This is a genomic window from Pseudomonas frigoris (assembly GCF_047758635.1).
GTDB lineage: Bacteria > Pseudomonadota > Gammaproteobacteria > Pseudomonadales > Pseudomonadaceae > Aquipseudomonas > Aquipseudomonas frigoris.
In genome coordinates this window covers 1,665,231-1,719,882 of sequence record NZ_CP180479.1, presented here as the reverse complement: position 1 = coordinate 1,719,882, position 54,652 = coordinate 1,665,231, and the positions used below count along the sequence as shown (strand labels likewise).

General features: G+C 58.7%; 55 protein-coding genes and 3 pseudogenes (2 of these 58 only partly in view). 21 read left to right on the top strand and 37 right to left on the bottom strand.

Annotated features, from left to right (window positions below):
- Nucleotides 1-869 carry the 3' portion of a GAF domain-containing sensor histidine kinase gene (locus ACMXYH_RS07740; RefSeq protein ID WP_415766752.1) on the top strand. 304 nt of this gene lie to the left of the window's left edge, so 869 of the gene's 1,173 nt are visible here — the last part of the coding sequence; its start codon lies off the left edge, out of view; the stop codon is at nucleotides 867-869.
- Between the two features lie 15 nt (nucleotides 870-884).
- On the opposite strand, the gene ACMXYH_RS07735 is transcribed toward ACMXYH_RS07740, so the two are convergent.
- The 3 genes from ACMXYH_RS07735 to ACMXYH_RS07725 all read right to left on the bottom strand — a co-directional run bounded on the left by ACMXYH_RS07735 (nucleotide 885) and on the right by ACMXYH_RS07725 (nucleotide 3,564).
- Complete coding sequence (locus ACMXYH_RS07735; protein WP_415766751.1) at nucleotides 885-1,232, bottom strand: hypothetical protein; 348 nt, start codon at nucleotides 1,230-1,232, stop codon at nucleotides 885-887.
- A gap of 159 nt (nucleotides 1,233-1,391) precedes the next feature.
- A complete protein-coding gene (locus ACMXYH_RS07730) occupies nucleotides 1,392-1,829 on the bottom strand; it encodes a hypothetical protein (protein WP_129437704.1) in 438 nt (145 codons plus the stop codon).
- Between the two features lie 112 nt (nucleotides 1,830-1,941).
- Nucleotides 1,942-3,564: a methyl-accepting chemotaxis protein gene (locus tag ACMXYH_RS07725; protein WP_415766750.1), complete on the bottom strand. Its 1,623-nt coding sequence runs from the start codon at nucleotides 3,562-3,564 to the stop codon at nucleotides 1,942-1,944.
- A 423-nt stretch (nucleotides 3,565-3,987) separates the two neighbouring features.
- Between ACMXYH_RS07725 and ACMXYH_RS07720 the strand changes: the two genes are divergently transcribed.
- The gene (locus ACMXYH_RS07720; RefSeq protein WP_415766749.1) at nucleotides 3,988-5,010 is read left to right on the top strand and encodes a transporter; all 1,023 of its coding nucleotides are present in this window, start codon (nucleotides 3,988-3,990) and stop codon (nucleotides 5,008-5,010) included.
- A 200-nt stretch (nucleotides 5,011-5,210) separates the two neighbouring features.
- Nucleotides 5,211-6,824 carry an inorganic phosphate transporter gene (locus tag ACMXYH_RS07715; protein ID WP_415766748.1) on the top strand — a complete coding sequence of 538 codons (1,614 nt, stop codon included), beginning with the start codon at nucleotides 5,211-5,213 and terminating at the stop codon, nucleotides 6,822-6,824.
- Between the two features lie 132 nt (nucleotides 6,825-6,956).
- On the opposite strand, the gene ACMXYH_RS07710 is transcribed toward ACMXYH_RS07715, so the two are convergent.
- Nucleotides 6,957-7,853 (bottom strand): LysR family transcriptional regulator, encoded by an 897-nt coding sequence (locus ACMXYH_RS07710; protein WP_415766747.1) that lies wholly within the window; start codon nucleotides 7,851-7,853, stop codon nucleotides 6,957-6,959.
- 121 nt (nucleotides 7,854-7,974) lie between these two features.
- Here ACMXYH_RS07710 and ACMXYH_RS07705 point away from each other — a divergent pair.
- Nucleotides 7,975-8,733, top strand: a pseudogene (locus tag ACMXYH_RS07705) (SDR family NAD(P)-dependent oxidoreductase).
- A 109-nt stretch (nucleotides 8,734-8,842) separates the two neighbouring features.
- Here the strand turns inward: ACMXYH_RS07705 and ACMXYH_RS07700 are convergent.
- Nucleotides 8,843-9,280 (bottom strand): multidrug/biocide efflux PACE transporter, encoded by a 438-nt coding sequence (locus ACMXYH_RS07700; RefSeq protein WP_134417762.1) that lies wholly within the window; start codon nucleotides 9,278-9,280, stop codon nucleotides 8,843-8,845.
- 90 nt (nucleotides 9,281-9,370) lie between these two features.
- On the opposite strand from ACMXYH_RS07700, the gene ACMXYH_RS07695 reads away from it, so the two are divergent.
- The gene (locus ACMXYH_RS07695; RefSeq protein ID WP_415766746.1) at nucleotides 9,371-10,225 is read left to right on the top strand and encodes a LysR family transcriptional regulator; all 855 of its coding nucleotides are present in this window, start codon (nucleotides 9,371-9,373) and stop codon (nucleotides 10,223-10,225) included.
- A gap of 107 nt (nucleotides 10,226-10,332) precedes the next feature.
- Here ACMXYH_RS07695 and ACMXYH_RS07690 read toward each other — a convergent pair whose 3' ends face one another.
- The 3 genes from ACMXYH_RS07690 to ACMXYH_RS07680 all read right to left on the bottom strand — a co-directional run bounded on the left by ACMXYH_RS07690 (nucleotide 10,333) and on the right by ACMXYH_RS07680 (nucleotide 12,424).
- Nucleotides 10,333-11,568, bottom strand: a complete 1,236-nt coding sequence (locus ACMXYH_RS07690; RefSeq protein WP_415766745.1) for an RNA polymerase sigma factor — start codon at nucleotides 11,566-11,568, stop codon at nucleotides 10,333-10,335.
- Complete coding sequence (locus tag ACMXYH_RS07685) at nucleotides 11,568-11,918, bottom strand: YciI family protein (RefSeq protein WP_008151161.1); 351 nt, start codon at nucleotides 11,916-11,918, stop codon at nucleotides 11,568-11,570. The genes ACMXYH_RS07690 and ACMXYH_RS07685 overlap by 1 nt, the downstream gene beginning before the upstream one ends.
- Before the next feature lie 80 nt (nucleotides 11,919-11,998).
- The gene (locus ACMXYH_RS07680) at nucleotides 11,999-12,424 is read right to left on the bottom strand and encodes a YybH family protein (protein ID WP_008151160.1); all 426 of its coding nucleotides are present in this window, start codon (nucleotides 12,422-12,424) and stop codon (nucleotides 11,999-12,001) included.
- 141 nt (nucleotides 12,425-12,565) lie between these two features.
- On the opposite strand from ACMXYH_RS07680, the gene ACMXYH_RS07675 reads away from it, so the two are divergent.
- Nucleotides 12,566-13,051 carry a GNAT family N-acetyltransferase gene (locus ACMXYH_RS07675; RefSeq protein ID WP_415766744.1) on the top strand — a complete coding sequence of 162 codons (486 nt, stop codon included), beginning with the start codon at nucleotides 12,566-12,568 and terminating at the stop codon, nucleotides 13,049-13,051.
- 7 nt (nucleotides 13,052-13,058) lie between these two features.
- Nucleotides 13,059-13,664 (top strand): pyridoxamine 5'-phosphate oxidase family protein, encoded by a 606-nt coding sequence (locus ACMXYH_RS07670; protein WP_415766743.1) that lies wholly within the window; start codon nucleotides 13,059-13,061, stop codon nucleotides 13,662-13,664.
- A gap of 49 nt (nucleotides 13,665-13,713) precedes the next feature.
- Here the strand turns inward: ACMXYH_RS07670 and ACMXYH_RS07665 are convergent, their stop codons facing one another.
- The 5 genes from ACMXYH_RS07665 to ACMXYH_RS07645 all read right to left on the bottom strand — a co-directional run bounded on the left by ACMXYH_RS07665 (nucleotide 13,714) and on the right by ACMXYH_RS07645 (nucleotide 16,432).
- On the bottom strand, nucleotides 13,714-14,055 hold the full coding sequence (locus tag ACMXYH_RS07665) for a hypothetical protein (protein WP_129437726.1): 342 nt from the start codon (nucleotides 14,053-14,055) through the stop codon (nucleotides 13,714-13,716).
- The gene (locus ACMXYH_RS07660; RefSeq protein WP_046049521.1) at nucleotides 14,048-14,314 is read right to left on the bottom strand and encodes a prevent-host-death protein; all 267 of its coding nucleotides are present in this window, start codon (nucleotides 14,312-14,314) and stop codon (nucleotides 14,048-14,050) included. The genes ACMXYH_RS07665 and ACMXYH_RS07660 overlap by 8 nt, the downstream gene beginning before the upstream one ends.
- A gap of 78 nt (nucleotides 14,315-14,392) precedes the next feature.
- Entirely contained in the window at nucleotides 14,393-14,902 is a 510-nt protein-coding gene (locus ACMXYH_RS07655) for a GNAT family N-acetyltransferase (RefSeq protein WP_134417718.1), read from the bottom strand.
- 314 nt (nucleotides 14,903-15,216) lie between these two features.
- A complete protein-coding gene (locus ACMXYH_RS07650) occupies nucleotides 15,217-15,702 on the bottom strand; it encodes a GyrI-like domain-containing protein (protein ID WP_129437730.1) in 486 nt (161 codons plus the stop codon).
- Nucleotides 15,703-15,769: 67 nt separating this feature from the next.
- The gene (locus ACMXYH_RS07645; RefSeq protein WP_129437732.1) at nucleotides 15,770-16,432 is read right to left on the bottom strand and encodes a LysE family translocator; all 663 of its coding nucleotides are present in this window, start codon (nucleotides 16,430-16,432) and stop codon (nucleotides 15,770-15,772) included.
- Between the two features lie 139 nt (nucleotides 16,433-16,571).
- On the opposite strand from ACMXYH_RS07645, the gene alaC reads away from it, so the two are divergent.
- A complete protein-coding gene (gene alaC, locus ACMXYH_RS07640; protein ID WP_008151144.1) occupies nucleotides 16,572-17,783 on the top strand; it encodes an alanine transaminase in 1,212 nt (403 codons plus the stop codon).
- 130 nt (nucleotides 17,784-17,913) lie between these two features.
- Here the strand turns inward: alaC and ACMXYH_RS07635 are convergent, their stop codons facing one another.
- Complete coding sequence (locus ACMXYH_RS07635) at nucleotides 17,914-19,266, bottom strand: GntP family permease (protein ID WP_415766742.1); 1,353 nt, start codon at nucleotides 19,264-19,266, stop codon at nucleotides 17,914-17,916.
- Between the two features lie 85 nt (nucleotides 19,267-19,351).
- Nucleotides 19,352-19,885, bottom strand: coding sequence for a gluconokinase (locus ACMXYH_RS07630; protein WP_046049516.1), 534 nt, complete (start codon nucleotides 19,883-19,885; stop codon nucleotides 19,352-19,354).
- 375 nt (nucleotides 19,886-20,260) lie between these two features.
- Between ACMXYH_RS07630 and ACMXYH_RS07625 the strand changes: the two genes are divergently transcribed.
- Nucleotides 20,261-21,292, top strand: coding sequence for a LacI family DNA-binding transcriptional regulator (locus ACMXYH_RS07625; RefSeq protein ID WP_415766741.1), 1,032 nt, complete (start codon nucleotides 20,261-20,263; stop codon nucleotides 21,290-21,292).
- A gap of 33 nt (nucleotides 21,293-21,325) precedes the next feature.
- Here the strand turns inward: ACMXYH_RS07625 and ACMXYH_RS07620 are convergent, their stop codons facing one another.
- Nucleotides 21,326-22,198 carry a LysR family transcriptional regulator gene (locus ACMXYH_RS07620; protein WP_415766740.1) on the bottom strand — a complete coding sequence of 291 codons (873 nt, stop codon included), beginning with the start codon at nucleotides 22,196-22,198 and terminating at the stop codon, nucleotides 21,326-21,328.
- Nucleotides 22,199-22,318: 120 nt separating this feature from the next.
- Between ACMXYH_RS07620 and ACMXYH_RS07615 the strand changes: the two genes are divergently transcribed.
- The 3 genes from ACMXYH_RS07615 to ACMXYH_RS07605 all read left to right on the top strand — a co-directional run bounded on the left by ACMXYH_RS07615 (nucleotide 22,319) and on the right by ACMXYH_RS07605 (nucleotide 24,210).
- Nucleotides 22,319-22,750 (top strand): PACE efflux transporter, encoded by a 432-nt coding sequence (locus ACMXYH_RS07615; protein ID WP_415766739.1) that lies wholly within the window; start codon nucleotides 22,319-22,321, stop codon nucleotides 22,748-22,750.
- Nucleotides 22,751-22,806: 56 nt separating this feature from the next.
- Nucleotides 22,807-23,439, top strand: coding sequence for a glutathione S-transferase family protein (locus ACMXYH_RS07610; protein WP_415766738.1), 633 nt, complete (start codon nucleotides 22,807-22,809; stop codon nucleotides 23,437-23,439).
- Nucleotides 23,440-23,655: 216 nt separating this feature from the next.
- The gene (locus ACMXYH_RS07605; protein WP_134417668.1) at nucleotides 23,656-24,210 is read left to right on the top strand and encodes a hypothetical protein; all 555 of its coding nucleotides are present in this window, start codon (nucleotides 23,656-23,658) and stop codon (nucleotides 24,208-24,210) included.
- Between the two features lie 264 nt (nucleotides 24,211-24,474).
- Here ACMXYH_RS07605 and ACMXYH_RS07600 read toward each other — a convergent pair.
- From ACMXYH_RS07600 to ACMXYH_RS07590, 3 genes and pseudogenes are all read right to left on the bottom strand, one after another.
- Nucleotides 24,475-24,906, bottom strand: a pseudogene (locus ACMXYH_RS07600) (methyl-accepting chemotaxis protein); the annotation flags it as partial.
- A 111-nt stretch (nucleotides 24,907-25,017) separates the two neighbouring features.
- A pseudogene (locus tag ACMXYH_RS07595) lies at nucleotides 25,018-25,689 on the bottom strand (PAS domain-containing protein); the annotation flags it as partial.
- 522 nt (nucleotides 25,690-26,211) lie between these two features.
- Nucleotides 26,212-27,084, bottom strand: a complete 873-nt coding sequence (locus ACMXYH_RS07590) for a LysR family transcriptional regulator (protein WP_415766737.1) — start codon at nucleotides 27,082-27,084, stop codon at nucleotides 26,212-26,214.
- Between the two features lie 98 nt (nucleotides 27,085-27,182).
- On the opposite strand from ACMXYH_RS07590, the gene gstA reads away from it, so the two are divergent.
- Entirely contained in the window at nucleotides 27,183-27,785 is a 603-nt protein-coding gene (gene gstA, locus ACMXYH_RS07585) for a glutathione transferase GstA (protein ID WP_415766736.1), read from the top strand.
- Between the two features lie 139 nt (nucleotides 27,786-27,924).
- Here gstA and ACMXYH_RS07580 read toward each other — a convergent pair whose 3' ends face one another.
- The 4 genes from ACMXYH_RS07580 to ACMXYH_RS07565 form a co-directional block, all read right to left on the bottom strand.
- Nucleotides 27,925-28,938, bottom strand: coding sequence for an ABC transporter substrate-binding protein (locus ACMXYH_RS07580; RefSeq protein WP_415766735.1), 1,014 nt, complete (start codon nucleotides 28,936-28,938; stop codon nucleotides 27,925-27,927).
- Nucleotides 28,935-29,477 (bottom strand): sigma-70 family RNA polymerase sigma factor, encoded by a 543-nt coding sequence (locus ACMXYH_RS07575; RefSeq protein WP_415766734.1) that lies wholly within the window; start codon nucleotides 29,475-29,477, stop codon nucleotides 28,935-28,937. Before ACMXYH_RS07575 ends, ACMXYH_RS07580 begins: the two co-directional genes overlap by 4 nt.
- 230 nt (nucleotides 29,478-29,707) lie before the next feature.
- A complete protein-coding gene (locus tag ACMXYH_RS07570; RefSeq protein ID WP_415766733.1) occupies nucleotides 29,708-30,499 on the bottom strand; it encodes a phosphate/phosphite/phosphonate ABC transporter substrate-binding protein in 792 nt (263 codons plus the stop codon).
- 46 nt (nucleotides 30,500-30,545) lie between these two features.
- Nucleotides 30,546-31,487 (bottom strand): fatty acid desaturase, encoded by a 942-nt coding sequence (locus tag ACMXYH_RS07565; RefSeq protein ID WP_415766732.1) that lies wholly within the window; start codon nucleotides 31,485-31,487, stop codon nucleotides 30,546-30,548.
- A gap of 191 nt (nucleotides 31,488-31,678) precedes the next feature.
- Here ACMXYH_RS07565 and ACMXYH_RS07560 point away from each other — a divergent pair, with 191 nt between their 5' ends.
- Both ACMXYH_RS07560 and ACMXYH_RS07555 read left to right on the top strand, forming a co-directional pair.
- Complete coding sequence (locus tag ACMXYH_RS07560) at nucleotides 31,679-34,621, top strand: hypothetical protein (RefSeq protein WP_415766731.1); 2,943 nt, start codon at nucleotides 31,679-31,681, stop codon at nucleotides 34,619-34,621.
- Between the two features lie 263 nt (nucleotides 34,622-34,884).
- Nucleotides 34,885-35,301 (top strand): GNAT family N-acetyltransferase, encoded by a 417-nt coding sequence (locus ACMXYH_RS07555; RefSeq protein WP_415766730.1) that lies wholly within the window; start codon nucleotides 34,885-34,887, stop codon nucleotides 35,299-35,301.
- A 152-nt stretch (nucleotides 35,302-35,453) separates the two neighbouring features.
- Here ACMXYH_RS07555 and def read toward each other — a convergent pair whose 3' ends face one another.
- From def to ACMXYH_RS07540, 3 genes are all read right to left on the bottom strand, one after another.
- A complete protein-coding gene (gene def / locus ACMXYH_RS07550) occupies nucleotides 35,454-35,993 on the bottom strand; it encodes a peptide deformylase (RefSeq protein WP_415766729.1) in 540 nt (179 codons plus the stop codon).
- Nucleotides 35,990-36,946: a YihY/virulence factor BrkB family protein gene (locus ACMXYH_RS07545; protein ID WP_134417619.1), complete on the bottom strand. Its 957-nt coding sequence runs from the start codon at nucleotides 36,944-36,946 to the stop codon at nucleotides 35,990-35,992. The genes def and ACMXYH_RS07545 overlap by 4 nt, the downstream gene beginning before the upstream one ends.
- Before the next feature lie 170 nt (nucleotides 36,947-37,116).
- On the bottom strand, nucleotides 37,117-37,308 hold the full coding sequence (locus tag ACMXYH_RS07540) for a CsbD family protein (RefSeq protein ID WP_129437765.1): 192 nt from the start codon (nucleotides 37,306-37,308) through the stop codon (nucleotides 37,117-37,119).
- Between the two features lie 199 nt (nucleotides 37,309-37,507).
- Between ACMXYH_RS07540 and ACMXYH_RS07535 the strand changes: the two genes are divergently transcribed.
- Nucleotides 37,508-37,885, top strand: a complete 378-nt coding sequence (locus ACMXYH_RS07535) for a hypothetical protein (protein WP_033056806.1) — start codon at nucleotides 37,508-37,510, stop codon at nucleotides 37,883-37,885.
- A gap of 171 nt (nucleotides 37,886-38,056) precedes the next feature.
- Here the strand turns inward: ACMXYH_RS07535 and fadD1 are convergent, their stop codons facing one another.
- Both fadD1 and fadD2 read right to left on the bottom strand, forming a co-directional pair.
- The gene (gene fadD1, locus ACMXYH_RS07530; RefSeq protein WP_415766728.1) at nucleotides 38,057-39,757 is read right to left on the bottom strand and encodes a long-chain-fatty-acid--CoA ligase FadD1; all 1,701 of its coding nucleotides are present in this window, start codon (nucleotides 39,755-39,757) and stop codon (nucleotides 38,057-38,059) included.
- A gap of 359 nt (nucleotides 39,758-40,116) precedes the next feature.
- The gene (gene fadD2, locus ACMXYH_RS07525; RefSeq protein WP_134417611.1) at nucleotides 40,117-41,805 is read right to left on the bottom strand and encodes a long-chain-fatty-acid--CoA ligase FadD2; all 1,689 of its coding nucleotides are present in this window, start codon (nucleotides 41,803-41,805) and stop codon (nucleotides 40,117-40,119) included.
- A gap of 247 nt (nucleotides 41,806-42,052) precedes the next feature.
- Here fadD2 and ACMXYH_RS07520 point away from each other — a divergent pair, with 247 nt between their 5' ends.
- Nucleotides 42,053-42,997: an alpha/beta hydrolase gene (locus ACMXYH_RS07520; RefSeq protein WP_415766727.1), complete on the top strand. Its 945-nt coding sequence runs from the start codon at nucleotides 42,053-42,055 to the stop codon at nucleotides 42,995-42,997.
- 40 nt (nucleotides 42,998-43,037) lie between these two features.
- The gene (locus ACMXYH_RS07515; RefSeq protein ID WP_046049496.1) at nucleotides 43,038-43,508 is read left to right on the top strand and encodes a MaoC family dehydratase; all 471 of its coding nucleotides are present in this window, start codon (nucleotides 43,038-43,040) and stop codon (nucleotides 43,506-43,508) included.
- Between the two features lie 102 nt (nucleotides 43,509-43,610).
- Here the strand turns inward: ACMXYH_RS07515 and ACMXYH_RS07510 are convergent, their stop codons facing one another.
- The 4 genes from ACMXYH_RS07510 to ACMXYH_RS07495 all read right to left on the bottom strand — a co-directional run bounded on the left by ACMXYH_RS07510 (nucleotide 43,611) and on the right by ACMXYH_RS07495 (nucleotide 47,317).
- Nucleotides 43,611-44,471: an efflux RND transporter periplasmic adaptor subunit gene (locus ACMXYH_RS07510; RefSeq protein ID WP_129437773.1), complete on the bottom strand. Its 861-nt coding sequence runs from the start codon at nucleotides 44,469-44,471 to the stop codon at nucleotides 43,611-43,613.
- A gap of 10 nt (nucleotides 44,472-44,481) precedes the next feature.
- Entirely contained in the window at nucleotides 44,482-44,688 is a 207-nt protein-coding gene (locus tag ACMXYH_RS07505) for a DUF1656 domain-containing protein (RefSeq protein ID WP_008151119.1), read from the bottom strand.
- Complete coding sequence (locus tag ACMXYH_RS07500) at nucleotides 44,675-46,663, bottom strand: FUSC family protein (protein ID WP_415766726.1); 1,989 nt, start codon at nucleotides 46,661-46,663, stop codon at nucleotides 44,675-44,677. Before ACMXYH_RS07500 ends, ACMXYH_RS07505 begins: the two co-directional genes overlap by 14 nt.
- 186 nt (nucleotides 46,664-46,849) lie before the next feature.
- Entirely contained in the window at nucleotides 46,850-47,317 is a 468-nt protein-coding gene (locus ACMXYH_RS07495) for a ferritin-like domain-containing protein (RefSeq protein ID WP_129437777.1), read from the bottom strand.
- A gap of 203 nt (nucleotides 47,318-47,520) precedes the next feature.
- On the opposite strand from ACMXYH_RS07495, the gene ACMXYH_RS07490 reads away from it, so the two are divergent.
- Complete coding sequence (locus ACMXYH_RS07490; protein ID WP_128870220.1) at nucleotides 47,521-47,757, top strand: DUF3820 family protein; 237 nt, start codon at nucleotides 47,521-47,523, stop codon at nucleotides 47,755-47,757.
- Between the two features lie 36 nt (nucleotides 47,758-47,793).
- Nucleotides 47,794-48,975, top strand: coding sequence for an aminotransferase class V-fold PLP-dependent enzyme (locus tag ACMXYH_RS07485; RefSeq protein WP_415766725.1), 1,182 nt, complete (start codon nucleotides 47,794-47,796; stop codon nucleotides 48,973-48,975).
- A 2-nt stretch (nucleotides 48,976-48,977) separates the two neighbouring features.
- Here the strand turns inward: ACMXYH_RS07485 and ACMXYH_RS07480 are convergent, their stop codons facing one another.
- From ACMXYH_RS07480 to zwf, 4 genes are all read right to left on the bottom strand, one after another.
- Nucleotides 48,978-49,703, bottom strand: coding sequence for an intradiol ring-cleavage dioxygenase (locus tag ACMXYH_RS07480; protein ID WP_129437782.1), 726 nt, complete (start codon nucleotides 49,701-49,703; stop codon nucleotides 48,978-48,980).
- 262 nt (nucleotides 49,704-49,965) lie between these two features.
- Nucleotides 49,966-50,631, bottom strand: coding sequence for a bifunctional 4-hydroxy-2-oxoglutarate aldolase/2-dehydro-3-deoxy-phosphogluconate aldolase (locus ACMXYH_RS07475; RefSeq protein ID WP_008151112.1), 666 nt, complete (start codon nucleotides 50,629-50,631; stop codon nucleotides 49,966-49,968).
- 17 nt (nucleotides 50,632-50,648) lie between these two features.
- Nucleotides 50,649-51,362, bottom strand: coding sequence for a 6-phosphogluconolactonase (pgl, locus tag ACMXYH_RS07470; RefSeq protein WP_415766724.1), 714 nt, complete (start codon nucleotides 51,360-51,362; stop codon nucleotides 50,649-50,651).
- Nucleotides 51,349-52,818, bottom strand: coding sequence for a glucose-6-phosphate dehydrogenase (gene zwf / locus ACMXYH_RS07465; RefSeq protein ID WP_415766723.1), 1,470 nt, complete (start codon nucleotides 52,816-52,818; stop codon nucleotides 51,349-51,351). The genes pgl and zwf overlap by 14 nt, the downstream gene beginning before the upstream one ends.
- A 239-nt stretch (nucleotides 52,819-53,057) precedes the next feature.
- On the opposite strand from zwf, the gene ACMXYH_RS07460 reads away from it, so the two are divergent.
- Entirely contained in the window at nucleotides 53,058-53,918 is an 861-nt protein-coding gene (locus ACMXYH_RS07460) for a MurR/RpiR family transcriptional regulator (RefSeq protein ID WP_177318169.1), read from the top strand.
- A gap of 95 nt (nucleotides 53,919-54,013) precedes the next feature.
- Here the strand turns inward: ACMXYH_RS07460 and ACMXYH_RS07455 are convergent, their stop codons facing one another.
- Nucleotides 54,014-54,652 carry the 3' portion of a D-hexose-6-phosphate mutarotase gene (locus ACMXYH_RS07455; protein WP_129437792.1) on the bottom strand. Its footprint extends 216 nt past the window's final position, so 639 of the gene's 855 nt are visible here — the last part of the coding sequence; its start codon lies off the right edge, out of view — the gene reads right to left on this strand; its stop codon occupies nucleotides 54,014-54,016.

The window sequence follows — 54,652 nt, the reverse complement described above, 5'->3', positions numbered from 1 at the left end:
TCGAAAGCTACATCTCCGTACCGATTTTCCGCACCGACGGACGCTTTTTCGGCACCCTCTGCGCTCTTGACCCCAATCCTGCGCCACTCAAATCCAGCACGATCCAGAGCACCATGGAATCCTTCGCCCGAATGCTGGCGCTGCAAATCGAGGCCGAAGAAAACCTGCAAAAGACCGAAGCAGCGCTGAGGCAGGAACGCGAAGCCGCCGAACTGCGCGAACAGTTCATCGCCGTGCTCGGGCATGATCTGCGCAACCCCTTGTTCGCCATCAGCGCCGGCGCTGAAATGCTCCTGCGCAAACTACCCGATCCGGCGAATCAGCAGCGGGCCCGGCACATCCTCACCAGCGCCCGACGTGCGACCAAACTGGTCGATGACGTTCTGGATTTCGCTCGCGGCTCACTGGGTCGTGGCATCCCGGTCAACATCAAGCCGTGCCCGGATCTCGAGGATGCATTGCGGCATGTGATTTCTGAAGTTCAGAGCGTCCATCCCGGCCGTACCATTCAATCGTCCATCGGCGACCTGCACAGCGTTCATTGCGATCGCGAGCGGGTCGCGCAGTTACTTTCCAATCTGGTAGCGAACGCGGTTGCTCATGGCGATCCCGACGGCCCGATCGATATCAGCGCGCAGATCAATGAAGGACAGTTCGTGCTGAGCGTAAACAATCAGGGGTTGATTGCCGAGGATGCGCTGCCTCATCTGTTCAGACCCTACTCGCGACCGGCCAGCGGAACACCGCAGACCGGCCTCGGGTTGGGGTTGTACATTGCCAGTCAGATTGCGCAGTCCCATGGCGGAAAACTGGACGTGGTCTCGACCGGGCAACAGGGCACGACGTTTACGTTCAGCTTGCCGGTGTGATCTGCCAGGCTCGAATCACTTGACCATAATGATCAACGGCTTGGAGCGCCAGATTCGGTCGTCTCTGACAACCTCATAAAAGGTAGTCACCAAACCCGGTGTGATGAAGGTTTCCTTCACATAGAAATGCACAGGGTTTACTTCTTCAATCTCGGTGACCTCATGCGTAAAAACTGTTTCAGTGCCTGCTTTGGTGATCCATACCACCTCAAGATGATCCCCTTCGCTCAAACCCTGTTTGCCAGGGACAGACGCCCGCGGACCGGGAGCCGAGGGTAAAGACACCTCACCCTCATACTCCTGACCTTCGACCGGCGTCATGCTCGGGATCGTCAGCTTTTCCAACACTTCAAGCGTAGACATGGGAACACTCCTTATCGGGATAATCGCGCCATTGCGCTGACCCGATCATCAAGCCGGCAGGAATGCGTCCCGTCTACTGTCAGAAATAACAGGTACCTTCTGAATCAATGGGTTTGAAGCGTCGAATCCGACCAGCGGTCATGCCTACTGAACCGAATATCAGGCCGAAGTGCTGACCAGCGATCCCGACGTACTGGAACCGGAATCCTGCAACGCCTGCAACAACGCCGCCGTTGCCGTCTGCAATGACCCCGAAGTCGTCGCAATCTGCGACTGAGCCGCCGCGACGTCCGCCGCTTTGGCTTCGGCGCTTTCCTGTTTGGCCTGGGCCGCTTGCAGTTGCTGCTGTTGTTCCTGCAATTGCTTTTGCAATTCGGCGATCTGCTTGCGCAGCTCTTTCACCGTATCGGATTCTTCGCTGCTGCTGGAACTGCTGCCGCTCGCCGCAGGGGCGCCGCCGGCGGATACCTTGGTGGTGTCGCTGGACGCCTCAGCGGTTGCCGTGACTGACGTGTCATCGGTGCTGTCACTGACGGCAGTCTTGTTCGAAGCAGTCGAGGCCGTCGGGGTGATCGAAACGGAAGTGATGCTGACCATGGCGGTTTTCCATTGGGTTTATGGGATTACCGTGGTCATCGACATCGACACTGCGGACTTGAGATCGACTGTGTACCGACTCGGTAAGCAAACCGGTACACAGCCCTTCCCGTTACGCGCTTAAACGTGCCGTCACTTCATTCAACTGCCCCGACAACCCGTGCAGGTTGTGGCTGGCCGCTTCGGTGCGCTGCACGTTATCCAGATTGGTGCTGGCGATGCTGGTGATCTCGGTGAGGTTGCGCGAGATGTCTTCGGCCACCGACGTCTGCTCTTCCGCGGCGGTGGCGATCTGGCGGTTCATGTCGCGGATGGCTTCCACGGCAAGGGTGATGCGCTCCAGCATGGCGCCGGCCTGGGTCACTTGCTCGACACTTTCCTCACTGCGCGACTGACCGCTTTCAATCGCCTGAGCGGCGTCCACCGCACCGGTTTGCACCGTTTGAATGATCTGGTTGATCTCGATAATCGACGCCGCCGTGCGCTGGGCCAGGCTGCGGACTTCATCGGCCACCACCGCAAAACCGCGCCCGGCTTCACCGGCACGGGCTGCTTCGATGGCGGCGTTGAGCGCCAGCAGATTGGTCTGCTCGGCGATGCCGCGAATCACTTCCAGTACCTTGCCGATGCGCCCGCTGTCGGTTTCCAGACGACGGATGACCGTGGCGGTATTGGCGATTTCGCCGCGCATTTGGGTGATGGTGTGAATGGTGCCCTGCATGACCTTTTCGCCCTGCTGGGCGGACTGGTCGGCATCGTCGGCGGCACGTGCCGCATCGGCAGCGTGGCGTGCGACTTCTTGCGCGGTAGCGGACATTTCGTTCATCGCCGTGGCCACCTGATCAGTACGGTTGAACTGCTCGTTGGTGCCGCTGGCCATGAGGCTGGCGATGGAGTTCAGTTCACCGCTGGCGCTGTCCAGATCCTTGGCGCTGCGCTGCAAACGACTGAAGGTTTCGGCGAGGAAATCGCGAAGTGTATTGGCCGCTGTCGCCAATTTGCCCAGCTCATCCTGACGGGTGCTGGCCACGCGTTCGGCGAAACGACCCTGGCTGAGTTGCGCTACGTACTCGATCAGTTTGCGAATCGGTTCCACCAGGTTGCGGTTGACCAGCCACAGGCTCAGCAACCCGATCAACAGACCCGAGGCGAGCATCACAATGATCCCCAGCAACACGGTGCGGTCGGCGTCGGCGCTGATCAGCTTCGATTGCTCGGCACCCTGCTTGCGCAATTCGCTGACCAACTCGGTCATCTGATCGCTGGTCGCGCGGTCAACACCTTTGACCGCCGTGTCGCCAGCCGTTGGGTCGGCGCCTGCCGCCACGTAGGCGTCACGGCCCTTCTGATAAGCCGCGCCCAACAGACGATGTTCGTCCCGCAGGCGTTCGATGCGGGTTTTCAGCTGCGGCTCGATACCCTTCTGCCCGGCCAGTTCGCCGAGGATGTCCTGCACATCGCGCTGACGGTCTTCGAATTGCTTCCAGTACTTATCCAGATCCGCGGGTTGTTTGCCACGCAGCAGGACGTTTTTCCACTCCTGAACCTGAACCTTGAATTGCAGGTTGGCTTCATCGATCAATTGCGAGGTGTGCAGCGGGCCTTCGATCAGATTCGCGTAGCTCTGAACACCGTTGGACAGAAAATGAAAACAGGCCAGGGCGATCAACAACATCGCGAACAAGCTGCCGCTCAACAACGCGAGGATTTGTGCTCTCAGGGATTTTTGCAGCATCGAGTGATACTCATGACAAGGAGGAGACACGCCGCGATCAGGCGTGAAAGGTGTTCGGACATCCCTGTCTGCGACCTTGGTCAGTGGCCAAAGCCATGCAAGTTCACGTCAGCAGGATCGGCGTGCCAGAGCGGTTCTTTAATCAATTCCGACCGTCGGTAGTGCCACTATTTCGCCTCCACCGCTCTGTCACAAAACCGTCAAAACTCCTTGCGATGATGCGGCTCAAGTGAACCTGAAAAATCCGCCGTAACGCGACCTGTAGCAGCTGGCGAAGCCTGCGTTCGGCTGCGTAGCAGTCGTGAAATCAGACAATGCGTTGCGTCAGGTAGACCGCGCGCTCAGGTTTTACGACTGCTCCGCAGCCGAACGCAGGCTTCGCCAGCTGCTACATAGAGCAATAGCGCTCCTTTGCGAGACCTCATGAACCACAGCATCGACCAAAGCCATCGCGACACGGACCTGTTCGGTCTGCTGTACGGTTTCAGTTTTCGCCCCGGCGAGCGCGGTCGCGAGCTCGATTCGGCCAAGGCCTTGCAGTGCCTGCAACAACCCGGCGACAACGACGAATTTCTCTGGCTGCACCTCAACCTGGCCCACGCCGCATGCGAGCGCTGGATGAAAAGCCATCTGGAATTGCCCGACGAATTTTTCGAAGCGCTGCATGAGGGCTCTCGTTCGACGCGCATCGTGCATGTGGATTCGGCGTTGCTGGCGGTGGTCAACGACGTGGTGTTCAACCTCAGCAGCATGGTTTCTTCAGATGTTTCAACGCTGTGGGTCTGCGCCCGCAGTCGGATGATCATCAGCGCACGGCTGCAACCGCTGCACTCGGTGGACAAGCTGCGCTCGTCGGTGAAGGCCGGTGAGTGCTTTCGCTCGCCGCTGGAATTGCTGGTGCATCTGCTGCGCGATCAGGGCGAAGTGCTGACCCAGATCGTGCGCAAGACCAGCCTCAGTGTCGATCAGATCGAAGATGAATTGCTGTCCTCGCGGCTGTCGACCAACCGGGCCGAACTGGGTGCTAACCGACGGGTGCTGGTGCGCCTGCAACGCTTGTTGGCGCTGGAACCGGGCTCGTTGCTGCGCCTGCTTAATCGCCCGCCGCAGTGGTTGCAGAAGGAAGACGTCAAGGAGCTGCGCAAGTCCACCGAGGAGTTCGCGCTGATCATTAACGACCTCACGGCGCTCGGCGAACGGATCAAGCTGTTGCAGGAAGAAATCGCCGCCAACCTCAACGAACAGAGCAACCGCACATTGTTCACCCTGACCGTGGTGACGGTGCTGGCGTTGCCGATCAACATCATCGCCGGGTTCTTTGGCATGAACGTCGGTGGGGTGCCGCTTTCCGGCGACCCGGAAGGGTTCTGGATTCTGGTGGCCTTGGTCGCGACGTTTACCGTGATCGCCGGGCGTTGGGCGTTTCGTAAGCGCCAGGATTATTAAGATCAAAAGATCGCAGCCTCGTTTCACTCGACAGCTCCTACAGGGTTGCGCATTCCAAATGTAGGAGCTGTCGAGTGAAACGAGGCTGCGATCTTTTGATTCTGCCTTTAAAAAACCCAAACCCTGACCCAGCGCAGCCTCCCTGTAACATTCAGCAACGATCATGGGCGACACTCCCTCTCCCCTTAGGATTGTCCGTCATGGCTACTCCTTCCTTCTCCGCCGCACAGGCGTCCGCCAGTAGCGCCAAACCGCAACTCGATAAAAAGCCCGGCCTGCTGACCATCGTGATTTTCTTCGCTGTGCTGGGCAGCGGGCTGTTGTTCACCGCCTACAGTCTGATGCACGACATGAACGAACTCGGCACTGTGGTGACCACCTGGACGCCGTTTCTGCTGTTGGGCGTGGCGCTGCTGATTGCCCTCGGCTTTGAGTTCGTCAACGGTTTCCACGACACCGCCAACGCCGTGGCCACGGTGATTTACACCAACTCCTTGCCGCCGAATTTCGCAGTGGCCTGGTCCGGGTTCTTCAACTTCCTCGGGGTGCTGCTGTCCAGCGGCGCGGTGGCGTTTGGCATCATCGCCCTGCTGCCGGTGGAGCTGATTCTGCAAGTCGGTTCCTCCGCTGGTTTCGCGATGATCTTCGCCCTGTTGATCGCCGCGATCCTGTGGAACCTCGGCACCTGGTGGCTGGGTTTGCCGGCGTCTTCGTCGCATACCCTGATCGGTTCGATCATCGGCGTCGGCGTGGCCAATGCCCTGATGCACGGTCGTGACGGCACCAGCGGCGTGGACTGGGCGCAGGCAACCAAAGTCGGTTACGCGCTGTTGCTGTCGCCGCTGATCGGCTTCGCGTTTGCTGCGCTGTTGCTGTTGGCCTTGCGTGCTTTCGTGAAAAATCGTGCGCTGTACAAAGCACCGAAAGGGGACACTCCGCCACCGTGGTGGATTCGCGGCATGTTGATCCTGACTTGCACCGGCGTGTCCTTCGCCCACGGTTCCAACGATGGCCAGAAAGGCATGGGCCTGATCATGCTGATCCTGGTCGGCACGCTGCCGATGGCTTACGCGCTGAACCGGACGATGCCGGCAGACCAGGCGCTGCAGTTTGCCGCCGTGGCCGAAGTCACCCAGCAAGCGCTGGTCAAAAGTGCGCCGCTGCCAGCGCCGGCCGACCCGCGTCCGGTGCTGTCCGAATACGTGCGCAGCAAGGAAGCCACGCCGCAACTGGTCCCGGCCCTCGCCGCGTTGACCGGCAATATCGGGAATGAAGTGAAGGGCTACGGCTCGCTCTCGAAAGTCCCGGCCGAGGCCATGGGCAACGTGCGTAACGACATGTACCTGACCAGCGAAACCATTCGCCTGATGGACAAAAACAAAGTCGGCAACTTCGACGCCGACACCAACGGCAAGCTGCAACTGTTCAAGCAGCAGATCGACAACGCCACGCGGTTCATTCCGCTGTGGGTGAAAATCGCGGTGGCCATCGCCCTGGGGCTGGGCACCATGGTCGGCTGGAAACGCATCGTGGTGACGGTTGGCGAGAAGATCGGCAAGACTCACCTGACGTATGCGCAAGGCGCCTCGGCGGAAACCGTTGCGATGCTGACCATCGGCGCGGCGGACATGTTCGGCCTGCCGGTCTCAACCACGCACGTGCTGTCTTCGGGCGTGGCCGGGACCATGGTCGCCAACGGCGGCGGCTTGCAGATGAAGACCATCCGCAACCTGCTGATGGCCTGGGTGCTGACCTTGCCGGCGGCGATTCTGTTGTCGGGCAGTTTGTATTGGCTCTTCACCAAATTGTTCTGAAGCCGCGCAATACCCTGTGGGAGCGAGCTTGCTCCGGGCGGCGTTCCGACGATAGCGGACAGACAGTCGACATCTGCGTTGAATGTTCAGCCCCCATCGCGAGCAAGCTCGCTCCCACAGGTTATGTGTTGTTCAAGTGGTGGATTGGATGACGTGCCCCAGCCAATCCATGAACGCCCTGACCCGCAACGGCAAATGCCGTTGCCGGGCATACAACAGCGAAACCTCCATGGACGGCGCGTTGAGCTGCGGCAGCACCGCCACCAGTTCGCCGCTGAGCAGGTGGGGCTGCATGCCCATCAACGGCGCCTGAATCAAACCAAAACCGCCCAGACACGCCGACTCGTAACAATCGGTACTGTTGACCGTGACGCTGCCCGCCATCGGCACTCGATGCAACGTGCCCTCTTCTTCGTACAAAAAACCCTCCGACCGCGAACCCAGTACGCCGACGTAATGGACCAGCCGATGCTGCGTCAGGTCTTCGAGTCGCTCAGGCACGCCATAACATTGCAGATAGGCCGGGCTGGCGCAGTTGACCATCGCAAAATCGCAGAGGTGACGCGCGACCACCGATTGATCCGGCTGCGCGCCGACTCGCACCACGCAATCAAACCCTTCGCTGAGCAAATCGACCCGGCGGTCGGTGCTGCTGATTTCCAGCTCGAGATTGGGGTGCTGCGCCATGAACTCGGGCAGACGCGGCATCACCACCCGACGGGCCAGAATATTCGGCATGTCGATGCGAATCCGCCCAACGAGCGACGCTTCGTCCTGGCGAAACAGCCCTTCGATTTCATCCATGTGCGACAGCAAATCCTTGCTGCGCTCGTACAACACCAGGCCGTCCTGAGTCGCCTGAACCTTGCGCGTGGTGCGTTGCAGTAACCGCGTGCCGACCAGCATTTCTAGGGCCTGCACGTGCTCGGACACGGTGGACCTGGGCAAACCCAGGCTTTCACCGGCAAGGGTAAAACTCGACATCTCGGTGACGCGAACGAAGGTACGCAGCAGTTCCAGCTTGTTCATGGGCCGACCTTTATTGTTCGGATTAACCGACCAGTGATTCCGATTTACGCCTGTTTATCACTTCAGGACGGACAAATAAACTTCCTCCACATCATCACCCACTGCTCCTTGAGGAAGTCCCATGAATCATAAAATCGCACTGATCACCGGCGCCAGCCGCGGCCTTGGCAAAAACGCAGCCCTGCATCTGGCAGCCCAAGGCATCGACGTCATCGGCACCTACAACAGCCGCGCCGAAGAGGCCCAAGCACTGGTCACAGAAATCGAAAGCCTCGGCGGTCGCGCCGTCATGCTGTAACTGGACGTTGGTCAGAGTGAAGGCTTCGCAAATTTCGCCACGCAGGTCGCCGACGTGTTGCGTAGCCATTTTGATCGCGAACACTTCGACTTTTTACTCAACAACGCCGGCATCGGCCTGAATGCAAACTTCGTTGACACCACCGTCGCCCAGTTCGATTCACTGATGAACATCCATCTGAAGGGGCCGTTCTTCCTCACCCAGAACCTGCTGCCGCTGATGGCTGACGGTGGCCGTATCCTCAACGTTTCCAGCGGTCTGACCCGCTTCAGCTTGCCGGGTTACGGCGCTTACGCGGCGATGAAAGGCGCGATGGAAGTGCTGACGCGTTATCAGGCGAAAGAACTCGGTGCCCGCGGTATATCCGTGAACACCCTGGCGCCTGGCGCGATCGAAACCGATTTCGGCGGTGGCACGGTGCGTGATAACAGCGACGTGAACAGCTATGTCGCCGGCAATACCGCGTTGGGGCGCGTTGGTCAGCCGGACGACATCGGTGCTGCGATTGCATTGCTGCTGGCGCCGGGCAGTCAGTGGATCAACGGCCAGCGCGTAGAGGCGTCGGGCGGGATGTTTTTGTAAACGCCATCAATATCAAAAGATCGCAGCCTCGTTTCACTCGACAGCTCCTACAGGGATCGCATTCCAATGTAGGAGCTGTCGAGTGAAACGAGGCTGCGATCTTTTGCTTTTATCCCGAGACAGCCTGGCGCATCACCACCCGCTCGCGCACGACGTCATAGACCCAGTGGTAGACGTAGGTGTACGGCAGGAAAAACAGCAACACGCCGATATCCAGCACGAACGCTTGCCACAGGCTGACCTTCAGCCACCAGGCGATCAGTGGCACACCGACCGCTACCAGACCACCTTCAAACAGCAGCGCATGGACAACGCGTACCCAAGCGTTGTGCACGATGGCGAAGCGTTTGAGCACGCGGTCGAACAGGCCGTTGAAGACCACGTTCCAGGCCAGAGCAAGGGCGGCGATAACAAGAGTGACAACGCCCATCTCGAGCATCGGTTTGTCCATGATCCACGCCAGCAGCGGCGTACAGATCAAAATGGCCAGCAATTCGAAACCGATGGCCTGGAAAATACGTTCAGTGATGGATTTGTTGGCGCTCATGGCCAGACTCCTCTGAGTGACTGTGGTTGCCATGATCCTTCTTCACACCGATACTTCATAACCAATAACCATCGATCAAGGCGATAGTTCATGGCCTCTCAAGAAGTGTTGCAGGCCTTCGTCCAGGCAGCGACTCAAGGTTCGTTTTCCGCCGCGGCGCGCAAACTGGGCCGCAGTCAGTCGACCATCAGCGCCGCCGTGGCCAGCCTTGAAATCGACTTGAACCTGACACTGTTCGACCGCAGCAGCCGTAAACCGAGCCTGACCCCGGCCGGGCACGTGATGCTGCAACGGGCCGAGGAAATCCTGGCCGCCACCAGCCGACTGGAAATGACCGCCAGCCAATTGTCCCAAGGGGTCGAACCGAAGCTGACCGTGGCGATTTCCGACACGTATCAGTCCGACCGATTCGAAGCGGCGCTCAGTGCTTTCGAGCAGCGCTATCCGGACCTGGAACTTGAATGCTTGATCGCCGAGTGCGATGACCTGGTGGCCTTGGTGCAACGGGGTCGGGCGCATGTGGCCTTCGCCGAAAAACAAGACAGTTACCCGCCGGACCTGGTCAGTTCGACCGTGGAAGAACGGACCGAAATTGCCCTGTTCGTGTCCCGCGAGCATCCATTGGCGGCGCTGAGCCACATCGATCAAGACGTGTTGCACCAACACCGGGAGTTGCGTCTGGCGACGATCGTCAATCCGTATGAAAGCCGTGCGAAGGGGCGCGTCTGGTCGGCGCCGAGTTATCTGATGCTGCTGGAAATGGCCCAGGGCGGATTCGGCTGGACGCCGTTGCCCCGGTGGCTGGTGGAGCGATTTGGGCCAGGAACGTTGCAGGAACTGGACGTACGCGGCTGGCCAAAACCGGTGTTCGTCGATGCGCTGTGGTCGCGGCTGCATCCGCCAGGGCCGGCGGGGAGTTGGTTGCTTGGCAAGATGTTGGAATAGCGGTGCTGCCATTCGCGAGCAAGCCCGCTCCCACAGGATTTACGCTAAACCTGTGGGAGCGAGCTTGCTCCGGGCGGCGTTCCGACGATGGGGCCAGCAAATTCACCTTATTTTAATGCCTTGATCCGGGCCTCGATAAACCGCCGTTCCGGCACTTGCTGCGTCAACTCCAACGCCCGCTCATAAGCCGCCCGCGCCTCCTCAACCCGTCCCAGCTGCCGACAAAACTCCGCCCGGGCCGCGTGCGCCAAGTGGTAATCCAGCAAATCACCCCGCGCCAGAATCCCTTCAACCAACGTCAGCCCCGCCAACGGCCCATCCCGTTTGGAGATCGCCGCCGCACGGTTCAATTCGATCACAGGCGAAGGCGCCGCCCGCAACAGCACGTCATACAGACCCACAATCTCCAGCCAGTCCGTTTCCGCCGCCGTGGGCGCTTCGGCATGCGACGCCGCAATCGCCGCTTGCAGGCAATAAGGACCGAATTGCCGAGTCGTCAGCGCCCGCTCTACCAACGCGCAACCCTCTTCGATCATCTCGACGTCCCACAACGAACGGTCCTGCTCATCCAGCACGATCAACTCCCCGCTCGCTGACGTCCGGGCCGGGCGTCGGGACTCGTGCAACAGCATCAGCGCCAGCAGCCCCATCACCTCGGGTTCGGGCAGCAGTTCCATCAACAGACGACCGAGCCGAATCGCCTCGCGGGTCAAATCCTCACGGGTCAGTTCCGCGCCCATGGACGCGGAATAGCCTTCGTTGAACACCAGGTAAATCACCCGCAGCACGCTGTCCAGGCGCTCGGGCAATTCCGCCAGGGTCGGCACTTGATAAGGAATTTTTGCGTCACGGATTTTGGCCTTGGCCCGCACGATGCGCTGGGCGATGGTCGCTGGCGCCGACAGAAAGGCCCGGGCGATTTCTTCCGTGGTCAGGTCGCAGACTTCGCGCAGCGTCAACGGCACCTGGGCGTCCGCCGCGAGTGCCGGGTGACAACAGGTGAAGATCAGGCGCAGGCGATCGTCTTCCACGTCTTCGTCACTCCAGTTGGCCTGCTCCAGCGCCTCCAGTTGAGCGATCAACATCGGTTGCGACGCAATGAAGCGTGCGCGCCGACGCAATACATCAATGGCCTTGAAGCGCCCGGTGGACACGAGCCAGGTACGCGGATTGTCCGGCACACCGTCACGCTGCCAGCGTTCGACCGCGACGAAAAACGCCTCGTGCAAGGCCTCTTCGGCGAGGTCGAAATCTCCGAGCAAACGGATCAGGGTCGCCAGAATCCGCCGCGAGTCTTCGCGGTAAACCTGCTCGACCTGCGCCCGTACCGACTCGGCCGACATCAGGCGCCGGGATTCAACTGACGAACGGGACGCACCTCGACACAGCCGACCCGGGCCGCCGGGATGTTGCCGGCGACCTGGATGGCTTCATTGAGGTCTTTGGCATCGATCAGGTAAAAGCCGGCCAATTGCTCCTTGGTTTCGGCGAACGGGCCGTCGGTGATCGACATCTTCCCGTTGCGCATCCGCACCGTGGTCGCGGTCTGCACCGATTCCAGCGCCTCGGCGGCGACCATTCGGCCGCTGCCCTGGATCGCCTCGGCATAGGCCATGCATTCAGCGTCATTCGGGCTTTCGGGCAGCGAGTGCAACTCGTGCTCGTTGCTGTAGACCAGGCATAAATACTTCATGGGGCTCTCCTGAATCGAACGGATCAACTATGGCTGCAGATTGACGCTTTCGCGACATTCCCGACGAATCGGCCTGACGCTCAGGGTTCCAGGTTGAACAGCACCGTGCCGCTCATCATGTCGAACGGGGCCGACCAGTGTTCGTGGACGATGCGCCATTGCCCATCGTCGCGCCGATAGCAGGCGGTCACGCGCATCCAGCAGGCCTGGGTTTCGCCCTTCTCGTTAGTGCCGCCGCAATGGGCCAGCCAATGGGCGAAGGCGATGTGCTCGTCCGCCACGATGTTCATATGGTCGAAATCAAACTTGTGCGCGCCCTGGCACATTTCCATGCATTCCTGCCAATGCGCGCGGTAGGCCGCCTTGCCGCGAAATTGCAGGGCCTTCACCGCATCGTAGGAGACGATGTCCTCGGCATACAGGGGCATGAGTTTCTCGACATCCTTGGCGATGACCGCCTGACGATAGGTGTCGATCAGGGTCTGGATTTCGTGGGTAGCGTTCATGGTGGTTCTCCGTGGTTTTTGTTGTGAAGACACCTTTAGTCGTCTGGCGAAAAGCCAAATCGACAGCGGAAATAAAAATAGTCCAGGAACGCAAACTCGTTAGAATTCGAAACACATTTATGTTGGAAAAAGGACACTCCAGTGACAGCCCGACTCCTGCCTTACGACAGCCTGAACGCGCTCCAGCGCCAGCAGGTCGAGGCCATTGAAGTTCACAAAGAACAAATCAGGTTCTCCGGCGACATTCACGGTGCGTTGCACACCTTGCTGTCCAAACCCGGCCCCGGCGTCAAAGGATTTGCGCTACTGGTCGAGGATGTTCCCGTGGCCTTTCTGCTGCTCAAACGCCCGCCCGTATTGCCGGCGTGGGCCGATGAACACAGCGCCACCCTTCACGCACTGCAAGTCGATCATCGGGCTCAGGGCAAAGGCTATGGCAAGGCCTGTCTGCAAGCTCTGCCCGACGTGGCACGTCAGGCGTTTCCGGAAATAAAGGGGCTGGAGTTGTCAGTGGATGCGGATAACGCATCGGCCATCGCGCTTTACGCAAAATTCGGCTGGGTCGACAGCGGCGAAGCCTACAGGGGCCGGATCGGTTACGAACGGCGCATGGGTCTGATTTTCTGAGGTGGTCATGCTCAACAGCATCGAAGAACTGGAAGCCCTCTACGGCCAACCCCACGACCGCGCCGTGCGCAAGCAGATCGCCTTTCTGAACGAGGACTATCAGGCGATGGTACGCGCCTCGCCGCTGGTGATCGTCAGCTCGGTGGGGCCTGACGGGATGGACGGTTCGCCGCGGGGCGACACGCCGGGTTTCGTGCGGATCATTGATGAGCGCACCCTGGCGATCCCGGACCGGCCGGGCAACAACCGCATCGACACCCTGCGCAACGTCGTGCTCGATTCGCGGGTGTCGCTGTTGTTCATCATTCCCGGGATTGGCGAAACGTTGCGGGTTAACGGCACGGCACAGATCAGTGCCGAGCCCGCGTTGCTGGAGAGCTTTGCGGTCAATGGCAAACCGGCGCGCACGGTGATGCTGGTGACAGTGGAAGCAGCTTTTTTTCACTGTTCAAAAGCGATTGTGCGCTCAGACTTGTGGAACCCTGAGAAACATCTGGAGCGCTCGGCGCTGCCGACGGCGGGCGCGTTTCACAAGCGGTTGAACGATGGGCAGTTCGATGCCGAGACGTATGACCGGGAAGCGCCGGCCAGAGTGCGGGACAACCTTTACTGATCGAACACGAAAAAGGGTTGCCTTGAGGCTTTTGAGATTTGACTAGCTGTTAGAGGAGAAGACAGTAATCGAGCAACTGCTTCTCGATACTTTGATGCTGACCGATAACCAACGCGACCACTACAAGGTTTTCACTCGGGAACACCTCATACAAAACTCGCTGCCCCATAGGAAGGTACTCATGAAAATGAGTCACCCCAAGCGACGCCGCTTCCTGGCAAATACCGTAAACATGGGCCTGACTGCTAAACGCCGTAACGATCTGCATCACCAGTTGATCGACCATCTCTGCCGCTTTTTTGCGACCGCATTGCTGCGTGAGATAGTGCTCCAGCGAAATAACCCCATGCTCCGCAGCGGTCGCAAACTCTACCCTGAAGACCTCAGGCATCGTTATCGTCTTGCTGCAATTGGCGCCGCTGCGCCAGTCTGGCCAGCAAAGTGTCGCCAGAAATCAGTTTTCCCTGCTCTTTGTCGCGAGAGGAGAACGAAAGAAGTTTGATCAGCGCGATGGCCTCATCTCGCCGCTTACGCTCCTCGTAGGACTCGATCACATAAGCCGGAACGCCATTCTGAGTGACGAGCATCGGCTCGGAAAGATCCAGCGCTGCCGCATTCTTTTTAACAAAACTGATAGTTTCAACTCGCATCATTCATTCCTCTGCTCACCACCCAAACAGGATGGCCAATGCAACAAGGTCTGAATTTAGGCCATTAAAAAACTTATCTCAAGAACTCATTTGCTCTTTTCCCAACTCCAACACCATCTCATGCCAAGCCATCCCGCCATGGTCAGACGCTGAAGGCTTGATGTAGGCAAAGCCAAACCCGGCATACAGCGGAATATGCCGCTCCTTGCACATCAGATGGATGTTGGTCTTGCCCAACGCGCGCATCCGCTCGATGAATTCGCCCATCAACCGTTTCGCCAGGCCCTGCCCCTGATAATTCGGGTGCACCACCACCGACATGATGACCACGTGCGGGCCGGCCGGGTCGTGGCCGATCAGTTCCTTGAACGCCTCGTCCGACATCTCGACCTGAAACGCCGCACCGGAATTGATGAAACCGGCTACAACGCCATCGACTTCGGCCACGATGAAACCTTCGGGCCAGGTGGCGATGCGGGTGGCGATTTTCTCGCGGGTCGCGGCTTCGTCGCCTTCGTAGGCAACGGTTTCAATGGCGTAGCAGCGGTCCAGATCAGCAGGTGTGACGTGGCGGATGACGGTGTTCATGGCAGCTCGAAATCAACGAGAGGAAGGCTGGGGATCATAAATTAATAAGGTGTTCATATCGATCACCGCAGGTGCCGTAAAGCCTGCGTATAAGCGCTGTCATTGCTCGTCGGTGCGGATTATTGATGTGTCCTGTCTCTGGCCATCAATAGGGGGAACACACCATGAGCAGCGTTCAGATCGGACTTCTTATGCTGTTGGGCATCAGCACATTTGGCTTCATCACGTTGTCGATTGACCTGTTGCGGGCGCGACGGATGAAGCAAGGCAAGTAACGAGCAGGAGGCGGACGCCAAGTCCGCCTCCTGATGGAGTCAAGGCTTGAGCGGCAGCCAGATTTCCAGCACGCCGGTATTGAGCTTCGGGTTGAAGTCTTCGCTGTAGCGTTCGAATTCCGGGGCGTCCGCCGCCTGATAACCGGACTGCGGCAGCCAGGTTTTCCAGATGTACTGAAACGTCTGGGGCAACATATCCAGAGAGCCCTTGTGCTCGAACACGGCATAGTGCTGAGGCTGGACCTCGACCCAACGGTATTTATCCGGCAGGTCGTCGAGTTTGTCGATTTCGACGCCGGCAATGTATTCAAATCCGCCCTTGCCATCCGGATTGCAACAGATGCCGTAGGTCACTTCGCTTTTTTGACCGGGAATTTTGCCAATCTCGGGAATGAATTTCTCCCAGAGATCGGGTATGCCACTGGTCGTATCCGTGGTAAATCGGCCGCCAAGCCCTGCAATGAGCAGGAAGTGCCCGTGCTCGAAGCGTGGCTTGGCCGTTTCGACGCCTGTTTGCTCATCCATGACTCAACTCCTGGAACAAAAAAGTGGGTTCGGCTGGGAGTATAGAACCCAAACCGAATTCGCCCAGTTACAGTGCGTGCAACTGCTCGACGGCACCTGCGCCGACGAACTCGTTATACCCCGATAGGATCACGTAGACCGCGAAATAGCAGAAGATCGCCGCCGATGCCATGTAGGAGTAACGCAGCAGTTTGTCGCCCAGCAACTTGCCGCCGTGACTCGCGGCGAAGCACAAAGCGACGCACCAGAGCACCCCGGCGCAGAGAAATCCGCCGAGAAACAGCGCCGAACTAAGGGCGCCACCGCCACCGGAACGAGCGATCAATGTGCCGCCCACCGCCGCGAACCAGAGAATGGCGCTGGGAGACGACATGGCGAGGAAGATCCCGCGGAAAAACTCGCGCCGATGGGAGTTCTGACCCACATCTTCGGCCTGCGCCAGTACCGCCTCATGGTGAATCGCCGAATAGATCATCTTCGCCGCGAAGTACAACAACAGCGCCGAACCTCCGATCCACAGCACCCAGCGCACGCTTTCGTATTGCAGCAAAACGGTCATCCCGGCCAAGGCCAGCACGGCGTAGATCAGGTCGCCGACACACGTCCCCAAACCCAGTGCAAAGCCTTGAAAATAGCCACGTTGCATCGCCAACGTGATCATAGCGATGTTGGCCACGCCGATGTCCAGGCACAGCGAAAGGCTCAGCAAGAAGCCACTGGTAAATTCCATCAACCGATTTCCTTCGGACAAATTTGTTTACATAGTCGCTGGACAGTTTGCCACATCAACCCTTACATTCCGCCACAGGTCACCGCAGTGACCAGCGTCGCTCGGACGGTTCCGGGCGCTCACGTTATCCGAGGCAACAATGGCTAACCCAGGTTCGCCGCGCCGCTTTGCGCGCATAGATCGACTCCCCCCTTACGTATTCAACATCACTGCCGAGCTGAAGATGGCCGCCCGTCGTCGTGGCGAAGACATCATCGACTTCAGCATGGGCAACCCCGACGGCCCGACACCGCCGCACATCGTCGAAAAACTCGTCACCGTCGCCCAGCGCGAAGACACCCACGGTTACTCGACGTCCAAGGGCATTCCGCGTCTGCGCCGGGCGATTTCCAATTGGTACAAGGATCGCTACGAGGTCGACATCGACCCGGAAAGCGAAGCCATCGTCACCATCGGTTCCAAGGAAGGCCTGGCACATTTGATGCTGGCCACCCTCGACCAGGGCGACACCGTTCTGGTGCCGAACCCGAGCTACCCGATTCACATCTACGGCGCGGTGATTGCCGGCGCCCAGGTGCGCTCGGTGCCGTTGATTCCGGGCGTGGACTTCTTCGCCGAACTGGAAAGCGCCATTCGTGGCTCGATTCCGAAACCGAAAATGATGATTCTCGGCTTCCCGTCCAACCCCACCGCCCAATGCGTGGAGCTGGATTTCTTCGAGCGGGTGATCGCCCTCGCCAAGCAGTACGACGTTTTGGTGGTGCACGACCTGGCCTACGCCGACATCGTCTACGACGGCTGGAAAGCCCCGTCGATCATGCAAGTGCCGGGCGCCAAGGACATAGCGGTGGAGTTTTTCACCCTGTCCAAGAGCTACAACATGGCGGGCTGGCGCATCGGTTTCATGGTCGGCAATGCCGAACTGGTCAATGCCCTGGCGCGGATCAAGAGTTATCACGACTACGGCACGTTCACCCCGCTGCAGGTCGCGGCGATTGCGGCGCTGGAAGGCGATCAGCAGTGCGTCAAAGACATCGCCGAGCAGTACCGGCAGCGTCGCAACGTGCTGGTCAAAGGCCTGCATGAACTGGGCTGGATGGTCGAGAATCCGAAAGCGTCGATGTACGTCTGGGCGAAGATTCCAGAGGCTTATGCGCACTTGGGCTCGCTGGAGTTCGCCAAGAAACTGTTGGCCGAGGCCAAGGTTTGCGTCTCGCCGGGCGTAGGGTTTGGTGAATATGGGGATGATCACGTGCGCTTCGCGCTGATCGAAAACCAGGACCGGATTCGTCAGGCCATACGCGGGATTCGCGGGATGTTCCGGGCGGATGGGCTAATTAGCAAATCTTGACGCCCTGCACATAACACTGTGGGAGCGGGCTTGCTCGCGAATGCGGTGTGTCAGTCAACATTGATGTTGTCTGACACGGCCCCTTCGCGAGCAAGCCCGCTCCCACATTTGGTTTTGCGGTGTCAGTGACTTAGACGAACAGCGACAACAGCAGGATGAAGCCCAGGCCCACCACGGACAGGATGGTTTCCATCGCGGTCCAGGTCTTGAAGGTTTCCGCCACGGTCATGTTGAAGTACTGCTTCACCAGCCAGAAACCCGCATCGTTCACGTGCGACAGGATCAACGAACCAGCACCGGTGGCCAACACCAGCAGCTCACGGTTCACACCTGGAATCATCCCCACCACCGGCACCACGATGCCCGCGCCCGTAATGGTGGCCACGGTTGCCGAACCGGTCGCGATACGAATCACCGCCGCCACCAGCCAGGCCAGCAGGATCGGCGAGATCTGTGCGTTCACCGCCATGTGGCCGATCACGTCACCCACGCCGCTGGTCACCAGCATCTGCTTGAAGCCACCACCGGCACCGATGATCAGAATGATCGCGGCGGTCGGCGCAAGGCTCGCGTCGAGCAACTTGAGAATTTTGCTGGAGCCCATGCCCTGACGGTGCCCGAAGGTGTACAGCGACAGCAGCAACGCCAGCAGCAGCGCCGAAATCGGGTGACCGATCAGGTCCATGAACGAGCGGAAGAAATTGCCGTCCGGCAGGACCACGTCAGCAAAGGTCTTGAGCAACATCAGGAACACCGGCAGCAACACGGTGATCAGGGTGATGCTGAAGCTCGGCAGCTCAGCTGCCTCTGGCTCGCGCGCCAGTTGGTCGACCAGTTCCTGGTTAGGATGACCCGGAATGTACTTGGCAATGAACGTGCCGTAGATCGGGCCGGCGATGATGGCCGTCGGCAGCGCAACGATCAGACCGTAGAGAATGGTTTTACCGATGTCGGCACCGAACACGCCGATGGCCAGCAACGGGCCCGGGTGCGGCGGAACCAGACCGTGCACGGCGGACAGACCGGCCAGCAGCGGGATACCGATCTTGATGATCGACACGCCGGTACGCCGGGCGACGATGAACACCAGCGGGATCAGCAGCACGAAGCCGATTTCGAAAAACAGCGGAATGCCGACCAGGAACGCGGCGAACATCATCGCCCACTGCACCTTGTCCTTGCCGAACGCGCGAATCAGGGTTTGGGCAATCTGATCCGCCCCGCCCGACTCGGCCATCATTTTGCCGAGCATGGTGCCCAGCGCGAGGATGATCCCGACGAAACCGAGCACCCCACCGAAGCCGTCCTGGAACGCCTTGATGATGGTGCCGATCGGCATGCCGGAGGTCAGCCCGAGAAACGCGGCGGCAATAATCAGAGCAATGAAGGGATGCAGCTTGAATTTGGTAATCAGGACAATAAGCCCGATCACCGTGACCACTGCATCGAGCAGCAGGAACGTCTCGTGGGACATGCCAAACATTAGGGGTGTCTCCTGGTTGTTGTTGTTGTTATTAAAGCGGGTAATTCGCAAGCCATCAGGACAGCGCTATCTCTTCGGGCAAAACTCATACGGCGTGTTTCAGGCCATGAGCCTGCCACCAGTCATGAGCTTGCTTCGCCAATTGGTCGACGCTGTGGTTAGACGCGTCCAGAGCCAGGGTCAGGGGCTCACCAACAGGCGATTCAAGGGTGGCGAACTGGCTGTCGATCAGCGTCGACGGCATGAAGTGGCCCGGCCGATGGGAGACACGATCAGCGGCAACTTCAGGGGTCAGTTCAAGGAACACGAAGCCCAGGCCCGGCAAGGCGCTGCGCAGACGTTCGCGGTAAATGTGTTTGAGGGCCGAGCAGGTCAGCACCGGGCGTTCGCCCTTGGCGTCGATGCGGCGCAATTCATCGCACAGGCTGTCGAGCCAGCCGGCACGGTCGTCGTCGTTCAGGGGGATACCCGCGCTCATCTTTTCGATATTGGCGGCAGGGTGAAAAGTGTCGCCTTCAATGGCGGTCGCGCCGCTGAGTTGGCACAAGGCCTCGCTGACGCAAGTCTTGCCGCAACCGGCAACGCCCATGATGACCAGGGCGGTGATGGGATGATTCATGTAACACCTCAGCGCGCAGACAGCGCTACCTTTGACAGTTAGGACATTAGTGTCCTGTCTCATAAATACGTTCCTTTTTGACGAGTGGCTGTTGTTGTCAGGCAAGGCACCGCGACGAGTCATAGCTGGCTATGGCGAGGAGCGGTAACGCAGCATGACAGCAACAGACACCGTCAAAAATGAACAGTATTTATGAGACAGGACACTCCAATCAAAAGCAGAAGTTGCCGACGCCTTCTTGTCATTTTTGTGGGTTGCAGCATGTTCGTTCTCAACGCCAAAAAACGGGGATCAGGCAAACCCCGCTCACGCATTTGCAGCTGCGTCGAGACAGCGCTACCTTAGTGCCTCGAATTTTGTTTGGCAAGCCGTCCGATGATCTCCTCTAAAAACGATAAAAATACGCGCACCACTGGCCGCCCCACTTTGAACGAAGTCGCACGCCTGGCCGGTGTCAGCCCGATCACCGCCTCTCGCGCCCTGCGCGGGGTCAGCACGGTGGCCACCGAACTGGTGGAAAAAGTCCAGAAAGCGGCGCTTGAACTCAACTACGTGGTCAACCCTGCCGCCCGCGCGTTAGCCTCGGCCCAGAGCCATTCGGTGGTGGTATTGGTGCCGTCACTGTCCAACTTATTGTTCATCGACACGCTGGAAGCCATTCATCAGGTTTTACGCCCCAAAGGCTTCGAAGTGCTGATCGGGAACTTCCACTACTCACGTGACGAAGAAGAAAACCTGCTGCGCAATTACATGGCGTATCAGCCTCGCGGTCTGCTGCTGACCGGTTTCGACCGCACCGAAAGTTCGCGCCGGATGATCGAGGCCAGCAACATTCCGTGCGTGTACATGATGGAACTGGACAGCGCCGCCGGGCTCAATTGCGTGGGCTTTTCGCAACTCGCTGCCGGCGAGACAGCGGCCGAGCATTTGCTGTCAAGGGGTCGTAAACGCCTGGCCTACATCGGCGCGCAACTGGATCAACGCACGTTGCTGCGCGGCGAAGGTTTCCGCAAAGCCCTGCAAAAGGCCGGTTTGTATGACCCGGACCTGGAAGTGCTGACCCCCCGCGCCTCCTCCGTCGGCCTCGGTGGCGAACTGTTCCTGCAACTGCTCGCCACTCATCCCGATGTCGACGCGATCTTCTTCGGTAACGACGACCTGGCCCAGGGCGCACTGCTGGAAGCCATGCGCTGCGGGATCAAGATCCCCGAACAAGTGGCGATCCTCGGCTTCAACGACCTGCCGGCCTCGGCGCACATGGTCCCGCGTCTGAGCAGCATCAGCACCCCGCGAGAAGCCATCGGCCGCCGCGCAGCGGAGCAGATGTTGACGTTGATGGCTGGCAACACGGTGGCCAAACCAGTGCAGGACATGGGGTTTGAGTTGAAGGTGCGCGAGAGTACGTAGCCACTGTGGGAGCGAGCTTGCTCCTACACTGGATCAACGCCCCATCAATTCCACAAACGCCAACGCCCCTTTCTGCAATGGCTGGCTCTTGAGCCACACCGCATGCACCGGCAGCACCAACCCGTTCTCAATGTTGCGGAAACTCAGACGCTTGAGCCTTCCGGCATCAAGCATAGGCTGGACCACCGACAGCGGAAAATTGCCCCAACCCAATCCGGCTTCGACCATTTCCAGCGCCATGGCCAAGGTGTCGGTGCGCCAGTAAGACTCGGCCACCAGTGGCCGGGTTTCGCTGATCGGCAGGTCGCGGCCGGCGACGATGATTTGCCGTACGTGGACCAAGTCTTCCAGGAACAAATCTTTGCCCTGAAACAGCGGATTGTCCGCCGCCAGCGTGGCGATCATCCGTTCGGTGCCAACGAACTGGAACCGCTCCAGCACGTTCATGCTCAGCCCGGCGAACGCCAGGCAAACGCTGACCCGGCCGCTGTGGAGCATCGCCAGCACATCATCCTGCGGTGCGCTGAGCATTTCGATTTCCAGTAGCGGATGACGCTCGGCGATGACCTTGATCGCCGCCATCACGCGGCCCTTGTCGATGTCCGCCACGACCCCGATCGACAACTTGCTTTCCAGCCCCAGCGACAACTCGACCGCATGCACTTGCAGCTGTTTGAGCTGCTCGGCAATCAGTCGCGCATGCGGCACCAATGCGCTGGCCATCGCCGTCGGCACCGGTTCGCGATGGCTGCGATCGAACAGTGGATAGCCGAGCTCGGCTTCCAGGTTGGCGATGCCCATGCTCACCGCCGACGGCACTTTACCCAGCGCCCGGGCGGCAGCGGAAAACGAGCCGCGCTCGATCACCGCGAGGAACAACTCGATGCTGTCACTGTTGAAATTCATTCCTCTTCCTATCAATAAAACTGAAAGCTACCGACTTTTTCTGTCACGTCTATTGAAGCTATCTTTCGCCGCCTTCGCCAGTGCTCCTGGCTTCAAGTTCGCAGAAAGAGGCAAAGTCCCATGCAAGGCGTTAAACGAAAACTGATCTACGTGTCGCTTTACGAGGTCATCGGCATGACCTTCTCGGCCCTGGGCCTGGCGTTGTTGTCCGGCACCTCGCCCGGCAGCACTGGCCCGTTGGCCGTGATCATCACCACCATTGCGGTGACCTGGAATTTCATCTACACCACGCTGTTCGAACGCTGGGAAAGCCGTCAGCCTTCGCGAACCCGCACCGTTAAACGGCGCATCGCCCATGCCGTGGGTTTTCAACTAACCTTGATAGTGTTCCTCATCCCGTTGATCGCCTGGTGGATGAACATCAGCCTGGTGCAAGCCTTTCTGCTGGACGCGGCGCTGATCATTTTCATCCCGTGCTACACCTTCGCCTTCAACTGGTTGTTTGATCGCACGTTTGGTTTGCCAACTTCAGCGCTGCCGGATCCGGTTTGAAAACGCTGAATGTCTGTTAGTTTCCTGAAGCGTCGAATCGCTAATGGAGTAGCTCAATGGAACACGCACTGAAGATTCTGGGTAAAGCCTCGTCCATTAACGTCAGAAAAGTCCTGTGGACCTGTGAGGAACTGGGTGTTACCTACGAACGTGAAGACTGGGGCGGCGGTTATGCCTCGACCCACACGCCGGAGTTTCTCAGGCTCAATCCCAACGCACTGGTGCCGGTGATCATCGATGAGGCCGGCGTGCTGTGGGAGTCCAACACCATCTGCCGCTATCTGGCCGGCAAACACCACAACACCGATCTGCTACCCCACGAATCGGCGGCCCGCGCTCGGGTGGAGCAGTGGATGGATTGGCAAGCGACTGAACTCAATGCCTCCTGGAGCTTTGCGTTCACGGCGTTGGTGCGCAAAGATCCGGAGTTCCAGGACCCGCATCACATTGCCGCCGGTGTACACAACTGGAATCAGAAAATGGGCATCCTCGAGCATCAGCTCGCGGCCACCAAAGCGTATGTCGCCGGGCCACACTTCACACTGGCGGACATCGTCATCGGGCTGTCGGTCAACCGCTGGCTGATGACACCGATGGAGCGCCCCGACTACCCGGCCATCGACGAGTATTTCCAACGGTTGGCACAACGCCCGGGATTCCTGAAACACGGCTGCAACGGCCTGCCTTGAGCGGTTCCCGCGCTACAAATCGCTAAAAAATAAACATTCGTAGTGGCTGGTGCAGCAAGCGGTCGACCTCAGCCGCCCGGCGGCAAAGGTTGACCTCAACCCCTCGGTCACCCTTGAGCCGTAAAACAACAATCAATTGATTTTGTTAGTGTTTTTAATTAGGCACAGTATTTGCTGAAAGTACTGCACCGCAAATACCTACAAGGTCTATTCATCATGTTGGTCAGTGCAAAACAAAACCTGGTGACGCCCCTCCCCAAGCGACCCGGCGACGAACCGATCTCGGACGCCGCCGCCGGACTTCAGGGCGGCCTACAAGCCGCCATGACACAAGCCCTGCAACACAATGTGCAAGCGCAAACCGCGCAGACCACTAAGCAGGTCCAGGACTCAGCCACCCAAATCGCTACCCAACAAGTCAGCGAAGCAACCCGGATCAGCGATAACGTCGATGAAGCGTTCGCCAAAACCCGCGTGGGACTGCAAGCCTCGTCCGCCCACCTACCCGCCGATGTTGAAACAGCCACGGACGCCTTCAAGGAGTACATGAGCAAAACACCGGAGCAGCGGTTGCGCGACAGTATTTTGCAAGAGATGGGGTTGACGGAAGATGACTTGAAAACCATGCCACCGGAAAAACAACTGGCGATCGGTAAAGAGATTGCCGAGCGCATGCAAGACAAGATCAAACTGGCGCAGGCCGAGAAGGAAAACAGCAGCAGCGAAAAAGGCAGCAGCCAGGTGGTCGACAAGTTCCTCGCTTCGCTTTAAAAGTGCGGAAATCAATAAAAGAGGGTCCCTTCGAGGGCAATGCCAGTCAGTTAAGGAACGACACAATCCGTAGCAGCTGGCGAAGCCTGCGTTCGGCTGCGTAGCAGTCGTAAAACCTGAGTTTGCGGTCTTCCTGAAACACCGCATCGTCTGATTTCACGACTGCTGCGCAGCCGAACGCAGGCTTCGCCAGCTGCTACGGATCGCGTTTTGGCTTAACTGATCGACATTACCCTTCGAGGGACCCTTTTCAATGTGCCGCTATCAACTTATCTGCAACGTCGAATTAAACTGACTGATCGCATCCACCACATGCCGCGATCCTTGCTGTATCTCCAGAATCACCTCCCCCGCCTCGTTCGCCAGTTCCACGCCTAATCCGGTACGACTCAAACTCGATTGCATGCTCGACACCGCGCTCAACGACAAGTCATGGTTCCTGCGCACCACATCGACAATCTCCAGTGTCGCCTGGCTGGTTCGCGCCGCAAGGCTGCGCACTTCATCGGCCACCACCGCAAACCCGCGCCCGTGCTCCCCGGCCCGGGCCGCTTCGATCGCGGCGTTGAGCGCCAGCAGGTTGGTCTGATCGGCAATGCCGCGAATGGTCTGAACGATGGTGCCGATGATGTCGGACTGTTTGCTGACGGCATCAATGCTCAGCGCCGCTTCGTTCAAGTCTTTGGAAATGTCCTGAATGATCTGCACGGTTTGCTGAACCACCTGGGAACCTTTCTGCGCGCAGGCGTCGTTTTGTACCGAGGTGCTGTGGGCCGATTCCGCAGCGGTTTGCAGGGTGGTGACTTGCTGGGTGATGTCGCTGGCGAACTTGACCACTTTGTACAATCGACCCTTGGTGTCGAACAGCGGGTTGTAGGAGGCCTCCAGGAAAACCGTATGACCGTGCTTATCTTTGCGCTCGAAACGGTGCGAGTGATATTCGCCGCGATTGAGCGAGGCCCAGAACGCTTTGTAGGCCTGAGATTCGGCTTCGGCACGATGACAAAACAGGCTGTGGTGCTGGCCAACCACTTCATTGAGCGAGTAATGCATCGTCTTCAAGAAGTTGTCGTTGGCCGTGATGACCTTGCCATCCGGAGTGAATTCGATCACGGCCATGGAACGACCGATCGCCGCGAGCATGCTCTCGCTTTCGTGTTCCTTATAGGTCCTGGCTGAGATATCAGTGGCGACTTTGATCACACTCCGAACCTGACGATCAGCGCCGAACACCGGCATATAGCTGGCTTCGAGCCAGATCTCCTTGCCGCTCTTGTTCAAGCGTAAAAAGTTCCCGCTCACCGGTTCGCCACGGGCCAGGTCACGCCACAACTTGGCGTAGGCTTCGCTTCGATAAAACGCTTCTTCGCAAAAGATCCGGTGATGCTTACCGCGCACTTCTTCGGCGCTGTAACCCATGGCACTGCAAAAGTTGTCGTTGGCATCGAGCACGATGCCTTCGGGGGTGAACTCAATCATCGCCATCGAGCGGCTGACTGCGGCCAACTTCGCGTTAGCCTCGGTCAGCGCGCAACTGAATCGTTCGATTTCCAGCAGGTCGGTCTTGTGACGTCGGTTAAACATAGTCGTATCACCTTCAGCGCGGTCTTTTGTTTGATGAAAGTTCTTTGGTCTTTCAACAGCTCCACCACTACGTTCCAAGGAACAGGCACACGCATCCCTCCACAGGAAGGACTTGGTCAGGTGATCAATGATGTTTAATCGGAGAGTCCATGTAGCAACGCTCTTATCAAGACATCCTTCTCTTGATAGCCCGGAATCGGGCCAGCCCTAACGTTCTGATAAGACATTCCATTGACCGGACAGCTCCGTGTTGTTCAGAGTCGGTGCCTTGGGTTGCGCACGCTTTTAACGTGTATGACAGCCTTCACATGGTGGTCGACATAGTTAGTTACGATTCAGCATAGACTGGCGAGGCAGGTAAGCAAGGCCACTAGTCGGCCAGTATTGAGGACAAAATCGGTTCAGCTTCGGTATGCGTCATTTCTCGGCGAGCATGCCCATCAACGCCTGTACCGCCGCCGAGGGTGGCTTGTTCGCAGCGGCCACCAAAGCAAACTCTCGATCGATACGCGGAGTCACCGGCACCACGCGCAGCCCCTGAAGTTGGCTCGGCAGCGTCATCTCCGGCACCAGCGTCACGCCGATGTTTTCCCGCACCAGGGTGAACGCACTGCTCCATTCACGGACCTCGACCCGCACATCAAGCAGTTGCAGCCCGGCATCCTCCGCCAGGCTGCGAGCGTTGGTCGAACAACCGCCCGTGGCCAGTACAAAAGGTTGTTCCGCCAACTCCGCCAGGGAGACGCCTTCTTCATTCGAACGGCGAGCCAAAGGATGGCCGCCAGGCACCACCGCCATCCAGGCATCAGTTCCTAACCGACCGGCATTGCGCTCAGGCGCCGGTTTCAACACCACGCCGACGTCCACCAGCCCGGCGCCGAGCAGCGTTTCCACTTCATCGTCGCTGACCTCCAGCGCGACCACCTGAATGCCGGGATAAAGCCGGTTGAACTGACGCAGCAGCGGCGGCAGGAAAGTCGCCAGCACCATGGGGAAACTGGCCAGGCGAATCGTCCCGCGCTGAATGTCTTTGGTGGCATCGACGCTGGTGCGGATATTTTCCAGGGCCCCGAGCATGGTTCTCGCGTGTTCGATCACAGACAGGCCGATTGCCGTCGGCAAGGTCTGGCGACTCTCCCGACTGAACAGCTGAACGCCCAGAGTTTCTTCAATCAACGCCAAGGCCTGGCTGGCACCGGACTGGGTCATGCCGACCCGCTCGGCAGCCCGGGTAATGTTGCCCGTGTCAGCCACCGCCACCACCATTCGCCAATGCATCAGATTCATCATGGCAGTAGCTTTCCTTATGGCGGTTTTCTGAAAGATTAATTTTACGAAGGTGCCGCGCACTATGACACTGGCGCAAATCCCCAGCCAGAGCCCTGCCGATGAAGTTGTATTACGCCCCATACGCCTGCTCACTGGCGCCGCATATCGTGCTGCGCGAACTGGATCTGTCGTTCGAATTGATCCGCGTCGACAACACCAGCAAGCGAACCGCCAACGGCGACGACTTCCTCGCCATCAATCCAAAGGGCTACGTCGCGGCACTGCAACTGGACAACGAACACGTGTTGACCGAAGGCCCGGCGATCCTCCAATACCTGGCAGACCTGCGACCCGAAGCGAACCTGGCCCCCGTGAGCGGGACGTTCGAGCGAGTGCGGTTGCAGGAGTGGCTGAATTTCATTTCGACAGAGATTCATGGCGGGCTTGGCTGGCTGTTCAGTTCGCAGTTCCCGGATGAGGTGAAAGCGCTGATCAAGGAGAAACTGTTCAAGCGGTTTGCGGTGTTGTGTCAGACGCTGGAGCGCCAGGATTATTTGATGGCTGACGGGTTCAGCATTGCCGATGCGTATTTGTTTACGGTGTTGCGCTGGGCGCACCTGTTTGCCATCGATTTGAATGAGTGGCCGGCGTTGGCGCGGTTTCAGGCACGGGTTGATCAGCGGCCAGCCGTGAAGGCTGCGTTGGCCGCTGAGTTGGTGTAAGTCTCAAGACCATCGTCGGAACGCCGCCCGGAGCAAGCTCGCTCCCACAGGGGATCTATGTCATGCCGAAGATCCAATGTGGGAGCGAGCTTGCTCCGGACGGCGTTCCGACGATGGCTATTTTCCAGGCACTACAAATTTACAAACTCGCACTCACTTTAGTAGCCACTTCACCGGGCACCCAACCCTTCCAGATCTGCGGCTGATCACGCAAAAACGCTTCGGCCACCTGACGCGGTTGCAGGCGCTTTTCGCTCATCTGACCAAGCGTGTGGTTCAGCAGATCGATCGGCAGGTCGACCTTTTCGAAGAACGCCACCAGGTCCGGGTACTGCGCCTTGAACGGCGCGGACACCCCAATCGCCAGGTTCGCCGGCATCGAACGCGTGCCTTTTGGATTGGGGTTGTTGGCGTCGGCCAAGGTCTTCCAGGCGTCGGCGTCGAAGGCCGGCTCGTCGAGTTTCACCAGTTTGAAACGCCCCAACAGCGGCGTCGGCGACCAGTAGTAGAACAGCACCGGTTTGCCACGACGGATCTGCGAAGCCACCTCGGCATCCAGTGCTGCGCCAGACCCCGTGCGGAAGTTGACGAAGCTGTCGGTCAGGTCATAGGCCTTGAGTTTCTGACTGTTGACGATCTCGGAGGTCCAGCCGGTCGGGCTGTTGAGGAAGCGTCCTCGGCTCGGGTCTTCCGGGTCGCGGAACACGTCCTTGTAGCGCGCCAGGTCGGCGACGGATTTCAGCTCCGGAGCCAGGGGTTTGATGCCGCGTTCGGGATCGCCCTTGATCACGTATTCCGGCACCCACCAGCCTTCGGTGGCGCCTTTGACCGTGTCACCCAGCCCAAACACTTTGCCTTGCGAGGCGGCTTTGACCCACGCCGGACTGCGCCCGGCCCACTCTTCGCCGATCACTTGAATATCGTTCTTGGCCAGTGCCGCTTCGAGGCTGACGGTGCTGCCCGGCAGGGTATCGGTCGGGTAGCCGTAACCTTTCTCGACTATCAATCGCAGGATTTCGGTGATGAGGCTGCCACTTTCCCAGGTGATGTCACCGAAGTGTATGGGTGCGGTTTTCTCCGCCGCGGGAACGTGGGTTGCCACAAGGCTCAGGGCAAGCAGCGAACTGCCGAGCAGGGTTTTGAGTGATCTCATGCGGACCTCCGGGTCAGGGGATTCAAGGATTGGTTGGCGCTGTGCCGGGCGCACAGGGCTTGAGTGCGAGTCATGTAAACGCTGACCGAGCGTTGGGAAATGCCCAGTTCGGCGGCGATTTGCGGGTAGGTCAGACCGTCGATTCGCGATAACAGGAAAGTTGCCCGAACCTTGCCCGGCAAGCGCTCAAGCGTGCGCTCGAGGCCATGCAAGGCCTGGGTCAGTTGCACCCGTTCTTCGGGCGAGAGCGCTTGAGGCTGATCGATCTGTTGCAACTGATCGAGGTGGTGGCGTTCCAGATCGCGGCGACGCCAGAGCTGATAGATCAACCGCTGGGCAATGGTGGTGAGCAAGGCGCGAGGCTCGCGGATCGGGGTCAGCCCCGGCGATTCGAGTAATTGTAAAAAGGTTTCGGAAGCGATGTCTTCGACACTGGAACTGGCGCCCAGGTGCCGGCGCAACCTTGTGCACAGCCAGGGGTAATGCGCGCGAAACAAGCCGCCCACGTCGTTGCGATGGGAAAAGTCGGTGCCGGACATAAAGGCTCCAAGGGTTAGGGGTCGCTGAATGTCCGGTGATCCGGTGACGCGATCCTAGCAAGGAGCCTTATTCGTTAAAAATACTTAAAAAGCATTTTTATATTCCATTAAGTACTATTTCAAAATCGTCAAGATCGCAGCCTCGCTTCGCTCGACAGCTCCTACAGGTGTACGCCGATATCCTTGTAGGAGCTGTCGAGTAAAACGAGGCTGCGATCTTTTGATTCTGCCTACCGTAATCGCCCAAACCCCAACGCCTCAGCCTCTTGCTCATAGTCGAGCACAATCTGATAGTCGCTTTCGCCGGCCGGCAATACCTCTTGCAGACCGAGGATTTCCCTGACTTCGGGCAATTCCTGCAACGTCGTATTCATCACCTGCCGCAGCTCTTCGGCCTGTTCATCGGTGACAGTCGCGGCGGTGATATACGGCAAGGTCGGACTGAACGCACTTCGCGCGATGACCCGCAGCCCGGCCACTTCTTCTTCGGCGTGCTGCGCCAGATAGGCGAAGGTCACGCTGTCGATGGCCGCTAGGTCTGCCTTCTCTTCTCGCAGCCAGCGCAGGCTTTCGCGGTGACTGCCGCTGATACCGACACTGGCGAAGAACTGCCCCTCTTGATGCAGCGGCGCCAGTCGGTGACGCAACAGGTTCATGCCGCTGTTGGAGTCTTCGCCATTGATCACCCCACGACTGTCGCGAAAGGCCGGCAAACTGCGCCGTGGATCATCGGCGCGACTCAGCAACAGGCTGCAATGGTTGCCGCCGTTAGCGTCCGGTAGTTCATAGCGAGGACGACCAATGACCCGGACCCGACCGCGCAACGCGGTCATCAGCGGATAGCCGCAGGTTTGGGTCAGCAGCAAGTGCGGGGACAGCCAAAGGTCCATCAGCGAAACGCCCTCGGCGTGGCGGCGGGTGGCCCCCAGTCGCTCGATAATTCGCGTCAGCCAGCGCTCGTTCGCCTCGCGGACCGGTTCGGGGGCGACGTACATCAGTAATTCAGCGAGGTGTTGTGTCATCACAATCTTCCCATACGACGAAATTCCCCTGTGGGAGCGCGTTCGCTCAGTAATACGGGTGCCTGGGGCTGTCGATGGCCTTCACTCCATGCCGGCGCCACAACTGGCCATAACCCTGCACCAAAAACCCACCGCTGCGCGCCAGCCATTGCTCGCGACGCGCGTGGTAGGCGCGGGGCAAGTCGTACCAGGGCAGCCCTGGCAAGTCGTGATGCACCAAATGCAGATTGAGGTTCAGGAACAGCCAGCGCCACGGCCAGGCGGCTTCGTTGATGACCGTCCTTTGCTCGGGCTCGGCGTGGGGACGGTGTTCATAGTAGGAGCGAATCATCGCAATCGATAGCGCCGGCACACTGATCAGCAACAGGTAATGCCACACCGGCAGCACGCTGTAGCGGGCGATAAACAGCAACATCAGCAGGGTCAACGCGCCGTGGCTCAACCACATCAACCAGGCCTGCCGCTCACTTGCTTTCAGACGCTGGCACTCTTCTCGGGCCAGCGCCAGCAAGGCCAGCGGTGCACCGAGGGCGAAGCGTCCGAGCACGGTTTTGTTCAGCCAGTGCAGGCCCTGTTCGAACAGTGAACTGCCCTGCCATTGCTCGGCGCTCAGGTAACGGCTTTCCGGATCGCGACCCGGGAGGGTCAGGTCTTCGTCGCGGTGATGCAGCAGATGGCTGTCGCGATACAGGGTGTAGGGATACCAGACGGCGAACGGCGCGTAGCCGAGTATCTTGTTCAGCGATGTCCAGCGGGTGGGATGACCGTGAAGCAATTCGTGCTGCACCGATAACCAGAGCACCACCAATGGAATCAACAACAATGTGCTCCACCACAGGCCCAACCAGCCACTGGCCAGCACGATGCTGAACCAGCCGATGTACACGCCGATCAGCAGCAACCAGGTCGGCCACTCGGTGCGAGCGGTCAGGCGTTGGCGCAGGGTTTCGATTTCTTCACGGTGGGCGGTATCGAAGTAATGGGGCATGGCGTTGCTCGGAACGGGAATCTTCCCCTTCTGTGCAACGACGCTGATGAATCTTGCAGATTATTTCGTAAGTGCTTAACCATTCGTCGGAACTGTAATTTCTGACAGTAGCAGTGGAACCTTGGCCAAGCGCCTCATGTTTCCACGTCGACTCCGTCGACGCCAAATCATGACTCGACAGGAGCCAAGACATGAGCCTTTACATTCCCCCATCAGAAAAGCTGAATGAACTCAGTGCATTCAGCTTGTTTGACACCTCCGCCTCGGCGGCGCTGGCACCGCTGAGGGTTGGCGGCATGATTGAAAACGTGGTCGACGCCGATTTCGCCTTGGGCATTGATCAACTCAGAAACGGTGCACTGTGCGCAATCGACCATTACCTGAATATGGTCGAAGGTGACACCGTCGAACTGTTTTTTACGTCCCAGGATCGTGCCGACGCTTACAAGTTCATCCGCAAGGAAGACGTCGATAATCCCGACGGGCGCATTCTCTTCACTATCCCTCGGTCGAATTTTATCTCCAGGACGTATGAGTCCGTTCACTACCGGGTCACGCGTTTCAGCGGCTCAACCGAGGACTCTCCGCTTCAAAAGGTTCTGGTTTTGTTGACTCGCCCTGGCGGTGTCGACAAAAACTCGGACCCCATCAGTCATTCGGAACTGCATCAGACCCTGGAACCCGACGTGGCCGAGCGCGGCATCGACGCAGAGCGCGCCAAGGCGGGCACCTGGGTGACGATTGAGCCCTACCCGTTCTTGCGTGTACGCGACAGAATCGAATTGAAGTGGGGCACCGAGTCGCTGCGCCATGTCGTCACCAAAGAACAGGCCGAAGCCCCCAAGAGCAACCCGATCAAGATCTTCGTCAGCCGGACCGTCATCGAAAACGCCGGCAGCTCGAACAAGCTGCCGGTCATGTTCAAACCCATTGACGAAGCCAATAACCTGCCCGATGAAAACGGCCCGTGGTCAACTCCCTCCTACGTGGATGTCGATCTGGATGACTCGAAACTGGTCGAACCCTTTGTCGAAAAAGCCGACTACACCACCGGCGAGATCGACCTCAAAGCCTTGAACGGCGAGAACGTGAAGGTCGAGGTCCAAACCAATCGTCAGAATTACACGCCAGGGAGCCGAATCTACCTGAGCTGGGCAGGCGAAACCGTTGACGGCACACCGATCTCGCAGACGTTCGAGATTCCTGTCGATGCCCCCGGCCGGACTTATGAAGCCTTTGTCAGCTATGAAAACGTCAAAGCCATTCCCTTCGGCAAGGCCACCGTTTCCTACGAGGTGCAGACCGACAAAGGTCGGCTCTATTCGAAAAAGACCTTCGTGCGCGTCGTCGGTCAGCTCAATGCCTTGCTCGCTCCCACCATCGACAAGGCCAACGGCAACTATTTGCCGCCGAACCTGAGCAAAGCCACCGCCACTATCCCGTCCTACTCTGGGCGTACCGCCAACGATCTGGTGATTCTATTCATCACCGCCGTGCGGCCCGGCGGCGATACCGTGCTGTACGACGACGCGCGACTGGTGGGTGACTTACCGCCCGGCCTGCCGATTACCCGGGATATCCAGGGCGCTGATCTCAATCGTTTCGACGGGCTGAACATCACGGTTCTGTATGAGGTACACACCACCAGTAAGCGAACGTCCGACGCGTTGAAACTGACCGTCGGCGAGCCGAGGAAAGACTTGCCGGCGCCGATTCTGGAAGGCACAACGCCAGAAGGCGTGTTCGATCCGGGCCCTGATCGCGAAGTGATTTATCAGATACCGCTGATCCTGACCAACACCAAGGATAAGGGCTCGTGGTATTTCCAGGGCCTGAACCAGGCGGCCAGCACTCAGGGCACGTTCGAACTGACACCCGGATCGTCCGCCAGGGCCATCCGCATCCCGCTGGCCCGCCACTACGTCGACCTCAATCAGGGGCATACCATCCGGATGTTCTACAACCTGACGCGTGACGGGAGGGTGATTTACTCTGATTACCGCGAAGTGCGCATTGGCACCCCGCTGCCGACGCTGCTGGAGCCAACCGTGGTAGAGGCGCCGGGTCGCATTCTAGACCCGAACCGCTATCAGGACGGATTCACCGCTCGTGTGATCACCTCGACGTTCGAACCGAATGACGCCATCGAGCTGACTGTTCACGGACGTCCGGGAGATGGCTCGACGATTCCGGAACGCAAGATGGTCAACGGTCAGGCATCTGTGGATTTCAATGTTCCTGCCGCCATTACCGGCGCCAATCTGAAAACTGTGGTGAATATCAGCTACAAGGTGATTCGGTTGGGGCAGGAAACGCCGTCGAAAACCCTTGAACTGAGCATTGGCGCGTTGTTACAGCAGAGCATGCCGAGACCGTTGATCGAGGGGTTCGTCGGAGAACTTCTGGAAATCGGTTCAATCAAGGACAACACCAGGGTGCTGAGCGACAAGTGGCCGTTCCAGCGCTCCGGCCTTCCGATTTGGTTAAGTTATGTGGAAAGCAGAACCGACGGAACTACGCGCTCGAGAGATCAGTTCGTGGGCACGTCACATGATCAGGGGGCGGGGCTGAGTTATACGACCGAGGTGCAGTGGCTGCGTGAATGCAAGGCGGATTCGAAACTGGCGATTGTTTTGAAGGTGGGGTTGTTTAAAGAGGCAACGGTGGGTGATGCGGTGGAGTGTCAGGCCAGGGTTTATATGGTGAAAACGGGGTTGGATGTGCTGTCTACCTTTACAGGTTTTGATTGGGATCGGTGGACACTGCCCTCAGCATATCAATCCCAGATATCGCTCTTGGCAGGGGAGTATTTTGTAGAGTCAATCAGATATGTTAATGGCTATCACTATGTGTATATGCAAAAAATCTTCCAGGACATCAAGATTGGTGAGCAGTATCTGTTCTCTTTTGACTACCGAGTTGCAGTCAACTCGACCTTTTACATCATACAAAACGGTACGCCTATCCAAACCATCACCATCCCGGGAGGCAGCGGATGGCAGTCCAGAAATGTCAGTTTCTACGCAGGGACGACGCAAACAGCGTCACCTATGACAGTACTTTTTTATGTAGGTGGCTCGGGTAATGTTGTGCAAATAGATAACATTCGTCTGAGGGAAATTGCGCGTAGCTAGCCTTGGGACTTCAGCCATTACGGTGTCCCGTAATGGCTGTTTTTGGCTTTCAATGACCGAACACATCCACCTTCTTGGCCTTCTTGTCCGCACGTTTTTCATCGGCAGTTTTTGCCGGTTTCTTCTTCGCTGCTTTTTTTGAATCCATGCCTTTGGCCATGATACGTACTCCACTCATACGGGATGTGAGATCAGGTATACACCTATCGCTGCGCGCGCGTTCTTTTATAATCGCCCGCTTTGCGCACCGGCAGTCGAAGACCATGCCCAACACCCACTACACCTTGCTCGCCGAGCCTTTGTGGCCCTTGATGAACAAGTTTTATCGCGCTCACCAATCGTCGATGAAAGCCGTCCGCGACGCTCAACTGTGGGTGGCCAGGCGCGAGGAGATCATTGGCGCACTGTGTTTGCGACCGGTGGCGGACGGGCATTGGCTGACGGGTTTGTTTGTCGATCCGGCCTGCCGTGAACAGGGCATCGCTGCGGCGCTGATCGCCGAGGCGCTCAAGGAGCTAGAAGGTCCGGTGTGGTTGTTTTGTCATCCAGACTTGCGCGGGTTTTATGAACGTCGCGGTTTTACCTTCGACCCGCCACTGCCCTACTCCATGGCGGAACGCTTGAGCCGTTATGCGCGGAGCAAACCGATGATCGCCATGGGATTGGAACCGGCCAGATAACGTTCTAAAGCCTTATGAAGATCAAATGTGGGAGCGGCGGTGCGACGATTCGACTTGCTCGCGAAGGGGTCAGAACAGTCAACATTGATGTCGACTGACACACCGCCTTCGCGAGCAAGCCCGCTCCCACATTGGTTTGAGGTGGATTCGAATCAATCGTCTGCAGCAGGGTCGAAATCCGGAAACATCACTTCGGTAAACCCGAACTTGCTGAAGTCACTGATGCGCGACGGGTACAACCGGCCGATCAGGTGATCGCATTCATGCTGTACCACTCGCGCATGGAATCCCTCGGCGATGCGCCCAATCGGCTGCCCTTTGGGATCGAAACCTTCGTACCGAATGTGCTGATAGCAATCCACCGCGCCACGCAGGCCGGGCACCGACAAGCAGCCTTCGAAACCCTCTTCCAGCGTCGGGCTCAACGGCGTAATCAACGGGTTGATCAGAATCGTCTGCGGCACCGCTTCGGCGTCCGGGTAGCGTTCGCTGTGCTCGAAACCGAAGATCACCAGTTGCAGGTCGACGCCGATCTGCGGCGCGGCCAGGCCAACGCCGCCGACGCTTTCCATGGTCTGGAACATGTCGTCGATCAGTTGCCACAGCTCCGGGCTGTCGAACATTTCGGCGGGCACCGGCGGGGCGATGCGCAGCAGGCGCTCGTCGCCCATTTTCAGAATTTCACGGATCATTTGATGACTTCGTCAGTGGTCGGCTTGATCGAGTGGTCCCGACCCAGTCCCGAAACATGTTGTTTGGGTTCGTGGTCATGCTCGCCGGGGACCTTTTCGCCAGGGTCCTTGCCTTCGGTCGACATGTGTTCGATCACCGCATTCATCTCCGCGCCGAGCAACAGCACCGCCGCGGAAATATAGAAGTACAGCAACAGCACGATGATCGCGCCGATACTGCCATACATGGCGTTGTAGTTGGCGAACGTCTTGACGTACAGGCCGAAACCCACCGACGCGATGATCCACACCACCACCGCCAGCACCGAGCCCGGGGTAATGAAGCGAAACTCCTGTTTGACGTCGGGCATGACGTAATAAATCAGCGCCACCGCCATCATCAACAGAATCACGACCACCGGCCAGCGCACGATGGTCCAAAGGGTCACGATGAATTCTTCAAGGCCGACTTGCGAGGCGATCCATTCCATCACCTGCGGCCCGAGCACCATCAGCGCGGCGGCCACCAGTAGCATGGCGGCGATGCCGATGGTGTAGAAAATCGACAGCGGGAAACGCTTCCACGCTGGACGGCCTTCGACCACGTCGTAGGCGGCGTTCATCGCGCTCATCATCAGCCGCACACCGGCGGACGCGGTCCACAGGGCAATCACGATACCGATCGACAGCAAGCCCCCCTTGGATTGCTGGAGCTGGTCGATGACCGGGTTCACCTGCTCCAGCGCCTGGGGCGGCAGGACCAGTTCCGATTGCAGGCGCAGCCAGGAGAAGAAGTCCGGCAGGTGCAGGAAACCGATCAGGGCGATCAGGAACAGAATAAAGGGGAACAGAGAGAACAGCATCTGATAGGCCAGCGCCGAGGCATAGGTCGACATCTCGTCGTCGACGAACTCGGTGATCGTGCGCACCATGACACGGTGCAGGCGCAGACCTTTCATGTGTGGGAAAAACATTAGCGTCTCCTTTCGCCGCAAAAAGGTTGAAGTCGTGGCGACTCAGGGGCCGTTTTCTACATCAAAGTAGCCTACTTGGCGAGTTTGAAACAATTTCCTTGTACAAGTTCAGGCTGACACAAAAACGGCCATCCGCGGATGGCCGTTTTTTACGCTCATCAAAGACCGGATCACGCCTTGTCGATGCCTTTCTTGATCGCGTCTTTGGCTTTGCCAACCGCTTGCTGGGCTTCGCCTTTCCTTTCCTGCACCACGCCTTCGGTGCGCATTTTGTCGTTGCCGGTTGCCTTGCCGACGCCTTGTTTGACGTTGCCGACTGCTTCGTTGGCCAAGCCTTTTGCTTTATCGCCAGTGCTGCTCATGGTGTTTCTCCTGTGAACAATTGAACGAGAAAAGTCGTTACACAAGGTTGACCGGAGGCGATTGCGCGGAGTTTCATTTATTTTCACGGCGACATTTCATCGTTCAGTGCAGGTTGGGCTTTATGTTTGCCGACCAACCCCCGAGAATGCGCAACGAATTCAGGCCATGGCGCTGAAGATCCAATCCCGTAGGAATGTTATGAAACTCGATAAAAAGCAGGCCATTGCCCGCAGAAACCAGGAACTTGGCGGTGCTGTGCTTGGCGTCAACAACTGCCACTTCACCGAATTGAACCGTAACCGCAACATCTGGTGGTTCGATATTCCGGTCGCGCGCCTGGCCATTGGTCAGTACGAATGGGTTCACCTGCTGATGCACACCCCGGATACCGACGAACTGCTGCACCTGAAAGTGCCGACGGTGTTCCTTCGGGAGAAGCTCGAAGGTCTGGTGGTGCGTAACGAAGGTAAACGCAAAGCGGCCTTGAGCCTGGAACTGAGCGCCGACAAGGACTCGTACCTCCAGGACATGCGTCCGGCGGGGACCAACGTCAATTTCGCGCAGTTCCGCCTGTAATAGCAAAAGCTAAAAAGCTTCGCGAGCAAGCCCGCTCCCACACTCGATCGCATTCCTTCTTGAAGAACCCGGTTAAATGTGGGAGCGGGCTTGCTCGCGAAGGCGGCCTGACAGGCGCTGAAAATATCCTGATCAGAAACAAACGCCCCGCATCTGCGGGGCTTTTGTTTGTTACGCGCTTACCTTCTTGACGCCGAGCTTCTTCAGCTCTTCGTCGCGTAACTCGCGGCGCAGGATCTTACCGACGTTGGTGGTCGGCAGCGCGTCGCGGAACTCCACGGAGCGCGGAACCTTGTAGCCGGTGACGTTGGCGCGCATGTGCTCCATCACCTGTTCCTTGGTCAGGGTCACGCCCGGTTTGGCGACGATGAAGATCTTGATCGCCTCGCCCGACTTCTCGTCCGGCACACCGATGGCTGCGCATTGCAGCACGCCCGGCAGGGTCGCGAGCACGTCTTCCAGTTCGTTCGGGTACACGTTGAAACCGGAGACCAGAATCATGTCTTTCTTGCGATCGACGATGCGCATGTAACCGTCAGGCTGGATCAGCGCGATGTCACCGGTCTTCAACCAGCCTTCGCTGTCGAGGATTTCATCGGTGGCGTCCTGACGCTGCCAGTAACCCTTCATCACTTGCGGACCTTTCACACACAGCTCGCCGATGTCGCCTAACGGCTGTTCAACGCCGGCATCGTCGATGACTTTGCACAGGGTCGACGGAACCGGAATACCGATGGTGCCGATCTGGATGTTCTGAATCGGGTTCACGGTGGCCACCGGGCTGGTTTCGGTCATGCCGTAACCTTCGCAGATGGCGCAACCGGTGACCGCTTTCCAGCGCTCGGCCGCGGCCAGTTGCAGGGCCATGCCACCGGACAGGGTGACTTTCAGCGCCGAGAAGTCCAGCTTGCGGAAGCCTTCGTTGTTGCACAGGGCCACGAACAGCGTGTTCAGCCCAACAAAACCGCTGAACTTCCACTTCGACAGTTCCTTGACCATCGCCGTCAAATCGCGCGGGTTGCTGATCAGGATGTTGTGGTTGCCGATCAACATCATCGCCATGCAATGAAAGGTGAAGGCATAGATGTGGTACAGCGGCAGCGGCGTGATCAGGACCTCGCAACCTTCATTGAGGTTGGAACCCATCAGCGCCTTGCACTGCAGCATGTTCGCCACCAGGTTGCGATGGGTCAACATCGCGCCCTTGGCCACGCCGGTGGTGCCGCCGGTGTATTGCAGCACGGCAACGTCGCTGCTGGCCGGGTTGGCTTCAGCGACTGGCTGGCCGTGGCCCTTGCTCAATACGTCGTTGAACTTGATGGCCTTGGGCAAGTGATACGCAGGGACCATCTTCTTCACGTATTTGATGACGCTGTTGACCAGCAGGCGCTTGAGCGGCGGCAGCAGGTCGGCCACTTCGGTGACGATCACGTGCTTGACGCCGGTTTTCGGCACGACGAGCTGGGCCAGGTGCGCCATGTTGGCCAGGCAGACCAGGGCTTTGGCACCAGAGTCGTTGAATTGGTGTTCCATTTCCCGCGCGGTGTACAGCGGGTTGGTGTTGACCACGATCAGCCCGGCGCGGATGGCACCGAAGACGGCGATCGGGTACTGCAACACGTTGGGCAACTGCACGGCGATTCGATCGCCCGGCTGCAAGTCGGTATGCTGTTGCAGGTACGCGGCAAAGGCACCGGACAATTCGTACAGTTCACCGTAGGTGATTGTCTTGCCCAGGTTGCTGAACGCCGGTTTGTCGGCAAAGCGTTGGCAGGACTGCTTCAACACCGCCTGAATATTCGGATACTCGTCCGGATTGATGTCGGCAGCAATCCCGGCAGGGTACTTATCCTTCCAAAAGTCTTCGATCATGGAAGCCCACTCCTCAGCAACGCGAATTCATCACCGCATTTGATGCGATTATTATTGGTGTGTGTTTGTTGGTGAGTCTGGCTATTTACATAGGCCGAGAAGTCACAAAGCGCGCCGAGAGTAGCAGCTTTGCCAAGGGCCGACCAGAGCCAAAAGCCGCCTCTACAGTCACTTTAATGACTCAAGAATAGCAAGCGGTCATTTTAGAGCAAAAATTCTATACAACCTTCAAACCCCCATAAATACGGGGCTTAAAAGCAAAAGATCGCAGCCTTCGGCAGCTCCTACAAAGGAATGCGATCCCCTGTAGGAGCTGCCGAAGGCTGCGATCTTTTGGCAGCACCTCGGTCTACGACCGGTTACGCGATATCACGCAACTCCCGCCGCAATATCTTGCCCACCGGCGTCATCGGCAACGACTCACGCAAGACGATGTGCTTGGGCACTTTGTACGCCGTGAAGTTTTCCTTGCAGTAGGCCTTCAGCTCTTCAAGGCTGACACCCGTTTCACGGGCCACCACAAACAGCTTCACCGCCTCCCCCGAACGCTCGTCCGGCACACCGATCACTGCGCAGTTGGCGACTTTCGGATGAGCCATCACCACGTCTTCGATCTCGTTCGGGTACACGTTGAAACCCGAGACGATGATCATGTCTTTCTTGCGATCGACGATGCGCACAAAACCGTCCGGGTCGATCACCGCGATGTCGCCCGACTTGAACCAGCCTTCGGCATCCAGCACTTCGGCGGTGGCTTCGGGTTTCTGCCAGTAGCCCTTCATGATCTGCGGGCCCTTGATGCACAGTTCGCCGCGCTCGCCCAGCGCCTGCTCGACGCCTTCATCGTTGATGACCTTCAGCGTGGTGCCCGGCACCGGCAGGCCGACTGTACCGAGGCGCGACTTGTCGCCGTACGGGTTGGTGCAGGCCACCGGCGAAGTTTCGGTCAGGCCGTAACCTTCGGTGATGCGGCAACCGGTGAGCTGTTCCCAGCGCTCGGCGGTAGCCTTGACCAGCGCGGTGCCACCGGAGTTGGTGAGTTTGAGGCTGGAGAAATCCAGGGTCTTGAAGTCCGGATGGTCCATCAGTGCGACGAACAGCGTGTTGAGCCCCAGCAGCGCCGAGAACCGCCAGTTCTTCAGCTCCTTGATGAAGCCGCCGATGTCCCGCGGATTGGTGATCAGCACGTTGTGGTTGCCTGAAACCATCATGCACATGCAATTCGCGGTGAACGCATAGATGTGGTACAGCGGCAGCGGCGCGACCATGACCTCTTGCCCTTCGCGCAACAGCGGCTGGCCGTCATTGCCGAACTGCTCCAGGCACGCCCGCACTTGCTGCATGTTGGCCACCAGGTTGCCGTGGGTCAGCATCGCGCCCTTGGCCAGGCCGGTGGTGCCGCCGGTGTATTGCAGCACGGCGATGTCGTCGAGCCCGACTTTCAGCGGCTTGATGCCCAGGCCCCGACCCAGGCGCAACGCGCTCTTGAAGGAAATGGCCTGGGGCAACGAATACGCTGGCACCATCTTCTTGACCTTGCTCACCATCGTATTGACCAGCCAGCCCTTGGCGGCGGGCATCAGGTCGCCCATCTTCGCTTCGATCAGGTACTGGATGTCGGTGTCGGGCAGCACTTCCTGGACTTTGGCCCCGAACATGTTCAGGTACACCAGCGCTCGGGCACCGGAGTCCTTGAACTGATGACGCATCTCCCGCGCGGTGTACAGCGGGTTGGTGTTGACCACGATCAGCCCGGCGCGCAAGGCACCGAACACGGCAATCGGGTAATGCAGGACGTTGGGCATCTGCACCGCAATGCGATCCCCTGGCACCAGGTCGGTGTGGGCTTGCAGGTAACCGGCGAACGCTGCGCTGTAGCGTTCCAGTTCGGCGTAGGTCAGGGTGACGCCCATGTTGCTGAATGCCGGGCGGTCAGCAAATTTCTTGCAGGAACGCTCGAACACCTCGATCACCGACTTATAGGCCCCTTGATCGATATCCAGGGGCACGCCGGCCGGGCGTTTGTCATTCCAGAAATCAGGTTGCATTGTTCTTGTCCTCTTTACCTGAACCTATCCGGGGCCGCTTTTCTGTCCTTCTTCAAAACTAAAGAGCGAAAAAGCGGGGCTCCACGGACACTAGCAGCTATGGCGAATCAGGCAAATATGCGCACGGTCGACATTGATCGTGTGAATCTTGCTGCCGTGGCGTGGCCTGATCAGACGGCACGCTTTGGATGCGCTATACAATGCAACGACGCCCATGCCACATGCAGCCCTATGCAAAGGAACCGCCATGATCCACGACACTTTCTGGCTGACCGCGAGCGACCGCAGTCGCCTCTTCGTCAACCAGTGGCTGCCCGCCGCGCCTTTAAAAGCAGTGATCCTGCTGGCCCACGGCATGGCGGAACACAGTGGCCGCTACGCCCGTCTGGCGGAAAAACTCTGTGCTCAGGGTTACGGCGTCTACGCGCCGGACCTGCGTGGACATGGCAAAACTGCCGAAAACGGGACACTGGGTCATTTCGCCGACGATGACGGTTGGTGCAAGGTGGTCGGCGACCTGGCGAGCCTCAACCAGCACATCGGCCAACAACATCCGGGAATGCCGATTGTGTTGCTCGGTCACAGCATGGGCAGCTACATCGCCCAGGCTTATCTGCTGCATCACAGCGCCAGCCTGCACGGGGCCGTTCTCAGCGGGTCGAACTTCCAACCGGTGGCACTCTATCGCGCGGCGCGACAGATTGCGCGATTAGAACGTTTGCGCCAGGGCCCGAAGGGTCGCAGCGCGCTGATCGAATGGCTGTCGTTCGGTTCGTTCAACAAGAAATTCAAACCGGTACGCACGCGGTTCGACTGGCTCAGTCGCGATCCGGCGGAGGTCGATCTGTACGCCAACGACCCGCTCTGCGGCTTTCGCTGCACCAATCAGCTGTGGATCGATTTGCTCGGTGGGTTGCAGCAAATCAGCAAAGCGTCCAATCTCGCTCAGATTGATCCGGGCCTGCCGTTGCTGGTCATCGGCGGTGAATGTGATCCGGTGAGCGAAGGCAAGCGTCTGAAAGATCTGGCCCATGCGCTGCGCGCTGCCGGCAGCCAGAGCCTGCAACTGACTATTTACCCGCAGGCACGGCATGAACTGTTCAACGAGAGCAACCGCGATGAAGTGATCAATGACGTGTTGAGCTGGATCGCCCAGGCGCTGAGCCACCGTCGGCCACCCAGATCGGAATAGTTTTTTTGAATTTATTTATTCGTGACAGGAATTGAAACAGATGACCCAGGTTACCAACACCCCTTACGAGGCCCTTGAAGTCGGCCAGACCGCCAGCTACAGCAAGACGGTCGAAGAGCGCGACATTCAGTTGTTCGCCGCGATGTCCGGCGATCACAACCCGGTGCACCTGGACGCTGAATTCGCCGCCGGCACCATGTTCAAGGAGCGCATTGCTCACGGCATGTTCAGCGGTGCGCTGATCAGCGCTGCCGTTGCCTGCGAGTTGCCTGGGCCGGGGACTATTTATATCGGTCAGCAGATGAGCTTTCAGAAGCCGGTGAAAATTGGCGACACGCTGACCGTGCGTCTGGAGATTCTCGAGAAGCTGCCGAAGTTTCGTGTGCGGATTGCCACTCGCGTGTTTAACCAGCGTGATGAGTTGGTAGTGGATGGTGAGGCGGAGATTCTGGCGCCGCGTAAGCAACAGACGGTGACGTTGCCTAAGCTGCCGGCAATCAGCATCGGCTGATTGCCTTAAAAGATCGCAGCCTCGTTTCACTCGACAGCTCCTACAGGGTTTTGCGATACCTGTAGGAGCTGTCGAGTGGAACGAGGCTGGGATCTTTTGAACTTAATGCCCCTCCTGCACCTGCACACTCGCCGTCATCCCCGAACTCAAATTCATCCCCTCCGGCAACTTATCAATCTTGATCCGTACCGGAATCCGCTGCGCCAGCCTCACCCAGTTAAACGTCGGCTCGACCTCTGCCAGCAACTGCCCGTCCGGCGTGGTATTGCGATCGGTAATCCCGCGGCTGATGCTTTCGACATGTCCCTGCAATGCCTCCCCCGCACTCATCAACCAGACCTTCACCGGATCGCCGACACGAATCCGTGGCAGCTTGGTTTCTTCGAAATACGCCTGCACATAGAAAGTCGAATCGTCGATCAACGCCATCACCGATTGCCCGGCATTCACGTAGTTGCCTTCGGCCAGACGCAGGTTGGTGATATGACCGCTGCGGGGCGCATGGACCTGACTACGGGCCAGGTTGAGTTCCGCAACCTTGGCTTCGGCCTGGGCTTCACGCAGTTCGCCACGGGCGATGCCGGCGTTGATTTGCGCGTTCTCGCGTAGCTCGGCACTGATGGCCTGCGGCCCGAGGGCTGCGCGGCGACTGGCTTCGCGTTCGCGCAGATTGAGTTGTTGTTGCCGGGTCTGCACCACCGCTTGAGCTTTCTCCAGCGCCGCTTCGAAACGGTCGCGATCAATGCTCAGCAATAAATCGCCGGCCTTGACCTGCTGGTTATCAAAAGCCTTGAGCTCACGCACCCAACCCGAGACGTCCGGGGCGATCACCACCACGTCGGCGCGGATCCGCGCATCCCGAGTCCAAGGCGTGAGCATGTAGTACTGCCACAAATGGAAGCCGGCAAAGATCGCCGCCGCCACCAGGCACAAGGTCACCGCGACACGTATCGGTGTACGCATTTTCAACTCCTTATAAAGGTCCGAGGACGACGGTGATCAAGGTCAATACACAGACGTACAAGGCGCAATCAAACAACGCTTCGTGCCAGATCCAGCGGCCCACCGGTGTCAGGCGCAAAAGCATGCGCAAGGCTCCAGTGACGAGCAGCGCCAGCAGCACATAAATCAGAAACGGACTGAGCAGCACACCACCCACCGACCACTCACGCAAGCCCATGGCTTTGCTCCTGTTGACGGCACCAGGCGCGCCAGCTGCTTTGCAATTGCAGCACCGCGCCTTGGGCCAGTTTCACCGCATCGCTGGGGGGCAATGCGTACAAGGTCTTCAAGAACTCTTCGCTCGGCTGCGCCAACGCCTCGGCGCGACTGCCGGCCGGGCCTTGCTCGAGGATTTTTTCCAGCTGTTCGAGATAACGCCGCTGAGGCGCACTGACCGGTGCCTGCGCCACCGCCAGACTCAAACGCAAATGCAGCAATTCGTCGCCGATGTCCAGGCCGAGCAGGCCATCGTCCCAGCGACTGCGCGCCGGTTCCGGCAACTCGGGGTAATGTCGCGCCAATTGCAGCAAGCGGTCGGCCATGCGCCCGCCAAACCAGCTTTCGGCACCGCGCAGATTACGCCGGGTCAGACGCACCAGATCGTCGAGGGTCGCAGCCAGCAAACGTCGGCCATGCCACGTCGGGTTGCGCAGGATCAACAAATGGAACGCCAGCACTGCGGCGCCGACACCGACCACGATGGATTGAGCGCTGTTGAAGAACGTCGCGACATCAAATTTCATCGCATTGAGCGGCGAGACCAGCACGATGAAGTGCAGACAAAATGAGGTGGCCGTCGCACCGATCTGCGGTTTGGCCATGCCCAGCGCACCGAGGAACAACGGCACGCCCATGCCCATGCACAGCAACGCAAAACCACTCCATTGCGGCAGCAGAATCTGCCCGACGATAAACGCGGCCGGAATTGCCAGGAAGATCCCGCGCATAAAACTCATGCCTATCTGGGCGCCATTCTCGCGGCTGGCAAACAGACTACACACCACGCACGTCAACAGCAGCGCGCCGGAGGCGGCGGGCCAGGCGGTCGCCAACCAGAAGCACGAGACCACCAGAAACGCCAGCGCGCTTCGGGTACCAAACATCAGCGCCAATGACAGATCGCGGTGCGGGGTTAGGGTTCTCGGTGGATCGACCGTTTCCTTGCCCTCCTCAACGGCGTTCAACGCGGCGCTGGCCGCCATGGCGGTATCGAGCAACAAGGTGAAGCGGGCCAGGCAGTAACTCTGTGCGCAGCTGATGTGCGGGTCGTGGGAAGCGTCGAGCAACTTCGGCCGCAGCGCTTGCAGGGTCGCGGTATCCGGGCTGTTGAGCGCCTCTTGAACCTCGGTCATCCAGGGCAACAGTTGCTCGGCTTCCTGAGGCTCCAATTGCTTCCACTGGCGGCGCACCGAACGGGCGATGCGCAGCAGCATCAACAGCTTCTGGCTCAAGCCGCTGATAGCGCGCGCTCGTTGCCGACCCAGGCTTCCTTCAAACCAGGCATGCTCGCGCTGGGCATCGACGGCGACGATTCTCCCGAGGATTTCCAGCAAGCCTTTACGCGCCTGACCATCACCGGCCAGGGTCGCACGCGCGGCGTTCATCCCACTTTGCCAGGCTGCCCGCGCCTGATCCGCCAGTTGCCGTTCGACCCGCATCGGCCAGAGCAGCGCACTGGCAGCGGTGGCGCAAAGAATGCCCAGGCAGATTTCCGTGCAGCGAGCCACGGCTTGATCGAACACCGTCAGCGGATGAGTAATGGCCGGCAGCGCGATGATCGCCACCGTGTAACCGGCCAGCACGAACGAATAGGACCAGGCGCTGCGCAGCAAGGTCGAACTCGCCGTACACAGCCCCAGCCATAACGCCAAGGCCAACAAAAACAGCCAAGGCGTCTGGGCAAACAACCCCATGAACACCACTGACATGATCGTCCCGACCAGAGTCCCCAACAACCGCGCCAAGCCCTTCTGCACCACCATCCCGGACAAGGGCTGGGCGACGATGAACGCCGTCATCAACGCCCAGGCCGGTTGCTCCAGACCCCAGCGCAATGCCAGCCACAGCGCCAGGCCGCCACCGATCAAGGTCTTGATTGCGAACTGTAAGGCGCGGCGGTCAGGTGCAAACAAAGCCTGCAGGGTGATAGGCACGTAAAGCACTCTTGGAAAGACGATTTAACGGTAGGAGCTGCCGAAGGCTGCGATCTTTTGACGGCGCCGAAAAGCAAGATCAAAAGATCGCAGCCTTCGGCAGCTCCTACAAGGCTAATTTCATCGTTGAACGCCAGACACAAAAAAACGCCAGACTGGCTGGCGTTTTTGACAGGCAACGAACGCTTACGAGCGTGCGCGCGCCTGGTTACGCAGGGCTTTTACCTGATCGTGATTGCGTTGCACGCCGTGGTACTGACGCTCAACCAGATCACGAATGCCCACCAGGTTGTGTTTGTTGATTTTTTCGATGGCTTCTTTGTAAGCCTTCAGTGCATGGTCTTCACCCCGCTCGGCTTCGTTCAGCACGGCTTCTTCATCCTTGCCGGTGAACATCGCTTTGACGTCGACCCAGCGACGGTGCAGGTCACCGCTGACACTGGTGGACGTTTCCGGATCGCCGCCTAGCGAACGCACCTGCGCTTGCAGTTCGGAAGCCGCAGTGGCGCAGTCGGCGGAACGCTGCATGAACAGCGATTTCAGTTCTGGATGTTTGATGTCTTCAGCGCAAGTCTTGAACCCTTCCTGACCGTCTTTGCTGGTTTCAATCAGGTCGTTGAGCACAGAGATGGCTTCTTTATTCATGTCGGTCATTTTCAATTCCTCACGGGTTGATGAAAGATGCAATAGGTGTTGCACCCTGCATGCCAGCTTTGAATTGATAAGTTATTTCCTATATTTCAATTACTTATGGTTTAACCCGAAATCTGTATCCGCTTTATTTGCATGATCTGTCATTTGGCCTGCATGCAGAATGCCTGTATTTTCCAGACTGTTTGAATCAAGACGACTGACTGATGAACCCTGAAAAGCTCGAACTGCTGGTCACCCGTGAAATGCCCTTCGGCAAATACAAGGGCCGGATCATTGCCGACCTCCCCGGCCAATACCTGAACTGGTTCGCTCGGGAAGGTTTCCCCCATGGCGAACTCGGCGGCTTGCTGGCCTTGATGCAGGAAATCGATCACAACGGCCTGTCGGAGTTGCTCGAACCGCTTCGCGCCAAACATGGCAAACCCGCCCCTCGCCATTGACCCGACACCCAGACCTGGCCCCCGATTGAGTAGCCCATGCCCGATAACACCCGCCGTGCCCGTGATGAAGCCTTCTGGCGAACCTTTGCCGACCGATACGCAGTTGAGCCCGGCCCGGTCAATCTCGAAAACGGGTACTTCGGGCGCATGTCGCGCACGGTGGTCGAGGAGTATCAGCGCAACATCGAACTCATCAACCGCAGCAACTCGGTGCATGTGCGGCAACGCTTCGAACAGGGCGAAAGCCTGGAGATTCGCAAACAGCTCGCCGATCTGGTGAGCGTCCCCGCCGACACCGTCGCCCTCACCCGCAACGCTTCGGACGGTCTGCAATCGCTGATCCGCAACTACAACCGTCTGACGCCGGGCGATCAGGTGCTGATGTGTGATCTGGAGTACGACACGGTCAAAGGAGCCATGCGCTGGCTGGCACGTCATCGCGGTGTCGAAGTGATCGAGATCGAACACTCGTACCCCGCCAGTTTCGACAGTTTGCTGGCCACTTACCGCGAAGCTTTCGTGCGTTATCCGCGACTCAAACTGATGGCCCTGACTCACGTCACTCACCGTTCCGGGTTGGTGATGCCGGTGCAGGCCATTGCCGCAGCCGCCAGGGAACATGGCATCGACGTGATCCTTGATGGTGCCCATGCGCTCGGCCAGCTCGAGTTCAATCTCGATAAACTAGGCATCGCCTTTGCTGGCTACAACCTGCACAAATGGATCGGTGCACCGCTGACTCTGGGCTTCATTTATATCGCCCCCGAGCGCCTGGCCGACATCGATCCGGACATGGGCGAGATGCATTTCCCGGTCACCGACATTCGCGCCCGCACGCCGTACAGCACGCCCAACATCCCGGCGCTGCTGACCTTGCCGCTGGTGTTCGAGGAGCATCGGGCCATGGGCGGTTCCGCCGCCAAGGGCGCTCGGCTCAATTACCTGCGCAACCGCTGGGTAAGCGCGGTACGCGAGTTGCCGGGGATCGAAGTCATGACCCCGGACGACCCGCGACTGTATTGCGGCATCACCTCGATGCGCTTTACCCGGCATGCAGATCAACAGGCGATGGTCGAGCGGCTGCTCAAGGACTACAACCTGTTTACCGTGGCGCGCAGTGGTGCCGCGAGTGGTCCGTGCATTCGCATAACCCCGGGGCTCACTACCACCGCTGCAGACATGGATCTACTGGCCCGGGCGTTGACCGAACTGCGCTGACGTCACACGGTGTGTTTGTCGAAGTCCTCGGGCTTGATCTGCGTCGATACCGCGAAGGTGTCGATGCCGATGGTCGTGTGCCCGAAGTAGCCGTCTTTATTCGAGTCTCGACTCAGGGTGTGAACGTTCAAGGTCGAAGCTTCGCCGCCCATGTTTTCATAGAAAAAGTCTTGATCGTTGGTCAGCGGTGAAACGGCTCGACCGCGGTACTCCCTGGCGTTGAGTACCGAGCGCGAGGCCACCTCGGGAAAGTAGAGCTGACCGACCCAAGCGACATGCCGCTCTTCCAGGTAGTTGTTGCCTTCCATAATGCGTACCACGACATGAACGTGCAGGGCACGGCCGGCGTAGAACCCCGGATAGATCGTGGTAAACCGCACGATGCCGTTCTTGTCCGTAAATTGCCCGCCACGCAAGTAAGTGTCGTCGTCGGTGCGCGGGATCGAACCTATGTCGCCAACGTCGACTTCCTTGTCTGGATTGACCTTGCTCCAACCCGAATACGCCCCGCGTGCATTGCAATGCCAGATATCCACCAGAGCGTCCGTCACCGGTTGCCCCGTCATGGCATCGACGATCGTCAGCCTCAGCACCAAGGGGATGCCATCCATGCCTTCGCTGATGTTTCGTCTGATCAATTTCGGATTTCGGAAATAAGGACCCGCGATCTGTTCGGGTGAAAGCAGGTAAACCGCTGGCTGGGGTGAAACCGGAGTGTTGTCGTCCATGACGTTCTCTCTTCCATAAGATGAACGCAGGTTAACGCTGGTCGAGCAGCGAGATGCGGTAACTATGTATCGCATGATGTCCTTGTGGGAGCGAGCTTGCTCGCGATGGCGGCGGCACATTCAATGAAAATGTTGACTGTCAGACCGCTATCGCGAGCAAGCTCGCTCCCACAGTTTTTTTTGCGGGCAAAAAAAAACGGTGCACCGACCAAGCGCACCGTAAAGCCGTAGAACACACAACGAAGTGTTTGGTAAAAGCCGATCAGTCCAGCAGCGCCAGTGCCTCGGCGGTGCATTCCTGAATGCGGGCCCAGTCGCCGTTCTTGATCCACTCGGGATCAAGCATCCAGCTACCGCCCACGCACATCACGTTTTTCAACGCCATGTAGCTCTTGATGTTGGCCGGGCTGACGCCGCCAGTCGGGCAGAATTTCACTTCGCCAAACGGGCCGCCGAGGGCTTTGATAGCCGCGACGCCGCCGCTGACTTCCGCCGGGAACAGCTTGAAGCGGCGATAACCCAGGCCGTAGCCTTCCATGATGCCGGAGGCGTTGCTGATGCCTGGCAACAGCGGAATCGGGCTGTTGACGCTGGCTTCCAGCAAATCACGGGTGATGCCCGGCGTGACAATGAACTGCGAACCGGCCGCTTCGGCAGCCGCCAGCATGTTGCGATCCAGCACAGTGCCAGCACCGGTCACCAGTTCCGGACGCTGCTCGCGCAGAATCTGGATAGCCTTGAGGCCGAACTGTGAACGAAGGGTCACTTCCAGGGCTGTCAGGCCGCCGGCCGCGAGGGCGTCGGCCAGCGGCAGGATGTCCTGCTCGCGAGCGATGGTAATCACCGGCAGGATCCGCGCCTTGGCGCAGAGGCTGTCGATCAGGGCAACTTTGTCCGCCATGGAAACGGTCGGGGATGGGGTTGTCATAGCGGCTGTTCCTTGGCTCATGGGCACCAGTAAATCTCTAACGTAGGTTGCAGAAACGCGCGAATCGGCATGGCGGCGACATCGTCACCGGCCAATGCGGCACTCAAGGTGGTCAGCTTGGACTGACTGGAAATCGATAGAACGGTGGTCTTGGCCGAGGCCAGCAGCGCGCGACTCATGGTCAGGCGCTGATGCGGCACGGTCGGCGCCAGCATCGGCCAGCAGCGACGGCTGCCGTCGACTTTCAAGGCATCGGCCAGGTTCGGGCTGTTGGGGAACAGCGAGGCGGTGTGACCGTCGTCGCCCATGCCAAGTATCAGCACGTCGATCGGCGGCAACTCCGCGAGCAAGCGATCCGCCTGCTCGGCCGCCAGTTCAAGGTTGGCCGTGGCGCTGTACAGACTCAGGAACTGAGCCTTGGCCGCAGGACCTTGCAGCAAATAGCGCTTGAGCAGATCGGCATTGCTGTCGGCGTGTTCAACCGGCACCCAGCGCTCGTCGGCCAGGCTGACCACCACGTTCGACCAGTCCAGCGTCTGCTTGGCCAGGTGCTGGAAAAACGCCACCGGGCTGCGCCCACCGGAAACCACCAGGGTTGCGGTGCCGCGCGCGTCGATCGCGTCACTCAGTTGCTTGGCCACTTTCAGCGCCAGGCCTTCGGCCAGCAGCACCGGGCTCTTGAACTCATGAGCGCTGACGCCCTGAGGCAGTTTCAATTCAGATATCGCCATACCACGACCTCCCATCCCGCGTGATCAATGCAATGGAGCTCATCGGCCCCCAGGACCCGGCCGCGTACGGCTTGGGCGCATCACCGGATTTTTTCCACCCGGCGATCAACTGGTCACACCACTTCCACGCGGCTTCGATTTCATCTTTACGGACAAACAGGTTCTGATTGCCGCGCATCACTTCCAGCAATAACCGCTCGTAGGCATCGGGAATCCGTGCGCTGCGATAAGTGTCGGAAAAATTCAGCTGCAACGGACCGCTGCGCAGCTGCATGCCCTTGTCCAGGCCTTGTTCTTTGGTCATCACGCGCAAGGAAATGCCTTCGTCCGGTTGCAGGCGGATAATCAGCTTGTTGCTGATTTGCAGGCGCTGCTCGGGAGCGAAGATGTAGTGGGACGGCTCCTTGAAGTGGATGACGATCTGCGACAGCTTCTGCGGCATGCGCTTGCCGGTACGCAGGTAAAACGGCACACCGGCCCAACGCCAGTTGCGGATATCGGCACGCAGCGCAACGAAGGTTTCGGTGTCGCTCTGGGTGTTGGAGTTCGGCTCTTCCAGGTAACCGGGAACCGATTTTCCTTCGCTGTAACCGGCGATGTACTGACCGCGTACGACCTGAGTGGTCAGGCCTTCCGGGCTGATCGGCGCCAGCGCCTTGAGCACTTTGACTTTCTCGTCACGGATGCTGTCGGCGGACAGGTCGGCCGGCGGGTCCATGGCGATCAGGCAGAGCAGTTGCAGGAGGTGATTCTGGATCATGTCCCGCAGTTGGCCGGCCTTGTCGAAGTAACCCCAGCGACCTTCGATCCCGACCTTCTCGGCCACGGTGATTTCCACGTGGGAGATATAATTCTGGTTCCACTGGGTTTCGAACAGGCTGTTGGCGAAACGCAGGGCGATCAGGTTCTGGACGGTTTCTTTGCCCAGGTAGTGGTCGATGCGGTAGGTGCGGTTCTCCGGGAAGAACTGCGCCACGGCGTCGTTCACCTTGCGCGAGGATTCCAGGTCCGAACCGATGGGTTTTTCCAGCACCACGCGAGTGTTTTCGGTCAAACCGACTTTCGCCAGGTTCTCGCAAATCGCGCCGTAAACGGCGGCCGGTGTCGCGAAGTAGGCAATCACTCGCTGGGCGCTGCCGGCCACTTCGGCCAGGGCGACGTAATCGTCAGCCTTGAGGAAGTCGACGTGCAGGTAACTCAGGCGGGCCAGAAAGCGTTCGACCACGGCCTCGTCCAACTCTTTGGCAACGACGTAGCGGCGCAGCTCGGAGGCGATGAACGCCAAATGCTGCTGCTCGCTGCCAGGCTCACGGGCCAGCGCGATAATTCGCGTGTCCTCGTGCAAGAGGCCTGCGCCATCGAGCTGATAAAGGGCAGGAAACAGCTTGCGCAGGGCCAGATCGCCGAGGGCGCCGAACAAGGCAAAGGTGCACGGTTCAACCGTAATCGAAGGCATGATGTTTGTTCTTTTATCAAGTTAAGCTACAAATACCTTTTTTCAAGGCATCACTCAAGGGAAAATGTAGTAATAACCACAACATTTTCGCAAAATACAGATTCCGAGTGGTGGACGGTCGGAGCCATCAGTAGGATAGGCCACCGTTACGGGCCCGATCAAAGTCCCAATTTGCATAGCCAGGGCCCTTATTTGCATTGCTCTCTTGTTTGCGGAGCTAAGGAACATATATGGACCGCGTGCGAAATTTACTGGAACAGATCCAGAATCGCCTTGAAGACCTGAACAAGGCAGAACGCAAAGTCGCCGAAGTGATCCTGCTCAACCCACAGCAGGCCACCCGGTTCAGCATCGCCGCCCTCGCCCAGGCCTCAAAGGTCAGTGAGCCGACGGTCAACCGTTTCTGCCGTTCGTTCGGCGTCAGCGGCTACCCGGAACTCAAGCTTCAATTGGCCCAGAGCCTGGCCAGTGGCGCGGCGTATGTCAGCCGTGCGGTCGAGGCTGACGACAATCCGGAAGCGTATACCAAAAAGATTTTCGGCAGCGCCATCGCCTCTTTGGACAGCGCCTTGCAGGCACTGGACCCGAACCTGATCAGCCGCGCCGTCGACCTGTTGATCCAGGCCCGGCAGATCCACTTCTTCGGCCTCGGCGCCTCGGCCCCGGTGGCGCTGGATGCGCAGCACAAGTTCTTCCGCTTCAACCTGGCGGTGACCGCCCACGCGGACGTGCTGATGCAGCGCATGATTGCGTCGGTGGCGCACACCGGCGAGTTGTTCGTGATCATTTCCTACACCGGCCGTACCCGCGAACTGGTGGAAGTGGCGCGTATTGCCCGGGAAAACGGTGCTTCGGTGCTGGGTCTGACCGCCGAAGGTTCGCCATTGGCCAAGGCCAGTACGTTGAGCCTGAATATTCCGCTGCCGGAAGACACCGACATCTATATGCCGATGACGTCGCGGATCATTCAGTTGACCGTGCTGGATGTGCTGGCGACCGGCATGACTTTGCGCCGCGGTGTGGATTTCCAGCCGCATTTGCGCAAGATCAAGGAAAGTCTGAATGCCAGTCGGTATCCGATTGGGGATGAGTTTAATTAAAAAGATCGCAGCCTCGCTTCGCTCGACAGCTCCTACAGGTTTACACGATCCCTTGTAGGAGCTGTCGAGTGAAACGAGGCTGCGATCTTTTGATCTTACGCCCCGACCCGCGCCTGCAAACTCAAATGCGCCCTCTCCCCCGGCGCCAGGCTCAGGCTATCGGTCCCGCCGCTCGCGGCTTCAACACACACAAACTCCGAAATCTCATTCCAGCTCACCCCCAGCAACGGCCGCGAGCCCGGATGCCAAACCACCGTGTCTGCATGGTCACCGGTATCGATGCACAACTCGCGCTGCCAGGCGTGGTCCTTGAGCTGTAATTCGCCGTCATGCTGGAACACCCGCTGACAGCCACCCTCTACCCGCAACTCGCCTTCCTGATGACAAATCTGACGGTTCAACTGGTCGTAACCCTGTGCCCCGTCGAGGCCAGACAGCGCTACCTCACCGACGTCGCCAATACGCCAATACGCATGCAACGCCTGACTCAATTGGCACGGCAGGCTGTCCTGATGCTCGGTACTCAGGCGCAACTCCATGCGTTCGCCCAAGTGCGCGTGCAGGTCCACTTGCCAGTCACACAACTGAAGTTGCCAGTGCAAGCGCACGCCATCGTCATCAGTGCTGCTGTCCAGCAGCTTCCAGTCGATCAACCGTGCCCAGCCATGGGACGGCCAGGCATTTTCGCTCGGATGACGGCCATACCACGGCCAGCACACCGGAACGCCACCACG

Coding starts and splice junctions, on each gene's coding strand:
- ACMXYH_RS07735 (WP_415766751.1), bottom strand. CDS start 1,232: ATGTCTACGCTTGAAGTGTTGGAAAAGCTGACGATCCCGAGCATGACG.
- ACMXYH_RS07730 (WP_129437704.1), bottom strand. CDS start 1,829: ATGGTCAGCATCACTTCCGTTTCGATCACCCCGACGGCCTCGACTGCT.
- ACMXYH_RS07725 (WP_415766750.1), bottom strand. CDS start 3,564: ATGCTGCAAAAATCCCTGAGAGCACAAATCCTCGCGTTGTTGAGCGGC.
- ACMXYH_RS07720 (WP_415766749.1), top strand. CDS start 3,988: ATGAACCACAGCATCGACCAAAGCCATCGCGACACGGACCTGTTCGGT.
- ACMXYH_RS07715 (WP_415766748.1), top strand. CDS start 5,211: ATGGCTACTCCTTCCTTCTCCGCCGCACAGGCGTCCGCCAGTAGCGCC.
- ACMXYH_RS07710 (WP_415766747.1), bottom strand. CDS start 7,853: ATGAACAAGCTGGAACTGCTGCGTACCTTCGTTCGCGTCACCGAGATG.
- ACMXYH_RS07700 (WP_134417762.1), bottom strand. CDS start 9,280: ATGAGCGCCAACAAATCCATCACTGAACGTATTTTCCAGGCCATCGGT.
- ACMXYH_RS07695 (WP_415766746.1), top strand. CDS start 9,371: ATGGCCTCTCAAGAAGTGTTGCAGGCCTTCGTCCAGGCAGCGACTCAA.
- ACMXYH_RS07690 (WP_415766745.1), bottom strand. CDS start 11,568: ATGTCGGCCGAGTCGGTACGGGCGCAGGTCGAGCAGGTTTACCGCGAA.
- ACMXYH_RS07685 (WP_008151161.1), bottom strand. CDS start 11,918: ATGAAGTATTTATGCCTGGTCTACAGCAACGAGCACGAGTTGCACTCG.
- ACMXYH_RS07680 (WP_008151160.1), bottom strand. CDS start 12,424: ATGAACGCTACCCACGAAATCCAGACCCTGATCGACACCTATCGTCAG.
- ACMXYH_RS07670 (WP_415766743.1), top strand. CDS start 13,059: ATGCTCAACAGCATCGAAGAACTGGAAGCCCTCTACGGCCAACCCCAC.
- ACMXYH_RS07665 (WP_129437726.1), bottom strand. CDS start 14,055: ATGCCTGAGGTCTTCAGGGTAGAGTTTGCGACCGCTGCGGAGCATGGG.
- ACMXYH_RS07660 (WP_046049521.1), bottom strand. CDS start 14,314: ATGCGAGTTGAAACTATCAGTTTTGTTAAAAAGAATGCGGCAGCGCTG.
- ACMXYH_RS07655 (WP_134417718.1), bottom strand. CDS start 14,902: ATGAACACCGTCATCCGCCACGTCACACCTGCTGATCTGGACCGCTGC.
- ACMXYH_RS07650 (WP_129437730.1), bottom strand. CDS start 15,702: ATGGATGAGCAAACAGGCGTCGAAACGGCCAAGCCACGCTTCGAGCAC.
- ACMXYH_RS07645 (WP_129437732.1), bottom strand. CDS start 16,432: ATGGAATTTACCAGTGGCTTCTTGCTGAGCCTTTCGCTGTGCCTGGAC.
- alaC (WP_008151144.1), top strand. CDS start 16,572: ATGGCTAACCCAGGTTCGCCGCGCCGCTTTGCGCGCATAGATCGACTC.
- ACMXYH_RS07635 (WP_415766742.1), bottom strand. CDS start 19,266: ATGTTTGGCATGTCCCACGAGACGTTCCTGCTGCTCGATGCAGTGGTC.
- ACMXYH_RS07630 (WP_046049516.1), bottom strand. CDS start 19,885: ATGAATCATCCCATCACCGCCCTGGTCATCATGGGCGTTGCCGGTTGC.
- ACMXYH_RS07625 (WP_415766741.1), top strand. CDS start 20,261: ATGATCTCCTCTAAAAACGATAAAAATACGCGCACCACTGGCCGCCCC.
- ACMXYH_RS07620 (WP_415766740.1), bottom strand. CDS start 22,198: ATGAATTTCAACAGTGACAGCATCGAGTTGTTCCTCGCGGTGATCGAG.
- ACMXYH_RS07615 (WP_415766739.1), top strand. CDS start 22,319: ATGCAAGGCGTTAAACGAAAACTGATCTACGTGTCGCTTTACGAGGTC.
- ACMXYH_RS07610 (WP_415766738.1), top strand. CDS start 22,807: ATGGAACACGCACTGAAGATTCTGGGTAAAGCCTCGTCCATTAACGTC.
- ACMXYH_RS07605 (WP_134417668.1), top strand. CDS start 23,656: ATGTTGGTCAGTGCAAAACAAAACCTGGTGACGCCCCTCCCCAAGCGA.
- ACMXYH_RS07590 (WP_415766737.1), bottom strand. CDS start 27,084: ATGATGAATCTGATGCATTGGCGAATGGTGGTGGCGGTGGCTGACACG.
- gstA (WP_415766736.1), top strand. CDS start 27,183: ATGAAGTTGTATTACGCCCCATACGCCTGCTCACTGGCGCCGCATATC.
- ACMXYH_RS07580 (WP_415766735.1), bottom strand. CDS start 28,938: ATGAGATCACTCAAAACCCTGCTCGGCAGTTCGCTGCTTGCCCTGAGC.
- ACMXYH_RS07575 (WP_415766734.1), bottom strand. CDS start 29,477: ATGTCCGGCACCGACTTTTCCCATCGCAACGACGTGGGCGGCTTGTTT.
- ACMXYH_RS07570 (WP_415766733.1), bottom strand. CDS start 30,499: ATGACACAACACCTCGCTGAATTACTGATGTACGTCGCCCCCGAACCG.
- ACMXYH_RS07565 (WP_415766732.1), bottom strand. CDS start 31,487: ATGCCCCATTACTTCGATACCGCCCACCGTGAAGAAATCGAAACCCTG.
- ACMXYH_RS07560 (WP_415766731.1), top strand. CDS start 31,679: ATGAGCCTTTACATTCCCCCATCAGAAAAGCTGAATGAACTCAGTGCA.
- ACMXYH_RS07555 (WP_415766730.1), top strand. CDS start 34,885: ATGCCCAACACCCACTACACCTTGCTCGCCGAGCCTTTGTGGCCCTTG.
- def (WP_415766729.1), bottom strand. CDS start 35,993: ATGATCCGTGAAATTCTGAAAATGGGCGACGAGCGCCTGCTGCGCATC.
- ACMXYH_RS07545 (WP_134417619.1), bottom strand. CDS start 36,946: ATGTTTTTCCCACACATGAAAGGTCTGCGCCTGCACCGTGTCATGGTG.
- ACMXYH_RS07540 (WP_129437765.1), bottom strand. CDS start 37,308: ATGAGCAGCACTGGCGATAAAGCAAAAGGCTTGGCCAACGAAGCAGTC.
- ACMXYH_RS07535 (WP_033056806.1), top strand. CDS start 37,508: ATGAAACTCGATAAAAAGCAGGCCATTGCCCGCAGAAACCAGGAACTT.
- fadD1 (WP_415766728.1), bottom strand. CDS start 39,757: ATGATCGAAGACTTTTGGAAGGATAAGTACCCTGCCGGGATTGCTGCC.
- fadD2 (WP_134417611.1), bottom strand. CDS start 41,805: ATGCAACCTGATTTCTGGAATGACAAACGCCCGGCCGGCGTGCCCCTG.
- ACMXYH_RS07520 (WP_415766727.1), top strand. CDS start 42,053: ATGATCCACGACACTTTCTGGCTGACCGCGAGCGACCGCAGTCGCCTC.
- ACMXYH_RS07515 (WP_046049496.1), top strand. CDS start 43,038: ATGACCCAGGTTACCAACACCCCTTACGAGGCCCTTGAAGTCGGCCAG.
- ACMXYH_RS07510 (WP_129437773.1), bottom strand. CDS start 44,471: ATGCGTACACCGATACGTGTCGCGGTGACCTTGTGCCTGGTGGCGGCG.
- ACMXYH_RS07505 (WP_008151119.1), bottom strand. CDS start 44,688: ATGGGCTTGCGTGAGTGGTCGGTGGGTGGTGTGCTGCTCAGTCCGTTT.
- ACMXYH_RS07495 (WP_129437777.1), bottom strand. CDS start 47,317: ATGACCGACATGAATAAAGAAGCCATCTCTGTGCTCAACGACCTGATT.
- ACMXYH_RS07490 (WP_128870220.1), top strand. CDS start 47,521: ATGAACCCTGAAAAGCTCGAACTGCTGGTCACCCGTGAAATGCCCTTC.
- ACMXYH_RS07485 (WP_415766725.1), top strand. CDS start 47,794: ATGCCCGATAACACCCGCCGTGCCCGTGATGAAGCCTTCTGGCGAACC.
- ACMXYH_RS07480 (WP_129437782.1), bottom strand. CDS start 49,703: ATGGACGACAACACTCCGGTTTCACCCCAGCCAGCGGTTTACCTGCTT.
- ACMXYH_RS07475 (WP_008151112.1), bottom strand. CDS start 50,631: ATGACAACCCCATCCCCGACCGTTTCCATGGCGGACAAAGTTGCCCTG.
- pgl (WP_415766724.1), bottom strand. CDS start 51,362: ATGGCGATATCTGAATTGAAACTGCCTCAGGGCGTCAGCGCTCATGAG.
- zwf (WP_415766723.1), bottom strand. CDS start 52,818: ATGCCTTCGATTACGGTTGAACCGTGCACCTTTGCCTTGTTCGGCGCC.